This is a genomic window from Qipengyuania sp. (assembly GCF_964227205.1).
In the GTDB taxonomy this organism is placed as follows: domain Bacteria; phylum Pseudomonadota; class Alphaproteobacteria; order Sphingomonadales; family Sphingomonadaceae; genus Qipengyuania.
This window is the reverse complement of record NZ_CAXQVB010000002.1, coordinates 1-55,034: the sequence shown is the minus strand read 5'-3', so window position 1 is coordinate 55,034 and position 55,034 is coordinate 1. Positions and strand designations below refer to the sequence as shown.

Here is a 55,034-nt window from a genome sequence, read left to right as displayed (position 1 = left end):
AGCGCAGCACCTGGACCGGATCGGTGCTCGCCGCCTTCCACGCCGGGTAGAGCGTGGCGAGGAAGCTCAGCCCCAGCGCGAGCAGCGCAATCAGCGAGACCTCGCCCGGGTCGATCTTCGACGGGATGGTGGTGAGGAAGCGGTATTGCGGGTCCCACAGGTTCTGTCCGGTAAGCGCGCCGATCGCCTCGACGATCTGCTGGCGCCCGGCCAGGATCAGAAAGCCAAGCGCGAGCCCCACCGCGGTGCCGATCGCGCCGATGGTGAAGCCGGTGGTGACGAAGATCTTCATCAGGCTCTGCCGCGTCGCGCCCATGGTGCGCATGATCGCGATGTCGCGGGTCTTCGCGCGGACCAGCATCACCAGGCTGGACAGGATGTTGAAGGCGGCGACCAGCACCATGAAACTGAGCGCGAAGGCCATCGCCGCACGCTCGACCTGCAGCGCCTCGAACAAGGTCGCGTTGATTGTCTTCCAGTCGGACACGACCGCCCTGCCCTCGACCGCGCGCTGCACCGGGGCGAGGATCTCGCCGACCTCGTCGGGATCCTCGACGGTGACTTCGATCATGCCCACCGAATCGCCGATCAGCAGCAGCTTCTGCGCATCCTGCATCGGCATCACGACATAGGCCCCGTCGTAATCGTAGATTCCGACCTCGAAGATCGCTGCGACCTCGTAGCCGATCTGGCGCGGGACGGTGCCGAACGGGGTCGAGCGCCCCTGCGGGTTGATGACGGTGATGGTGTCGCCCACTCGCGCACCGATGTTTTCCGCCAGGCGGACGCCGATGGCGACCTTGTTCGAACCCGGCCTGAGCGTGGCGAATTCGCCCGCGACAACCTTCTTCGACAGCTCGCGCAGATCCTCGGCGGTATTGCCGCGCACGAGGATCGCCTCGACGCGTCCGTTGAAACTGGTCAGCAACGGCTGTTCGATCAGCGGGCTGGCGCGCACCACGCCCGGCGTCGCGCGCACTTCCTCGAGGATATTCTCCCAGTCGTCCATCCGCCCGCCATAGGCCTGGACGATGGCGTGGCCGTTGAGGCCCACGATCTTGTCGAGCAGTTCGGCCCGGAAGCCGTTCATGACGCTCATCACCACCACCAGCATGGCGACCGAGAGCATCACCACCCCGATCGAGATGCTCGCGACCAGCGCGATGAAGGCCTCGCCCTTGCCCGGAAGCAGGTAGCGCTTGGCGATCGTCCATTCGAAGGGGGAAAGGATCAAGGCGGCCCTTGTGCGGTGACTGTTGCTTGTCAGCGCGTTTAGGCAGCTAGGCCCCGCGGCGCAACGAAATCGTGTTTTGCGCCGCGTCGTTCGTCTCACTGGCCTTGTAATCCGGGCGTAACATCGCCATTGGGGCGCGCATCCCGATCAGCCGCGGCGGACAGGCCTTTCGATGAACCTCACCCACCCGTTTCTCGACGAGGATGGCGACAAGCTGCGCGAAGAATGCGGCGTGTTCGGCGCGATCAACGCGACCGATGCCGCCGCGGTCACCGCACTCGGCCTCCACGCGCTCCAGCACCGTGGCCAGGAAGCTGCGGGCATCACCAGCTACGACGGCGCCGAATTCTTCACCCGCCGCGGGCTCGGCCATGTGGCGGAGAACTTCTCGTCGCAGGAAGCGATCGCCGAATTGCCGGGCATGATGGCGGCCGGCCATGTGCGCTATTCGACCACCGGCGGCTCGGGCCTCAGGAACGTCCAGCCGCTCTATGCCGACCTTGCCAGTGGCGGCTTCGCCGTGGCGCATAACGGCAATATCTCGAACGCGGGCGTCCTGCGCGAGGACCTCGTGCGGCGCGGCTCGATCTTCCAGTCGACCAGCGATACCGAGGTCATCATCCACCTCGTCGCGACCAGCCGTTATCCCACGATCATGGATCGCCTGATCGACGCGCTGCGGCTGCTCGAGGGCGCCTATGCGCTGATCGTGATGACGCCCGAGGGCATGATCGCCTGCCGCGACCCGATGGGTATCCGCCCGCTGCAGATGGGCCGGATCGGCGATGCCACGGTGTTCGCTTCGGAAACGGTCGCCTTCGACGTGGTCGGGGCGCAATTCGTCCGCCAGGTCGAACCGGGCGAGGTGATCAAGGTCGATTTCGACGGCAATGTCGATTCGCTCCATCCCTTCGGCAATCATGCGCCGCGTCCCTGCATCTTCGAGCACGTCTATTTCAGCCGTCCCGATTCGGTCTTCGACGGGCGCAGCATCTACGAGGCACGCAAGGCGATCGGCGCCGAACTCGCGCGCGAGAAGCCGGTCGAGGCCGACCTCGTCATTCCCGTGCCCGACAGCGGCGTGCCCGCGGCGATCGGCTATGCGCAGGAATCGGGCATTCCCTTCGAACTCGGCATCATCCGCTCGCACTATGTCGGGCGCACCTTTATCCAGCCGTCGGACGGCGCGCGCCATGCAGGCGTGAAGCGTAAGCACAATGCCAACCGCGCGCTGGTCGAGGGCAAGCGCATCGTCCTGATCGACGACAGCATCGTGCGCGGTACCACCAGCCTTCAAATCGTCGAGATGATGCGTGATGCCGGTGCGACCGAAGTCCATTTCCGCGTCGCCAGCCCACCCACCGCGCACAGCTGCTTCTACGGCGTCGACACGCCCGAGCGCAGCAAGCTGCTCGCCGCGCGGATGGATGTCGAGCCGATGCGCGAATTTATCAAGGCCGACAGCCTCGCCTTCGTCTCGATCGACGGGCTTTATCGTGCGGTCGGCGAGAAGCCGCGCAACTCGGCCTGCCCGCAATTCTGCGACGCCTGCTTCACCGGGGATTACCCCACTCCGCTGACCGACATGGCGCGACGCGAGGACAAGCAGCACAAGCTCGCCTTCCCTTCCGAACAGGTCGCCTGATGACACAACCGCTCGACAATCGTCTCGCCCTCGTCACCGGGGCGAGCCACGGAATCGGCGCCGCCACCGCCAAGGCACTGGCTGCGGCCGGCGCGCATGTCGTGCTGACGGGTCGCGACGTACGCGCGCTCGAGGCCGTCGAGGATGCGATCCACGCCACCGGCGGCGCCTCGACTATCGCCCCGGTCGACCTGGCGGAAAGCGATGGTATCGCACGCCTCGCCGCGGCTATTTCCGGCCGCTGGGACAAGTTGGATTATCTCGTCATTTCCGCGGCCTATCTGCCGATGCTGACACCGGTTACGCAGATCGACGGCAAGCAGCTGAGCGAGGCGCTGACGGTCAATTTCCTCGCCACGCAGGCGCTGCTGGCCAATTTCGACCCGCTGCTCAAGCGCGCCGATGCGGGCCGCGTGATCGGCCTCACCAGCAGCGTCGGCGCCACGCCGCGCGCCTATTGGTCGGCCTATGGCGCAACCAAGGCGGCGTTCGACAATCTGCTCGAAAGCTATGCGCAGGAAATCGAGAAGATCTCCAAGGTCCGCGTTGCCCTCGTCGATCCGGGCGCGACCCGCACCGCCATGCGGGCCAAGGCCTATCCCGGCGAAGACCCGCAAACGGTCAAGCCGCCCGAAACGGTTGCCGACCGGCTCGTCGAACTGCTGGTTAACGATTTCGAGGGCTTCCACCGCGAGCGCGTCGACGGGTGAATTAACCACAGGCGGCTACCCGCGCGAAACCAAACCGCGCGATAATCGCGCCGTGCCCGTAGCCGCGGTGCACGAGAGTCGCACTCGATCGAGCGAGGAGGAATCCCGTCATGGTCCACAAGCCGCAGGACCGCTACGCGCTTGCCGCTCAGGAAGACCGCTGCGCGCCACGGACGAAACTGACCATTCCCGCGCAATTGCGTGCCAGTGGCGGACGCGCCTTCCAGACGGTGGTGCACGACCTCTCGATCTCGGGCTTTTCCGCCGCCGCGATCAACCGGATGCACGAGGGGCAGCTGTGCTGGCTCACGCTGCCCGGTCTCGAATCGCTCCAAGCCCAGGTGGTCTGGTGGGAAGGCTCGCTCGTCGGTTGCGCCTTCAGCGAATTGCTGAGCCCCATCGTCCACGATTCAATTCTCGCGCGCTACGGCAGCGTCGACGCCCCGCGCCCCTATTGAGGGGCATTGGCGGGAAGGGGCGCCACCCCCTTAGCCTCAATCAGTCGTCGAGTGCCGCGCCGATCCTGCCGACGAGCGCGCGAAAGCCCTCGCGGTTGGCGCGGCTGGTGGCGGTTTCCCAATTGCTGACGACGGCGACCACCAGCCGCTCTTCGGGGACGATGGTGATCGCCTGCCCGAAGATGCCCTGCGCGCCGTAGGTTGCTCCGGGATAGGTCCACCACTGGTAACCGTAGCCGAAGCCGGGCGCCTCGGGCGCGAAATCGACCAGCGGTGAACCGGCAGTGGCGAACCAGCCATCGGGCACCACGCCCTTGCCGCCTTCGAGCGCGAACTGGCCCATCCGCGCATAGTCCGACAGCCGCAGCGAGAGGCAGCAGCCGCCGATATTGCCGCCGGTCAGGTCCTGCATCCAGAACAGCCCGCCCGCGAAACCGGCGGGCTCGACGATCTTTTCCGCCGCGTAGGCGGCGAGCGACTTGCCCGTGGCCTGTTCGACGATCAGCCCGAGGAGGTTAGTCTCGAGCGTCTTGTAGACCCATTTGCTGCCTGCAGGGGCCTCGCGCTTCAGGGTGCGAGCATAGGTCACCGCCTGCGATTCGCCCGCGACCGGCGTGATCGCGAGCATCTTGGCGACATCGCTGTCGGGATCGGTATAGTCCTCGTTCCATGCCACGCCCGAGGTCATGGTGGCGACCTGGCCGACGGTGACGCCGTCATAGGCGGTACCCGCCAGCGCGGGGACGATTGCGGTCACCGGCGTGTCGACGCTCTCGATCGCCCCGTCGGCGATCGCCGCGCCGAGCAGCGTCGAAGTGAAGCTCTTGGCGACCGAAAAGCTGGTCCAGCGCCCCTCGGGCCCGAACCCCAGCCCGTAATCCTCGAACACCACCTGCCCGTCCTTGAGCACCATCAGCCCTGCGGCATGCGTGTCGGCCATATAGGCGCGGATATCGCCCTGGAGGGCGGCGGGGAGCACGGCCGCGCTGCGGGGCAGTTCGCGCACCGGGTTGGCGGGCGCGACCTCGAGCCCCGGGAACAGGCCTTCCATGTCGCGGAATGCGGCCGAGCGGCGTTCGTCGCTCCAGAACAGGATCGAATCGTTCGGATCCATGCTCGCCATTTGGGCGGGCATCGACTGGGTGACCGCGGGAATGGCGGGCGCGACCGAAGCGGTCCCGACCGTGTCGTAAGTGCTCGCACAGCCGGCGAGCGCCAGCGCCGCCGTCGAAATCCAGAGCCCGCGCATCCTCATTCTCCCTGTTTCACCAGCGTGACCTGGTGGACGTCGATCCCGCCGCCGCGGAACCCGCCTTCGCAATACATCAGATAATAGCGCCACAGATTGCAGAAGCGCTCGTCGAAACCCGCCGGCAGGCGGCCAGCGGCCTCTGCCTCATCGAAGCGCGTCCGCCAAGCCTCGAGCGTTGCGGCATAGTCGAGCCCGAAATCGCGCTGGTCCTGCCAGGCGAGCCCGCGCTCTTCCGCCAGCCGCCGGAACTCGCTGGTGCGGATCAGCAGCCCCCCGGGGAAAATATAGGCCTGGATGAAATCGGCGCTCTGCGCATAGGCCTCGAACAGCTCGTCGCGCATCGCAATATACTGGATCGCGGCGCGCCCTCCCGGTTTCAGATTGCGCGCGATGCAGTCCATGAAGGTCGGCCAGTATTCGCGTCCCAGCGCTTCGACCATCTCGACGCTGACGATGGCATCGAACTGCCCGGAACAGTCGCGATAGTCCTGCTTGCGGAACTCCACCCCCGTCCCGTGCCGCTCGCGCGCCCAGGCCAGCTGCGCATCGGACAGGCTGATCGCCGTCACGCTTCTGCCCCGCGCGGCAAGATCGCCCGCCAGCCCGCCCCAGCCGCAGCCGATCTCGAGCACGGTTTCGGCGTCTCCGATACGCGAGGCCAGCGCCGCCCACTTGCGCCTTTGCGCCGCCTCGAGCCCGTCCTCGGCCATTTCGAGCGCGGAGGAATAGCTCATCGTCGGGTCGAGCCAGGCGGCGTAGAAATCATTGCCGAGGTCGTAATGCGCGGCGATGTTCTTCCGCGCGCCCGCGGGCGTATTGCGGTTGAGCCAATGGGCGAAGCGCGCCGCGAGGCGAAACGGCCCGCGCGCCCGCCCGGTGTCGCCCAGCTCCTCGCCATTGGCCATGAACAGCGCGAACAGCGGCACCGGGTCGGGGCTGGTCCATTCGCCCGCTTCCCATGCCTGGTACCAGCCGATCGAGCCATTCGTCGCCAGCCGCAGCAGCGCGGTCCAGCTGCGCAGCTCGACCGAGCATTCGAAGCCCGGCGATCGTCCGCCGAGCGTGCGGGCGGTGCCATCGGGAAGCCGCGCATGGATCGCCCCGCGCACCAGCGCAGCATCGATGCGGTCGAGGAGTTTGCCGAAGCCGGGCGCGACGAGGCGCGCGACAAGGCCCGGCTTGCGGGCGAAGCGCTGGGCCCCGGCGAGCAACTCGCCGCCGCGTGAGGTGGTCGGCATGTCCATCGCCCCCGGTATGACTCGGCGAGGCGTCGCGCTCAAGCTCCTAGCCGGCACTCACTTCGCCGAGCGATAGGCCTCCAGCGCACGCTCGCGCGCTTCCCTGTGGCCGATCATCCTGGCCGGATAGTTGCCGCGCCTGTCGTCGGGCGGGTCGTGGATATCGGTATCGGACAGCCCGGCCAGCTCGGGCACGTAGGTGCGGATATAGCCCGCCGCGTCGAACTTTGCGCTCTGGCTCAAGGGCGCCATGATCCGCACGAACATGTTGCTGTCGACCCCGGTGCCGCTGATCCACTGCCAGTTGACGCCGTTATTGCCGTAATCGGCATCGACCAGAGTGTCCCAGAACCACTGCTCGCCATGGCGCCAGTCGATCAGCAGGTGCTTCACGAGGAAGCTCGCGGCGATCATCCGCACGCGGTTGTGCATCCAGCCGGTCTGCCACAGCTGGCGCATGCCGGCATCGACGATCGGATAGCCGGTCATGCCCTTCTGCCAGCATTCGAGATCGGCGCGGATCAGGTGCCCGGCATCGGGATTGCGCCACAGCTTGCGCTCGTCATAGTCGCGATAGCTTGCGCGCGGATAGTCGGGAAACTGGTCGATCACGTTCTGCGCATAGTCGCGCCAGATGAGCTCCTTGGCAAAGGTGCGCCAGCCTTCGCTGCGCTTGTCTTTCAGCTCGTGCCATAGCTGAGCGGGGCTGATCTCGCCCCAGTGGAGATGCGGCGACAGGCGCGAGGTGATGTCCTGCGAAGGCAGGTTGCGTCCCTCGTCATAGGCCGCGACCTCGTCCGTCCACCAGGCGAGCCGCTCGTGCGCGGCGTCCTCGCCGAAGTCCCAGAAGGTGCGGATGCCGCCTGCCCAATCGGGCTTGGTCGGGAGCAGGCCCCAATCTTCCAGCTCGTCGCTCTCGGGCCAGCTTTCGGGCGACTGGATCGTCTCAGGTTGGGGCAGCGGGTCGCGCGGCGGCATGACCTCGAGCATCGCCTTCGAGAAAGGCGTGTAGAGCTTGTAGGGATCGCCCGACCCGGTGGTCACGCTGCCCGGCGGAAGCAGGTAGTTGCCATCGTATAGGCACAGTCGGCAATCGTCTGCCAGCGCATCGCGCAGCTCGTCCTCGGCCTCCTTCCACCACGGCTCGTAATGGCGCAGCGCATGGACGCACCCTGCCCCCAGCTCGTGAGCCAGCGCGGCAAGCACCTGCGGTGCATCGCCCTTGCGCAAGACGATCCGCGAATGGCGGCTGCCGAGCGTCTTGCCGAGGCTCTCGAGCGAATGGTGCAGCCACACGCGCGAGGCGCCGCCATAGGCGTGATCGCCCGCGCGCTCGTCGTCGAGGACATAGACCGGGACGACCGGCCCCGCCTGCGCCGCGGCGTGGAAGGCGGGCTGGTCGGCGAGGCGCAAATCGCGCCTAAGCCAGACGATCTGGGATGAAGTCATGCCCGCAATTCCTGAAACCTACCCCTCATCAGTCATTGCGAGGCGAGACAGTCGCCGCGGCAATCCATGGCGCAAGGCGCATCGCTCTGGATTGCTTCGCTTCGCTCGCAATGACGGTTCAGGAAGCCGCAAGTTCCTCGCAGCGTACATCGGGCAGCGCGACGCTGAAGCGGTCGCGCGCGCGCGGATCGTAGAACCGCGCATCGCGGAGGATCACCGAGCCATCGGGTGCGCGCTCAGCAAAAGGCGCGCGCGACCAGAAGAGGAAGGCGTCGAGCTGAGGATCCGACCTTCGGCTGAGCTCAAGTTCGGGCCAGCTACACAGTTTCACGGATAAAGGTTCGAGCGAGTAAGGCAGAACAATCGGGTCGCCGGGTCCGCCGATCGATGGCGAATACACGACCTCAAGGGAGGTTGGTTTATCTGTCTGCACAAACCACTCGCCGTGCCCCCCCACGATGACCTCACGCTCCCAAAAGGCGAGTGGAAGGGGGCTGCTGATTGTCGTCGTCTCGTAGATCGCGCGAGGTGCGGCCATCGAAATCACCCCGTTCACCCCGATATACGCCAGCGCCACCGTGATCGCGATCCGCGCTGGCCGCCGCCACTCGCCGCCCTGCTTCTCGCGGCGGAGCGAGAACCATGTGGCGAAACCCATCAGCGCCCACAGCCAGACATCGATGATGAACAGCGTGTCGCCGTAGAACCAGCGGCTCGAGAACGGCTCGAGCAGGCGGATGCCATAGACGTTGAGCCAGTCGAGCGCCGGATGCGTCAGGCAGCCGATGAAAGCCAGCGCATAGAGCCATTTGAAGCTGACCGGCAGCCGCGCCGCAGGCCGCGTGCCGCGCTGTGCCTGCCAGCGATCCCAGCCCCACAGCGCGCCCGCCAGCACCAGCGGCAGCAGCAGCATCGCGGGCGGGCCATGCGTGATCCCGCGGCGAAAGCCGAGATGTTCGACCCCGTCGAGCCAGAACAGGCAGGCCGCATCGACATCGGGCAGGTTCGCGCCGATCACCAGCGCGGGCATCGCCAGCCCGGTCTTTCGCTTGAGCCCCGCCTGCCCGATCAGCGCGCCGACCAGCGAATGCGTCAGATTGTCCAGCGAACCCCTCCCGCGGAAATATTCACGCTTCCACGCGTTGCGAATGCGTCTCTCTGGGGAAATTACCGTGCCGATCGCCCGCATCAAGACCTATATCCACCGCGAACAGCGGCTGCTGATCGGCCTGCTCGTCGGTGCGATCCTCGCGACCGGCTTCATCCGGCTCGCGGGCGAAATGGCCGAGGGAGAGACCAAGGCCTTCGACGTCGCCTTCCTCAAGTCGCTGCGCACCCCGGGCGATCTCGCCATCCCCATCGGGCCGCACTGGCTGCTGTCGGCGATGCGCGACCTGACCGCGCTCGGCGGGGTCACCGTGCTGGCGCTGGTCGCGGTGCTGGCGGTAGCCTTCCTGCTGACCCGCGGCCGTATCCGGCAGGCGCTCTATACCGCGCTCGCCGCGGGCGGCGGTGCGCTGTTCGGCACGCTGCTCAAGAGCCTCTTTGCGCGGCCCCGGCCCGAGGTCGTGCCGCATCTGGTCGAGGTCACATCGCTGAGCTTTCCCAGCGGCCATTCGATGAACAGCGCGATCATCTACCTGACGCTGGCAGTGATGATCGCGCGCAGTTTCGAGGAGCGCGGCGCGCGCATCTTCGTCATCGGCGTCGCCGCGCTGCTGGTGCTGACGATCGGCTTCACCCGGCTCTATCTCGGCGTCCACTACCCAACCGACGTCCTCGCCGGCTGGACCGTCGGCGCGGCCTGGGCACTCGCCATGGGCCTCATCGCCACACGGCTGCAGGAAGACCGCAAGATGGAACAGCCGGGAGAGGATCCGGCGTGATCGGTCGGCGATCGGCTGCGCTGCGAGGGCGGTGGACGATGCCTCCTGCTTTTCGCGCTAAGACGCGAAGACGCTAAGATTGGCTTCCGGCCGTCCGACGGTAGTTGTTTACCAGACGCTGAAGGCCATCCTTGAAGGTACCCCTGCCGAAATTCATCAGCAGGCCGATGCGCAGGTCCATCAAACGCAGATAGGTCAGCACTTGTTTTGCGTGAACGGCTGCGTGCCTTTCGGTCGACTTGATTTCGATCAGCAGCTTGTCTTCGACAAGCAGATCGAAGCGGAAGCCGTTCTCGATCACAATACCATCGTGTTCGACCGCGACCGCTCCCTGGCGATGGACGATCAGCCCATCGCGCCGCAGGCCTTCGAACAACAGCGCTTCATAGACGCTCTCCAACAGGCCCGGGCCAAGATCGCGATGCAAGCGGTAGCCCTTGTCGATGCAATGGCTGACCAGCTCCTCGATCTCCACCCGCGCCCCCCTCTTCGCGTCTTAGCGTCTTAGCGCGAAACCAGATTCCTTCTTCATGCCTTCGTGTGCGAACCTTACGCGACCCCTCTAAACAGGATCCTGCGCGGTGCCGTCGACGGTCCAGGTCTGGCCCTTGCCGAGCAGCTTGGCGAGGTTGGCCTCCTTGCCCGCGCTGACAGCGGATTTCTCGGCCATGGCGGCATCCTCGAAGGTCGGGCGCGGATCGTCGTAGAGCACGCCTAGCGCCATCGGAAACGGACCGAAGGGCATTTCGACCAGCATATGCGCGATCGAGCGGTTGGTGACGTCGTGGACGATCACGCCCGCGCCTTCCCAGTCGCCGTCGGTCACGTCGACCACTGCGAGGCTCAGCGCGTCGCGGTCGAGCGTGATGCCCTTGGCGCCGCCGGCGAACAGCATCGGCTGGCCGTTTTCGAGCCAGAGCTGGCGATCCTCCGCCCCCTTGGGCGCGGCGAAATCGTTGAACACGTCCTTGTTGTAGACGATGCAGTTCTGGAAGATCTCGATGAAGGCGGCGCCCTTATGCGCATGCGCGGCCTTGAGCACGTCGGGCAGGTTCTTCGACACGTCGAAGCCGCGCGCGACGAAGCGCGCCCCCGCGCCGAGCGCGAAGGCGGCAGGGCGTGCGGGATGGTCGTAGCTGCCGATCGGGGTCGATGGGCTCTTGGTCCCCTCGCGGCTGGTCGGCGAGGCCTGGCCCTTGGTGAGGCCGTAGATCTCGTTGTTGAACAGCATGATCTGCATGTTCACATTGCGTCGAAGAACATGCATCAAGTGGTTGCCGCCAATCGACAATCCGTCGCCGTCGCCGGTCACCAGCCAGATGTCGAGATCGGGATTGGCGAGCTTCGCGCCGGTGGCGAAGGCGGGCGCGCGGCCGTGGATCGTGTGGAAGCCGTAGCTCTCGACGTAATAGGGAAAGCGGCTCGAACAGCCGATGCCACTGATGAACACGGTGTTCGCGGGGTCGGCGCCCAACTGCGGCAGCGTGCGCTGCACCGCCTTGAGGATCGCGTAGTCGCCGCACCCCGGGCACCAGCGGACCTCCTGGTCGGTTTCCCAGTCCTTGAGCGTGGTCTCGATCTTGACGGGTGCGTTCATCAGTCGTTCTCCGCCTGGGGGCTCGGCAATTGTTCGTCGTTCACGGCGACCTGCCCGCCCTCATTGCCTTCGATGCCGTCGAAATACTTGCCGATCGCCTCTTCGAGCTCGGCGATCTGGAACGGCTGGCCGCTGGTCTTGGTGAGTGGCTGCGCATCGACGAGGAACTGGTCGCGCAGCACGGTCTTGAACTGGCCGGTGTTCATTTCGGGGACGAGCACCTTGTCGAAGCCCCTCAGCAACGCGCCCAAATTCTTCGGCAGCGGCCAGATATGGCGCACATGGATATGGCTGACGTCCATCCCCTTGCGGCGGGCATTGTCGACCGCGCGGTGGATCGGGCCGAAGGTCGAGCCCCAGCCGACCACCGCGAGCCTGCCCGAGGTCTCGCCGAGGCAGACCTCTTGGTCGGGCACCGCGATGCCTTCGACCTTGTTCTTGCGGGCATCGGTCATGCGCTGGTGGTTGTCGGGCGAATAGTCGATATTGCCGGTCAGCTCGTGCTTCTCGATCCCGCCGATGCGATGCATCAGGCCGGGCGTGCCGGGCTTGACCCAGGGCCGCGCGCCCTTGGCGTCGCGCTTGTAGGGCAGGAAGTTCTCGCCATCGTTGGGCTGGTCGAGGAACGTGGCGGGGAACGGAGCGAAATCGGCCGGGTCCGGCACCTTCCACGGTTCGGCGGCATTGGCGATATAGCCGTCGGTCAGCAGCATCACCGGGGTCATGTACTCGACCGCGATGCGGCAGGCCTCGATCGCCACCTCGAAGGCATCGCCCGGGCTGCTCGCCGCGATCACCGGCATGGGCGCATCGCCGTTGCGACCGTAGACCGCTTGGTAGAGGTCGCTCTGCTCGGTCTTGGTCGGCAGGCCGGTCGACGGCCCGCCGCGCTGCGAGTTGACGATCACCAGCGGCAGTTCGGTCATGATGCCGAGGCCGATCGCCTCGGTCTTCAGCGCGATGCCCGGACCCGAGGAACTGGTCACGCCGAGGCTGCCGGCATAGCTCGCCCCGATCGCGGCGCAGATCGCGGCGATCTCGTCCTCGGCCTGGAAGGTCGTGACGTCGAATTCCTTCAATCGGGCGAGGTGGTGAAGGATCGCCGATGCCGGCGTGATCGGATAGCCGCCGAAGAACATCGGCAGTTGAGCCAATTGTGCGCCCGCCACGAGGCCCAGGGAGACCGCTTCGGCGCCGGTAATCGTGCGATAGAGGCCCGGTGCGCTCGGCACGGGATCGACATGGAGCTGCTTCAGCGGCCCCGCCAGCTCGGCGGTTTCCCCATAGGCGTGCCCCGCATCGAGCGCCGCGATATTGGCGTCGGCGATATCGGGCTTGCTCTTGAACTTGGCCTTGAGCCACTCGTGGATCGGTTCGCGCGGACGGTCGAACATCCACAGCGCGAGGCCCAGCGTCCACATGTTCTTCGACCGCAGCGCGTCCTTGTTGCCAAGGCCGTAGGGCTTGACCGCCTCGATCGTCTTCTCGCTGATATCGAAGGCAAGCACGTCGTATTTGGCGAGGCTGCCATCCTCGAGCGGGTTGGCATCGTAATGCGCCTTGTCGAGGTTGCGCTTGGTAAAGGCGCCGGTATCGGCGATGATCAGCCCGCCCGGCTTCAACGCGGCAAGGTTCACCTTGAGCGCCGCCGGGTTCATCGCGACGAGCACGTCGGGAGCATCGCCCGCGGTGTTGATCTCGCGGCTGCCGAAATTGATCTGGAAGGCCGAGACGCCGAACAGCGTGCCTTGCGGCGCGCGGATCTCGGCGGGGAAATCGGGAAAGGTCGCGAGGTCGTTGCCGGCCAGCGCGGTCGACAGCGTGAATTGCCCGCCGGTCAGCTGCATCCCGTCGCCGGAGTCGCCGGCGAAGCGCACCACGACGCTCTCGGGAGTTGCGGGGAGGCCGTCCTGCGGCAGGTCGGCGCCATTCGGGGCGGCTGTCGCCATCCGTGTCTTCCTTGTCTGCGCCGGCTGTCGCGGCGCCGTTTCTCTCGGGGTGCGCCACCTAGGCCGCGTCCCGTCCACTCGCAATGAAGTTTCTCTGCTAGGCCAAAAAAGCCGCATGGAAAAGCGCTGCGAACAGGCTAAGTCCCTAAAAGCAACGCAAGTGGGAGAGCGAGCGAAATGGCCGATACCGAACACTATGTCCGCGACGACGTGCGCGGCTTCCTCGACATGCTCGAACAGATGGGCGGCAAGGGAGTCGAGGAAGTCGGCGCCGAGGAAGGCCGCCAGCAGATGCGCGCGATGGGCGCGCTGGCCGAAGCAGCGCCGCGCACCATGGCGGTGCAGAAGGATTTGACCTGTCCCGGTCCCGCCGGCCCGATCCCCGTGCGCTTCTACGATGTGAAGGCAGAGCGCGAGCCGGGGCCGTGTGTGCTGTTCATCCACGGCGGCGGCTTCGTGATCGGCGACCTCGAGGTCTACAACGCGCTGTGCACCGAGATATCGCACCATCTCGACCTGCCGGTGGTGTCGGTCGACTACCGCCTTGCGCCCGAACACCCCTTCCCCGCCGCACCCGACGATTGCGAGGCGGCGGCGCGCTGGGTCGCCTCCTCGCCCGCCGAGCTCGGCCGCGAAATCACCGGCCTCGTCATCACCGGCGACAGCGCGGGCGGCAACCTGACCATCGTCACCACGAACCAGCTGATGAACGATCCCGCAGCGGTTCCGGTGATCGTCCAGGCACCGATCTATCCGGTCGCCTCGGACGTCAGCCAGCATTCGAGCCTCGCCATGTTTGCCGAAGGCTTCCTGCTGACCGGCGCGGCGATGGCGTGGTTCACCGACCAGTATGGCGGCGATGCCAGCGATCCGCGCCACACGCCGATGGTGGGCGACTGTTCGAACACCCCGCCGACCGTGGTCTGCACCGCCGGGCTCGATCCCTTGCGCGACTCGGGGCGGGAATACGCCGCACATCTGGTGCAGCTCGGCACGGAAGTGGTCTATCTCGAGTTTCCCGGCATCATTCATGGCTTTACGACGCTGCGAAAAGCGATACCGAGCGGCCAGAAGGATCTCGAGGCCTTCCTCGACGCGACCAAACTGATGGTGGAACGATACAGGTGAACGACAATTTGGGTTACCGCCCCTGCGTGGGCGTGATGCTGGTGAATGGCGATGGAAAGGTGTTCGTCGGCCGGCGCATCGACAACAAGGAAGGCGACTGGTGGCAGATGCCGCAAGGCGGGGTCGACGAGGGCGAGGACCTCAAGGACGCCGCGCTGCGCGAGCTGGCCGAGGAAACCGGCGCGCGGCCCGAACATGTGACCATCCTCAAGGCGATGGACGAACCCGTGCGCTACGACCTGCCCGAGGAGCTGATCGGCAAGCTGTGGGGCGGCCGGTACCGCGGCCAGGAGCAGGTCTGGTATCTCGCGCGCTTCACCGGCCGCGACGCAGATATCGACCTCGAAGCGCACGACCCGCCCGAATTCTGCGACTGGAAATGGGCCGAACCCGAGCAGCTGCCCGAGCTGATCGTCCCCTTCAAGAAACGCGTCTACCGCGCCGTGGTCGAAGCTTTCCGCGACCTCGTCTAGCAGCGGGCCCCCGCCTCGGCGGGATTACGGGAAAGGTCAGTTCTGCTGCGGCGTGGCAGCGTCGGGCAGCACCGCTTCGGCAGTCTGGACCCGCGGCGGCGGACCGGCGGCGATCCGTGCCGACAGCGCCTGCGTCTCGGCGCAGCTCGATCCGCACAGCGATTCGAGCTTGGCGAGATTGCCCTTGGCCTTTTCGACCGCGCCCTTTTCTACCAGCGCCTCGCCCTCGCCCGCGATGGCGGCGAGATTGCGCGGCTCGCGCACCAGCGTCTCGCGATAATAGCGGATCGCCTTGCCCTGCAGCCGTTCGGCGCGCGCAGCCTCGGCAAGGCGCAGGAAGATCGGCGTGTATCCCGGATCGAGCGCCAGCGCCGCCTCATAGGCGTCGATCGCACCCTGCGTGTCGCCCTGCTTGAGGGCCGCCTGGCCCTCGGCAATCAGGACGGCGGCACGCGGCGCAGGTTCGCGTTGTCCGGCCCAGCTCACGCTCGAAGTGATGGCAAGCGCCAGCGAAAGGGCGGCGGCGGCGGGTGCGAAACGCATGATCGTCTCCAGAATGGAAGTCCGTCCAGGGGTTGGCGTGTCAGCCATAATCGGCATGGCTACCATGTTCACCCTGCACAGGCGATGAAAAATCCGTCGGTGCCGTCATGGAACGGCGTCAGCCGCATTCCTTTCCCGCGCGGCCTGCCGAGCGGCAGGGAAAGTGGCCTCGCCGTGAAATTCGTTTGCCGCGCGAGGAAAGCGTCGAACTGGCCAGACCCTTCCTCGTCGAGCAGCGAGCAGGTGACGTAGACGATCCGCCCGCCGGGTTTCACCAGCTGGGCCGCGACGTCGAGCAAATGCGCCTGGATTGCGGTAAGCCGTGTCAGTTCCTTTTCGTCGAGACGCCAGCGCGCTTCGGGATTGCGCCGCCAGGTGCCGGTGCCCGAGCACGGCGCGTCGACGAGGACCGCATCGGCCTGGCCAGCGACATCGGCAAGCCCGTCCAGCTCGTGCTGCGGATTGAGCAGCACGGTCTCGATATTGGTTGCGCCCGCCCGTTCGGCGCGCGGAGCGAGGCGCGCGAGGCGGGCCCGGTCGGTGTCGGAGGCGATCAGCCTGCCGAGATTGTCCATCGCCGCTGCCAGCGCCAGCGTCTTGCCGCCTCCGCCCGCGCACAGGTCGATCACCGTTTCGCCCGGCTCCGCACCGACCGCGAGGCAGGCGAGCTGCGAGCCGGTGTCCTGCACCTCGACCTTGCCCTCGCGGAATTCCGCCCATTGCTCGACCGGCGTACCGGGTGCGAGCCGCAGCCCATGCGGCGCATCGGTCGGCACAGCCCCTGCCGGCAGCGCCAGCGTCGCGCGTTCGGCCTTCAGCGTGTTGACGCGCAGGTCGAGCGGCGCGCGCCCAAGCAACGCCTCGGCCTCGGCCCCCGCGATATCCGCAGCGGCAAGGCGCCCGGCGAGCCAGGCAGGCGCGACACCGCCCTCGGCCGCGAGCTCGCCCTCGCCCAGCGGCGCAGGGCCGTAATTCGAGCCGTCGAACAGCGCGACGAGGCTGTCATCCGTTTCGGCGAGCCGCAACATCGCCGCCCGGCCGGTCTCGGGCACCGGCCCGCAGGCGCGGATCGCCGCGAAGACCAGCTCGCGAATCGCGCGGCGATCTTTCGATCCGGCGAAACGGTTGTTCCTGAACCAGTCGGCCAGGATGCGGTCGGCTGGCGCCGCCTTGGCGCGCGCCGCCGCGATGATCGCGTCGAGCAGCTCGATCGCGGTCTGGACGCGTGCGGCGGGGGTCATGATCCGCTCCCGCAGGGAGAGGGCGACCCCGAGGCCGAAGGCCTCGGGGTGGAGTGGCACGAAGGGGTGTTCGGAACCTGCATGTCGTGATCAGGCATTGGGTGCCCCTTCACCATGCTGCGCATGGTTCCCCTCCCCGGCTCGGGGAGGCTCATCGCGTCGGATAGTTCGGCGCCTCGCGGGTGATGGCCACATCATGGACATGGCTTTCTGCAAGTCCCGCATTGGTGATGCGGACGAAATTGCCGCGCGTCTTGAGATCGGCGATCGTCGCGCTGCCGGTATAGCCCATTGCCGCCTTGATCCCGCCGACCAGCTGGTGGACGACAGCCGCTGCCGGCCCCTTGTAGGGAACCTGTCCCTCGATTCCCTCGGGAACCAGCTTCTGCTGGCTGACGTCGGCCTGGAAATAGCGATCGGCGCTGCCGCGTGCCATCGCGCCAACGCTGCCCATGCCGCGATAGGCCTTGTAGCTGCGGCCCTGGTAGATGAAGGTTTCGCCCGGCGCCTCCTCGGTCCCGGCGAGCATCGAACCGATCATGATGGTCGAGGCGCCCGCCGCGAGCGCCTTGGCCGCATCGCCGCTGGTGCGCAGGCCTCCGTCGCCGATCACCGGAACGCCGGCCTGCTCCGCCGCCTCGGCGCAATCCATGATCGCGGTAAGCTGCGGGACGCCGACCCCGGCGACCACGCGCGTGGTGCAGATCGATCCCGGACCGATGCCGACCTTGACCGCATCCGCGCCCGCATCGACCAGCGCCCTGGTGGCTTCCGCGGTGGCGACATTGCCGGCCACGACCTGGACCGCGTTCGACAGCTTCTTGACGCGTTCGACCGCGCGCGCGACGTCGCGGTTGTGGCCATGCGCGGTGTCGATCACCACTACGTCGACCCCGGCGTCGATCAACGCCTCGGTGCGCTCGAAGCCCTTGTCGCCCACAGTGGAGGCGGCGGCGACGCGCAGGCGGCCCTGGTCGTCCTTGGTCGCCTCGGGATAGGCGACCGCCTTTTCGATGTCCTTCACGGTAATCAGGCCGACGCAATGCTGCGCATCGTCGACCACCAGCAGTTTCTCGATGCGGCGCTGGTGGAGCAGCTTGCGCGCTTCCTCCTGGCTCGTGCCGAGCGGCACGGTGGCGAGGTTCTCCGTCGTCATCAGTTCGCTGACCGGCTGGCGCGGATTCTCGGCGAAGCGGACGTCGCGATTGGTGAGGATGCCGACCAGCTTGCCCGCCGCGTCGGTCACCGGGATGCCGCTGATGCGATTCGAGGCCATCAGCTCCTGCGCCTCGCCCAGCGTGGCATCGGGAGTGATCGTGATCGGATTGACCACCATCCCGCTTTCGTAGCGTTTCACCGCGCGCACCGCGGCGGCCTGGTCGGCGACCTCGAAATTGCGGTGCAGCACGCCGATCCCGCCCAGCTGCGCCATGGCGATCGCCATGTCGGCCTCGGTCACCGTGTCCATCGCGCTGGAGATCACGGGGATGTTGAGCGCGATGTCGCGCGTCAGACGCGTGGCGGTATTGGCCATCGACGGCAGGATATCGCTCTCTGCCGGAACCAGAAGAACGTCGTCGAAGGTGAGGCCGAGGGGGATGTCGAGATGTGCCACGTTTGAGAATCGCCTGCCGGGGGAAATGTGGCGGCCCATGTAACGACGGAACACCGGATTAGCTAGTGCCCTGCCCCGACTTCCTTACCGCGGGCCCGGTGGCAATGCAGGCGGACAAAAACCAGCAGCGCGCCGACGGGAAACAGGAACTGCAGCGTCTGCGGCTGCCAGCGCGCGTCGAGACCGCTGACCGATGCGGTTGGTACTGCAATCCCGAAGAACCAGTAAACATGGTCGGGGCGCGCAAGCACCAGGGCGCCACCCCCGACCCCGACCAGCGCGATCAGGGCCCAGAGCGGCTTGTGAGGAAGCCCCCGCGTCCGCAGCGCGAGGATCATCGCGGCAAGACTGGCGAGCAGACTGCCGCCCATGGCGGCAAGGAAAGCGATCTGGGTGGCCTGCATGGTCTGCTATTCCGCGGTCCAGCCGCCATCGACGCTCCAGTTGGCGCCGTTCACGTTCTGCGCCTCGTCGCGGCAGAGGAAGGCGGCGAGCGCGCCGACTTCCTCGGGTTGGACGAATTTCTTGGTCGCCTGCTTCACCAGCAGCACGTCGTTGACAACCTCTTCGCGGGTCATGCCGCGGGCCTTCATGGTATCGGGGATCTGCCCCTCGATCAGCGGGGTCCAGACATAGCCGGGGCTGATGCAGTTGGCGGTCACGCCATGTTCGGCGAGCTCCAATGCGATCGTCTTGGTAAAGCCCGCAATGCCGTGCTTCGAGGCATTATAGGCGCTCTTGAAGGGGCTCGCGACCTTCGAATGCGCGCTGGCGGTGTTGATGATCCGGCCCCAGCCCTTTGCCTTCATGCCCGGCACCGCGAGGCGCGTGGTGTGGAAGGCGGCGGTGAGGTTCAGCGCGATGATGAGGTTCCACTTGTCGACCGGGAAATCCTCGACCGGGCTGACATGCTGGACACCCGCATTGTTGACGAGAATGTCGACTTGGCCCGCCTCGGCCATCATCGCCTCGACCGCAGCAACATCGGTAAGATCGGTGCCGAAATGCGCCGCGCCGCCCAGTTCCTCGCGCAGCGTCGTTATCTCGCCCTCGTCGCCGAAGCCGTTGAGGATGACCTCGGCCCCTTCGCCATGCAGCGCCCGCGCGATGGCGAGGCCGATGCCGCTGGTCGATCCGGTGACGAGTGCGCGTTTTCCTTCGAGAAACATTCGGGGCTCCAGGCGTTATGTCGAATATCGACGGCCGACATCGCGCACATGGGGTGCGCTGTAAAGCGGCCAGGGGACAGGGGAAGCGCATGCGGCTCAATCCGTTCAATACCGGCAATATCGACGTACGCTCCAGCGGCGGCGGCATGCCCGGGGGCAAGGCCGGGGGCGTCGGCTGCGGCACGATCGTGATCGCGGCGCTGGGCTATTTCGTCTTCGGGCTCGACCCTATGCAGACTGCGGGTATGGTCGAGAGCGTCCAGCAGGATCAGCAGCAAGCGGGGCCGGCGAATACCGACGAGCAGGCGATTTGCACCAGCAGCGCCTATGCGCGCGAGGCGTGCAACGGGCTCCAGTCGCTCAACCAGACCTGGGCGCAAACCTTTGAGGCTCAAGGCTATGGCGACCGCTTCGCCCAGCCCACGCTAGACCTTTACGGCGGCGGCGGGGTGCGCACCGCCTGCGGCAGCGCCAGTTCGTCGATGGGCCCCTTCTACTGCCCAGGCGACCAGACGATCTATATCGACACTGGCTTCTACGACACGCTCGAACGCCAGCTCGGCGCGGGCGGCGATTTCGCGCGCTACTATGTGCTCGCGCATGAATACGGCCACCACATCCAGACGATCACCGGCATTTCCGGCCAGATCCGCAGCGCACAGCAGCAGAACCCGCGCCGCGCCAACCAGCTGCAGGTGCTGATGGAACTGCAGGCCGATTGCTATGCCGGCGTCTGGGCGGGCAAGAACCGCAATTTGATCGAGCCCGGCGATATCGAGGAAGGCATGCAGGCCGCCGCCGCGATCGGCGACGACCGGCTGAGCGGCGGGCGCGTCTCGAGCGAGAACTTCACCCATGGCACCAGCCGGCAACGCAGCGACGCGCTGCGGCTCGGACTGCAGGGAGACGACCGCGCCTGCGACCGGATCACTGCCATCGGCTGAGGCTCGTCGCGCCAAAGGAAAGGGCGCAACCCGCCGGCTGCGCCCTTCCAGTTCCGCGCCCCGCAGGGGGCAGCGCGCTTTCGAACCAAATACCGCTCAGCTGCGCAGCGAATGCTGCAGGTTGCGGATTTCCTTGTCGAGATCTCGCAGGATGTCGCGGCGCATGTCGTCCGACAGGCGGTCGCTCCCCTCGATCCCGCGGCGCGCCTGTTCGAGCGCCTTGAGCGCGATCCGGTCGCCCGCGCTGTCGCAGATATACATCACCGGCTTGCCGTCCTTTTCGGTCGTCGTGACCGGGTTGTCCGGGTAGCGGCAGCTCTCGATCACCTCGGGGACGAAGCTGACCGCTGTGACCACCGATTCCGCGACTGTCTTGCCCAGCGCCTCGCCCCAGGCTTCGCTTTCGACATGGGCACGCGCCTCGGCACGGTGTGCCTTCGCCTCGGCATGCGCGACGCGGCCCTCGGCCCACTGGATCCGCCCGTCGGCCCATTGCTGCCGGCTGCGTGCATACTGTATCCGTCCGTCGACCCAGGCCCTGCGTCCTTCGGCATAGCTTTCATCGCGGACCTCACGAGCCTCGCGTGCGCGTTCGCGAGCCGCCTCGGCCCTCTCGCGCGCGGCTTCGGCCCGTTCGCGACCTTGCTCCACGCGCTCGCGCATGGCCTCGGCGAAGGCATCGGAATCGAGGAAGGCGAGCCGGGCGCGCTCGACCATCGGTGCGGGATCGGCAAGTGCCTCGGGTTCGGCCACCGGATCGACCATCTCGGCCACCTCGGGCAGCGCTTCACTTGCCAGGGCGGGCGAGGCGCCGACGTAGCAGATGCTGGCGGTCATCGGCAGCGCCAGCAGCGCGGCGCCGACAGCCCCGCGTGCCGCCAGGCGACGGCGCCGGGAATCGTCGGTCATCGGCAGGCTGCGCAGGCGGTGGATGATCGACTTGTCGCCCAGGACGGGGCAGGCCATCGGCGCGGCCAGCGCCGGACGCGGCGCGATCTGCGGACGGCGCGCGAAATCGGCGATTACCGCGGCGTAGGCGGCGCGTTCGTCGCGGCTGCGGCTGGCCACCACGCGTGCGTCGCAGGCGGCTTCCTGGTCGCGGCGCATCGCGGTCCAGCCCATCCATCCAAGCGGGTTGAACCAGTGTACCGCGAACAGCGGCTGGATCAGGACGTTGACCAGGATGTCGTGACCGTGATGATGCGCCAGTTCATGCGCGATCGCGAGGTCGCGGACCTGGCGCGGGCGGCTGGCCATGAAGCCATCGGGCAGCGCGACGACCTTGTCGAAAACGCCAAACGCCATCGGTCCCGAGATCGCGGTCGTCTCGACCAGACGGATCCTGCCCACTTCGCCGACCGGTCGGGCATCCTCGAGCAGTTCGCGACGAAGCTCGCCATAGAGCCAGAAGCGACGTGCCAGGAAGAAAACCGCACCGAGCAACCACAGGACCACCAGCGGCGTGACGAAGTCGATCGGGGATTCGAGCGGCACCGGAGCTGCCGGGGAAACGAAGGACGCTAGCGACAGGCCAGGGCCGGCGGGGGCAGCGGAAGCGACATCGGCGACGGCCGGATCGAACGCGGTGTCGGGCTGCAGGAAGGCCGGCCTCATCCAGACGGGCAACTGAACCGGCGGAAACAGTAGGCGCGCGAGCGGGAGAAACCACAGCGCATAGGCGGCGCCCGCGCCGAGGTATCGCCCGACGGGTCGGCGCAAGAGCAGTGCGAGGCCGATGAGGCCTCCGGTCCACAGCAGGGTATCGAACAGGAACCAGTCCCAATATTCGCGGAGCAGCTCGGTCATTTGCGCATCTCCCTCAAGAGCGCCTCGATTTCGGCGAGATCCTCGTCGCTCAGCGCCTCGCTCTCGGCAAGCTGCGCGAAGAGCGGTGCTGCGCGCCCGCCGAACAGTCGGTCGACGAGGCGACGGCTTTCACCCCCGACATAGTCGGAGCGTTCGATGAGCGGACGATAGAGGAATTTGCGACCTTCGGGTTCGGTGCCGACAACCTGCTTCTGGACGAGGCGGCTGAGCAGCGTTTTGACGGTGGGAATCGACCAGTCGCGCTGGGCGCAGATCGTGTCGCAGACGTCGGAAGCGGAGATGGGATTGCGGTCCCACAGCACTTCCATTACCGCGTGTTCGGCCTCGCTGATCCGTTCTCCGGGTGCATCGGTGCGCTTGGCCATTTCCCACTCCGTAAGCGTAATTCTTCGACTACGTTTGTAGCCGAAACGACTACGCCTGTAAACCTGTAGCCTGGATGAACGGGCGCGAAACGCGCTTGCTTCTCGACCAACGGCCTATCAGGGTGGATGAATGACACGCGCCCTCGCCCTGCTCGCCCCCCTCGCGCTTTTCGCCTCGCCGCTGCTCGCGCAGGAGGAGGCGCCCGGTGCGGCGAAGACCTACGCGACGCAATTGGTGGTGATCGAGACCACCAAGGGCGACATCACCGTCGCCATCGAGACCGAACGCGCGCCGGTCACCGCCGCCAATTTCCTGCGCTATGTCGACGAGGACCGCTTCGACGGCACGCATTTCTACCGCGCGATGCATCTCGACTGGGGCGAACCGCCCAACGGGCTGCTGCAGGGCGGGACGCAGATGGACCCCGAACGCGTGCTGCCGCCGATCGCGCATGAGCCGACCACCGAGACAGGGCTCAGCCATACCGACGGGGCGCTGTCGATGGCGCGCTACGATCCGGGCAGCGCGACGGGAGACTTCTCGATTATGATCAAGGACCAGACCGGGCTCGACGCGAATCCGGCCTCCTCCGATCCGAACCTTCAGGCCGGCTTTGCCGTCTTCGGCCATGTCGTGGAAGGGATGGACGTGGTCCACGCGATCCACGCCATGCCGCCCGATCCCGACAAGGGCGAAGGCTGGATGAAGGGGCAATTGCTGGCGCAGCCGGTCACCATCGTCGAGATGCGCCGCGTCGAGGCGGTCCCCGACGACGCGGGCTGACCGCGCGCTCAGCGCGTTTCGCTGGCCAGCCGGCTCATCAGGATCGCGGCGCGCTGCGCCTGGCGTACCATCGAGCGCAGGTCGATCGATTCGCCCGCGGCATGGCTGCCACTGCCAGAAGGGCCCATGCCCGCAAGCCCATCGGTATAGGGGGCGACGAAACTGATGTCGGCAGCCCCGCGGCGCGAGGGCGGATAGGGCTCCATGGGCTCGCGCCCGAGATCGGCATTGATGGCATTGAGCCTGTCGAGCAGCGCGCGATTGCCATCGGTCGGCGCCATCGGCGGATAGCGGAATTCGATTTCGATAGCGGCCTCGGTTCCGGGAAGATGCCCGGCGACGATCGCCTTCATCTTCTCCGCCGTCCGCTCGTTCTGCTCCTGCGTCAGTGCGCGCAGGTCACCCCGCGCGACGGCGGTCGACGGAATGATGTTGGTCTTGCCGCTGGTCGTAGCGGACAGGCCGTCTTCGGACAGCTCCGCTGGGGTGCCCCCGGCCATCAGCCCGACATTGTAGGTCAGGTTTTCCTCGGGAAGCTCGCGGCGGAAAGCATCGAGGATGCGCGCCATCTCGTAGATCGCACCATAACCGACCCCCTCGGCGAAGATGCCCGAGCTGTGCCCGCTCTTCGCGCGGGTGGTGAGCGTCCAGCTGCCCGAGGAGCGCCGTGCGACGACGCCCGTGTCCTTGCCGTCGAGGATCGACAACGCCTCGAACCCCAGCGCGACGTCGGCCCATTGGCCCGCTTCGATCAAATCCTTCCGCGCGAGTTCCAACGGATCGCCCGCATCCTCCTCGTCACCGGTCAACGCGACGACGATATTCGCGTCCTCGAGCGTCCCCGCTGCCTGCATAGCGCGCAGTGCGGAGAGGATCACGATGACCCCACCCTTGTCGTCGAGGATTCCCGGCCCGACCGCGGTATCGCCTTCGCGGACGAAGCCGGTGAAAGGGGAGTCGGGCTCGAATACCGTGTCGAGATGGCCGATCAGCAGCATCTTCGTGGTACCCGGCGCGCCCACATGCCGCGCGAAGAGATGCCCCGCGCGGCCGGCGGCAGACTGGTCGATCCATTCGGTCGTGAAGCCGAGCGCTTCGAATTCGGGCGCCAGCACATCGGCCACGGCCTTTACGCCCGCATGGTTGTGCGAGCCCGAATTGATCAGCGTGATCGTCTCGAGCAAGGCGACATCGGTTTCGTAATCCGCCTCGACCGAGGCCACGATCGCCTGTTCGGGCGCGGTCAGTTCGGCATGGGCGGGAGCGACGAGCGCGGCGGCGAGTGCAACAGCGGGAATGATATGGCGCATGCGCCGATCTGGCCCCGCCGCGCGGCCCAAGTCAATGCGATTGCCCGCAATACCAAATTTTGCGGCGCGGATCGATGTGGCCGAAATCTGGCTCCGCTCTGCCGAGCGCTGGGGTGTCGATCAGGCCGACGCCTATATCCGCGCCATCGAAGGCCGCCTGCAACACGCCTGCGAATTTCCCGAAAGCTATCCGCTCTACCAGGAAAGCCGCGGTGCCTTCCGCAAGGCAACCAGCGGGAGCCACATGGTGTTCTATCGGATCGATGGCGAGGTCATCGACGTCGTCCGCATCCTCCCCAACCGGATGGACCCGAGCGAGCAGATCTGACTTCGTTCCGGAGGCACCGCCGCACGCCGCGGCGATGCCCCGCGACAATCAGTAAACCCGCTTCTTCGGCTCGATGTACTTCACATCGTCGGTCAGCGTGTATTCGTGGACCGGGCGATAATCGAGCTTCACGCCGCCGCCGTTTCCGCCCCAGCCGTCGAACCAGGCGATGGTGTGCTTCATCCAGTTTGTGTCGTCGCGCTCGGGGAAATCCTCATGCGCATGCGCACCGCGGCTTTCCTTGCGGTTCTCGGCCGACGCCATGGTGACATTGGCCTGCGCCATGAGGTTGTCGAGTTCAAGCGTCTCGATGAGGTCGCTGTTCCAGATCAGCGAGCGGTCGGTGACATGGATGTCCGCCATCCGCTTGTTGATCTGCTTCAGGTTTTCCACGCCCTCGGCCATCAGCTTGCTGTCGCGGAACACTGCCGCGTGGCGCGTCATGGTTTTCTGCATGTCCGCCCGCAACGCCGCGGTGGGCGTGCCGCCGTTGGCATGGCGGAAGTGGTCGAGACGCGTCAGCGCCAGTTCGGCGCTGTCGGCGGGCAGCTCGTCATGGCTGGTGCCCGGCTTGATCAGTTCCTTGAGGCGATGGCCGGTCGCGCGGCCGAAGACCACGAGGTCGATCAGCGAGTTCGAACCGAGGCGGTTGGCGCCATGGACCGAGACGCAGGCCGCCTCGCCCACCGCAAACAGGCCGGGGACGATCTTTTCGGGATCGTTGGGATCGCCCGCCATCACTTCGCCATGATAGTTACAGGGGATGCCGCCCATGTTGTAGTGGACCGTCGGGGTGACCGGCAGCGGTTCGCGGGTCAGGTCGACGCCGGCGAAGATCTTGCCGCTTTCGGTGATGCCCGGCAGGCGCTGCGCGAGGACCGCCGGATCGATGTGGTCGAGGTGAAGGTAGATGTGGTCCTTTTCCGGGCCCACACCGCGGCCTTCGCGCATTTCGAGCGCCATCGAGCGCGACACGACGTCGCGGCTGGCGAGGTCCTTCGCGCTCGGCGCATAACGCTCCATGAAGCGCTCGCCCTCGGAATTGGTGAGATAGCCGCCCTCGCCGCGCGCACCTTCGGTGATCAGCACGCCCGCGCCGTAAATGCCGGTCGGGTGGAACTGGACGAACTCCATGTCCTGCAGCGGGAGGCCTGCGCGCAGCACCATGCCACCGCCGTCGCCGGTGCAGGTATGCGCGCTGGTCGCGGTGAAATAGCAACGGCCATAGCCGCCGGTCGCCAGCACCACCGATTTCGAACGGAAGCGGTGGATGCTGCCGTCATCGAGGCACATGGCGATGACGCCGACGCAGGCGCCGTCTTTCATGATCAAGTCGAGCGCGAAATACTCGATGAAGAAGTCGGCGTCGTACTTCAGGCTCTGCTGGTAGAGAGCGTGGAGCATGGCGTGGCCGGTACGGTCGGCCGCGGCGCAGGTGCGCTGGACCGGCGGGCCTTCGCCCATGTTCTGCATGTGGCCGCCGAAGGGACGCTGGTAGATCGTCCCGTCCTCGTTGCGGCTGAAGGGCACGCCGGCATGTTCGAGCTCGTAAACCGCCTGCGGCGCCTCGCGGACCATATATTCGATCGCGTCCTGGTCGCCGAGCCAGTCGGAACCCTTCACGGTATCATACATGTGCCACTGCCAGTGGTCGGGCGTGTTGTTGCCGAGGCTCGCGGCGATCCCGCCCTGCGCGGCAACGGTGTGACTGCGCGTCGGGAAGACCTTGGTGATATTGGCAGTCTTGAGGCCGCTTTCGGCTGCGCCCATGGTGGCGCGCAGGCCCGAACCGCCCGCGCCGACGACCACGACGTCATAAGTGTGGTCTATGATCGGATAGCTGCGACCGCCGATTTCGAAAGTGGGTTTGAAAGCCATCAGGCGGCTCCTCCAAGGGCGAGGCGGGCGATCGAGACGAGGCCGAAGGCGCCGCCGCCAATGGTTGCAAGGTTGAGAAGGGCGAGCGTGCCGAACTTGGTGCCGGCGTCGTGGACATAGTCCTCGATCAGCACCTGCAGCCCGAGCCGCGCGTGCCAGAAGACCGAGACGATCAGTAGCGCCAGCGCGGTCGCGGGCAGCGTCTGACCGGCCCAGCCGGCGACCGTGGCGTAGCTGTAATTGGGCAGCAGCGCGAGGCTGATCGCGAGGAACAGCATCAGCACGAGGTTGCCGATGGCGGTGAAGCGCTGCAGCAGCCAGTGGTGCGCGCCCTCATGCGCCGAGCCGAGCCCGCGCACGCGTCCGATGGGGGTTCCGTTAGCCATGGGTCTTTGCCTTTAGCGAAGCAGGATGAGGGCCCAGAAGCCCGCGGTGAGAAGAATGCCGAGCAGCGGCGCGAGGATCGACCAGGTCTTGTTGGTGTCAAGCTCGTAGCCCGCGCCGATGTCGAGGACGAAGTGGCGCAAGCCGCTCATCATGTGGGTGAAGAAGGCCCAGGACAGGCCGGCCAGCACCACCATGCCGAGCGGCGATCCCATCGCTTCGACGAACACGGCATAGGTATCGGGCCCCGCAGCCATCGCGCCGAGCCACCACAGCAGTACGCCGAGGCCGACCAGCGCCATGCCGTCGCCGGTGATGCGGTGGAGGATCGAGACCGCCATATGCGGCCCCCATTTCCAGATTTGCAGGTGCGGTGCCATCGGGCGATCGGCCATGGTCATCTTCCGGTTCAAACGAATTGGTGTGCTTCCCTTAGCGATGTGAACGTGCGTGACAAGGCGCGCGGCCTCGACAAGTTGCGCAAATTTTTCGAAGAGGCTTTGCATGACATGCATTCTTCTTACCGGTTCGAGCCGCGGCATCGGTGCTGCGGCGAAGACGGCACTCGAGGCGCGCGGCGCCAGGGTCGTCGGACAGGCGACGCGCAGTTCCTCGGTCGATACCGTTCCCGCCGATTTCAACGAGCCCACCGCGCCGCAGGAATTGTGGCTCGCCGCGCTCGCCCGCGCGGGCGGCGAAATCGACGTGTTGGTCAACAATGCCGGCCTGTTCGCGCCCAATCCGATCGAGCGATCGGACATTGAATGGCTCGATGCGTGGGAAGATACGATGCGTATCAACCTTACCGCTTCGGCGCAGCTCAGCCGCTTCGCGATACGGCACTGGCAGGAGCGCGGCGTACCGGGGCGGATCGTCCATGTCGCCAGCCGCGCCGGGCATCGCGGCGATTCCCCCGCACACTGGCACTATGCGGCGAGCAAGGGCGGGATGCTGGCGATGCACAAGAGCATTGCCCGGGCCTATGCCGGAGACGGCATCCTCAGCTTCGCGATCACGCCGGGATTTACCGATACCGCGATGGCAGGCGACTATCTCGAGAGCCGCGGCGGCCCCGGCCTGCTGGCCGACATCCCGCTGGGCCGCGTCGCCGAGCCCGAGGAGATCGCCAGGCTGATCGAATTCTGCGCGCTCGACGCCCCGGCCAGCATGACCGGCGCCACCCTCGACGCGAACGGGGCAAGCTATGTCCGCTAGATCTTTCGGCGCGGCGGCCTGCCTCGCGCTGCTGAGCGGCTGCGCGCCGCCGATCCAGCGTCCCGAAGCGCTCCCCCCGCCCGAACAGGTCACGCCCCGGCAGTGGGCCGCAACCTGTTCGGACTGGGACGAGTGGGACAAGCCCGCCCCGCCCTACAGAATTCACGGCTCGACCTATTACGTCGGCACCTGCGGCATTTCCGCCATCCTGGTCGCGGGCGAAGGCGGACATATCCTGATCGACAGCGGCACCCAGACAGGGGCAGCCGTGGTGCTCGGGAATATCGGAAAGCTCGGATACCGGCCGAACGAGATCGCCAGCCTGCTCAGCAGCCACGAGCACTTCGACCATGTCGGCGGCCATGCGCGGATCAAGCAGTCGAGCGGTGCCCATGTCGTCGCATCGCGCACGGCGGCGGCGGTCCTGCGCAGCGGAAAAACCGGCCCTGCCGACCCGCAGGCGGGCATGCACGAGGCGATGCAGCCCGTCGCCGTCGATGTGCTGGTCGCAGATGGCGAGATCGTGCGCAGCGAAACCGCCGTGCTGACCGCGATCGCGACGCCGGGCCATTCGCCTGGAGCGCTGAGCTGGCAATGGCAAAGCTGCGACGCCGAAGGTGCATGCCTGGCCATCGTCTATGCCGACAGCCTCAGCCCGGTCAGCCGCGACGACTATCGCTTTTCGGACCACCCCGACTATGTCGGCGCCTATCGCGCCGGCCTGCAACGCCTGCGCGAATTGCGATGCGACATCCTGCTGACGCCACACCCGTCGGCCAGCGGCATGGTCGCGCGCGCGGCCACAGGCTCGATGGTCGGGGGCATGTCCTGCACCGCCTATGCCGATGCGATCGAAGCACGGCTCGATAAACGTATCGCCTCGGAGCGCGCCGATGACTGACGCCTGGAAGATTTACGCCGAGGTTTCGAAGGATGTCGCCAAGGCCGCACTCGTCGCGCATGAAGATGCGGTAGACTGGCCCGCCGAATGGGTCGTCACCGGCATGGAAGTGGCTGACCACCTGCCCGATGAATGGACCTTCGAGGTCTATCTCGACCGTGAACCGACCTGTTTCGACCTCAAGCGCGTAGGCGGGTTGTTCAAGGGCAAACCGCCCCGGTTTACGGTAGAAAAACTACCCGAAACCGACTGGGTTACCGAAAGCCAGAAGGGGGTCGACCCAATCCGCGCGGGGCGGTTCCACGTCCGCACGCCCGAACATGATTCCGATCCGGCAATGGTCGATTTCGTCATCCCGGCGAGCCAGGCCTTCGGCACCGGGCAGCACGAGACGACGGCCGGCTGCCTCGCCATGCTCGACCAGATGAAGCGCGAGGGAATCCTCGTCCGCAATCTCGCCGACATCGGCACCGGCACCGGGCTTCTCGCCTTTGCCGCGATGCATCTGTGGCCCGGCGCGCGGGCAACCGCCTCGGACATCGATCCGGTCTGCGCGGGCGTGGTGCGCGACAACATGGCGCTCAACGGCATCGCCGACGGTGGCGGTGCGGGCGAACTGACCATGGTGATCGCCGACGGTGTGGACGATCCGCTGCTCGACGTGCGCGGCCCCTACGACCTGTTCATCGCCAATATCCTCGCCGGTCCGCTGGTCGAACTTGCCCCGTCCTTCTCCGCAGCAATTCCGCCGGGTGGTAACCTGCTGCTCGCCGGCCTGCTCGAAACCCAGGAAGCGCGCGTGCGCCGCGCCTATCGTGCGCTCGGTTTCCGCCTTGCGCGACGACTGGTCAATGGCGACTGGTCGATCCTCTGGCTGCGCAGGAGCCAGGTCCGCTGAGGCTCAGGCGAAGCCGGCATCCGCCGCCGATTCGCCGGGCAGCGGTCGTCCCACACCAAGCATGGTCCGCACGCGTTCGGAGAACATCAGCCGCCCCTGCGGATAGTGCCGTCGGTGGATGCGCATCAGTTCGGCAAGATGATCCTCGCCCAGCGCGGCGCAGAAATCGGGGCCCAGCGCGCTCTTGCCGAAATGCGGCCGCGTGGCGGGTTCGTAATGCATCACCAGCCGCTGCAGACGTTCGAGCCAGGCATAGTCGCGCGGATCGGCGAACAGGTCGATCGCGGCCACCGGCCGGTGCGCATTGGCGGCGAAGACCGGCCCCGCCGTGCCCGGCAATTCGCGTACCGAAATGATACCCTTGAGGTAGAAGCCGAGGTCGCGCAGCGCGTCGGCCTCGCGGATGATGAACTTGACCACCGCCTGCGCCTTCTCGAGCGGGACGAAGAAGGCGAGATTATAGCCCGTGTAGGTGGTCGAGAAGAGCCCCCGGGTGATGCTCGGCGCGCGGTTTTCCTTGAGCCCCGGCTTGGGGTCGTAGAGATAATCGAGGTCGCCGGGGTCGGTGATCACGCGCTCGCTCTGCTTCAGGTCGAGCCGGTCGATCAGCCGCTGCATCGGGCGGCGCAGCGCGGGCAGGAAGCGATCGAGCTTGTAATAGCGCTTGAGGAACCAGGCGGCGAACCTGCCTTTGCCGCCCTTGGCCTCGGGATGCGCGGTCATCGCCTCGGCATCGTCGCATTCGGCCAGCGCGTGGAGCATGACCACGGGATCTTCGGGATCGGTATAAGGCATCACCGCCCAGTTCGCCGCTATCGAGCCCTGCTTGAGCTCGTCGAGCCTCGACATGCGGCTCATCGAGCTGACCGAGACGTAGGGTTCGAGCGGCTTGGTCTCGAGCACCAGCTCGATGATCGGGGCGATCGTGCCGAAGGACAGAGCGACATAGCGGAAATCGGGATCGCCGCGCTTCAGCGTCACGCGCTTGCCCGCGCCATCGAGGAAGGTCAGCTCGACGATGCTGTCGGCCATCACCGCGCGCGGGCCGAAGCCATGCGTGCCGGTGGCCAGCGCGCCGATCACCGACTGCTCCATGTAATTGCCCGAATTGAACAGCCCGCGGCCGTGCTCGTCGCGCAGATAGGTCTTGAGGTCGCGCACCGAGACCGAGGCACCCACGCGCACCGTCTGGGTCGCCGGATCGTAGGAAAGCGTCTTGAGCCCGCCCTCGCGCATCATCATCGCGGTGACGCCGGGCACCACCTGCACGCCATTGTAGCTGTGCGACCTGCCGACGCAGCTGTAGAGGCCTTCGCCGATCAGCCCCCCCAGCGCCGCCTCGTCGGCGGGCACGCGCGCTTCGGTTTCGGTGCGATAAACGTTTATCCAGGACCGGATCCAGCGCTTGCCATCGGTCCCGATCGCGCGTGCGTCGGACCGCGCATTGGCGCGATTGCGCATGATGCGGCGAAAGAATGCGATCATGGCGTCCCCCCCTGCCAAGTCCCTGTGCGCGCGTCATAACCGTTTCCGGGCGCCGATGCGAGGACAGGAACGACATGGGCCGGAAGGGAACTTCTGCATCGCAGGGGCGCTCTTTCAGCGACGCGAAAACGCCACGGAGACCCCATGTCCAAGACCCTGCTGATTACCGGCGCATCGAGCGGCATTGGCGCTGCCACCGCGCGCGCCGCCGCTGCCGAAGGATGGAATGTCGCACTGCTCGCCCGCTCGCAGGACAAGCTCGAAACCCCCGCCCGCGACATCGGCGAAAGCGCGCTGCCGCTGCCCTGCGACATCACGACGCGCGAGCAACTGGAACGCGCGGTCGAGCAGGCGGTAACGCATTTCGGCGGGCTCGATGCGGTCTTCGCCAATGCCGGCACGGGTGTTTCGAGCCCGGGCATCGAGACGGGCGATCCGGACGAATGGCACCGCATGATCCACCTGAACGTGCTCGCCGTGCTGACCACGGCGCACGCCACCCTGCCGCATCTGCGCAAGACCAGGGGGCAGTTCGTCGTCACCGGCTCGAAAGCGGGGCGCGACCACCTCAAGGGCTCGGTCTATGGCGCGACCAAATGGTTCGTGCAGGGCCTGGCGGGCAATCTCGCCGAGGAAATGCGCGAATGGGGCGGACGCTGCACGGTGATCACCCCGGGCATGGTCGATACGCCCTTCTTCGACGAGCCCAAGCCGGACAAGATCCGGCCCGAAGACGTCGCGAACGCAGTGGTCTTCGCGCTGTCGCAGCCGAAGACGGCCGCGGTGCGCGAGATCCACATCATGCCCAACGACTGATCAGCCGCCCAGCGCATCCTCGAGCGCCTGCAACGCCGCCCGGGTAAAGGCTTCCATATTGGCGATCCGGTCGTCGCTGCCAGTCTCGGTCAGCCGCGTGAACGCGAACTCGCCCGGCCCGGCCACCGCAGCGCAGCTGCGCCCCGCGGGTGCGCCGCCGGGGTGGGTCGATCCGCCGACCGATCCGCTTTCGGCAAGTCCCCATTCGGAGCCGAAATTGTCGCGGATCGCGCGTGCCTGGAGCAACGCGTAATCCTCGCCCGCCCCGCGCATGCCCCGATAGGCCTCGGGCGGGAGCGCGAACAGCACGTCGCGTGCGCGGAGGGAATAGACCACCCCGCCCCCGACGAAGAAATCGAGCGCGCCGGGCACGGTCAGCAGGCTGGCGGCGATCAACCCGCCGGTCGCCCCGTCGGCCACCGCGAGCTTCTCGCCCCGCGCGCGCAACAGCCCGGCGATGCGCAGGGCCTGCAGGTGGGTCTCGGCGATCAATGTCGCAATCCGCGCAGGGTCAGCCCGATCCCGAAGAGGATCTCGATCGCCGAGACCTGCAGCGTTACCGAACCGGGCAGCGGGAGGAAGCGATAGATTCCCGCGAACCCGACCAGCGTGACCAGCGCAGCCAGCAGCCAGAAAGTCCGGTCGCCATAGGCGGTGCGGAAGGCGAAATAATGCGTGCCGACCATGATCGCGGCGAGCGGCATGACCAGTTCGGGCGCGTAGTCGAGAAACAGGAAGGCGGCGAACAACCCGGCGATCATGGCGATGGTCGATTCCATCACCAGCGGCCCGCCGGGATTGCCTTTCGCCTCGCCCGCCCGGCGCAGCAGCGCGCGGTTGGCGAACAGGGCTAGCGGGTATATCAGGAAGCCGCCGAAGAAGAGCACCGCGAAACCGGTTGCCACCCCTGCGCGACCTTCCGCGATCCCCGCGGCCAGCCAGACCAGCCCCGAAACCAGCACGCCCGGCCCGCCATCGGTATAGGCGCGGCGCAAATCAGCCTGCGCATCGACGATCAACATATTTGTATTCCCCCCCTCAATGCTGCGGCTAGCCCGCCTCCGCGACGATTTCGGCCCAGCCGGCCTCGTCGATCACCTCGATCCCGAGCTCGGCGGCCTTCTTGAGCTTGCTCCCCGCGCCCGGCCCGGCGACGAGCAGGTCGGTCTTGGCGCTGACCGAGCCGCTGGCCTTGGCGCCGAGCCGTTCGGCCTGCGCCTTGGCTTCGTCGCGGCTCATCGTCTCGAGCTTGCCGGTGAAGACGACGGTCTTGCCGCTGACCCGGCTCTCGCGGGTCTCGACTTCGTAGCGCGGTGGATCGACCACGCCCGCCCCCGCTTCGGCACCGATGAGGTCGTTCCACACCGCCCTGTTGTGGTCTTCGTGGAAGAAGTCGGCGAGCGCATGGCCGACCGCGGTCCCGATGCCGTCCGTGCGGACCTCGAAGATGCGCTTCACCGCCTCGACCATGCGGGTGTTGAAGGGACTTTCCTTCTCGTCCGCGCCGCGCGGGTTTTCCGTGCGATAGGCGGCGAACTCCGCAGCCTTCCCGGGCAGCAGGCGGATATCGCCGAGCCCCTTCATCAGGTCGCGCGCAGTCACCGCGCCGACATGGCGGATGCCGAGCCCGAACAGCAGCCGCGCGGCGTCTGGCTGTCGCCGCGCTTCCACAGAAGCCAACAGGTTATCCACAGAGCGCTCCTGCCACCCTTCGAGCGCGAGAATGTCCGCCCGGCGGTCTTTCAGGCGGAAGATGTCGGCGGGGCTTTCGAGCCAGCCCAGGGCGAAGAACTGGTCGATCGTCTTCTCCCCCAGCCCATCGATGTCGAGCGCGCCGCGACTGACGAAATGCTTCAGTCTTTCCGTACGTTGCGCCGGACATATGAGACCGCCTGTGCAGCGCACATCGACCTCGCCCTCCTCGGCCACCGCCTCGCTGCCGCATTCGGGGCAGTGATCGGGGAAGCGGTAGGGCTCGCGATCGGCATTGCGGGTCAAGTTTTCCACAAGCTGTGGAATAACGTCGCCCGCGCGCTGCACCACGACGCGATCGCCCGGGCGCACGCCCAGCCGCGCGATCTCGTCGCGATTGTGGAGTGTGACATTGGTCACCGTCACGCCGCCCACGAGCACCGGGGCGAGTCGGCCGACGGGGGTCAGCTTGCCCGTGCGGCCGACCTGGATGTCGATCGCCTCGAGCGTGGTTTCGGCCTGTTCGGCGGGGAACTTGTGCGCCAACGCCCAGCGCGGCGCCTTGGCGACGAAGCCGAGCCGCTGCTGGTAGGCGAGGCTGTCGACCTTGTAGACCACGCCGTCGATTTCATAGGGCAGCTCGGGCCGCGCCTTGCCGATCGCCTCGTAACGAGCGAGCAAATGCCCCGCATCCTCGACCCGCGTGAAAAGCGGCGAGACGGGGACACCCCAGGCCTCGATCCGCCGCATCACCTCGGCTTGGGTCTCTCCGGGCACCTCCGACGCCGCACCCCAGCCATGCGCCCAGAAGCGCAAGGGCCGCTGCGCGGTGACGCTCGCATCCTTCTGCCGCAGCGATCCGGCGGCGGCGTTGCGCGGATTGGCGAACTGGCGGACCTTGGCCTCGTCGAGTTCCTTGCCCTTTTCCGCCGCCGCCGCGCGCGCCTCTTCCATCAGCCGCGCATTGAGCGCCTCGAAATCGGCGCGCGCCATATAGACCTCGCCGCGGATCTCGAAGACCTCGGGAGCATCGCCGCCAAGCTGCTGCGGGATATCGGCAATATGCGCGACATTGGCGGTGACATCCTCGCCCACCTGCCCGTCGCCGCGCGTCGCCGCGCGTACAAGCGCGCCCTTCTCGTAGCGTAGCGAGCACGACAGCCCGTCGATCTTGTCCTCGGCGGTGAAAGCCAGCGGCGCGTCGTCGGGGAGCGCAAGGAAACGCCTCACGCGCGCCACCCATTCCTCGACCTCTTCGCCCGAGAAGGCATTGTCGAGGCTCATCATGCGAACCTCGTGCGTCACTTTGCTCAGCGGAGAGGACGAGGCGGCATGCCCGACCTTGCGGCTCGGCGAATCCGCGCGCACCAGATGCGGAAACGCCGCCTCGAGCTCCGCATTGCGCCGCACCAGCGCGTCATAGGCCTGATCGGAAATCTCGGGCGCATCCTCGGCGTGATAGAGCCGGTCGTGCTTCGCGATCTGCTTCGCCAGCCGCATCAATTCGTTGGCGGCCTCGGCTTCAGAATTATTATCCATTTCTTGTGGCGTAATGAGCGAGGAGGCCTAGCTGCTCGACATTAACCGAGGGCATCTCACGGAAATCGTAGATTCCTCTTTTTTCTTCTGGGTCAAATCCTGCACGCTCGATGGCATCGAAAATGCGTGCCTCGACCCAATCAGCAGCTTGACGAAGTAATTCGATAGAATCTTGGCCGGCATACTGGCCACTATTCATCAAAAGTTTAGGCCGGGCCTCACTGTCAGCCATCATTCGACCCAAAATAGTGGGGGGAGATTGCACAGTACCATCTGGCTCCAACCAGGCCTCGTAAGCGGTCCAAGCATATTCGTGAACGATACTATCTCGCTCTTTCTTGAGGAATTCCCAGTAAATTGGATGTGCGTGAGCATCGTCCTTGATCAATTTCCACTCAGCTTTGATCTCTTTTTTGATGCCTTCAGAGAGACAAAATCGAGCATCGCGCTGAAAAAGATCAATTGATGTCCTCAGCGTCGTACACGTTCCGTTCCAAACAATCTTCCACTCCGAGAGAAGATAGCTGGCCTCCGCCAGCAGATGCTCCAAGTGCCTTATTCCACTTCGACCATCCGCCAACGCTCGATAGGAGGAAAGCATATATTTTACAGGAATGTAATTGTTAGCGTAATGCTTTGGCGTCGCCATCACACCCCCTCCAGCAGCCGGTCGGCCTGCGCCCTTGCCTCGGGCGTGACTTCGGCGCCCGAGAGCATGCGCGCGATCTCTTCCTGGCGGCCGGCCTCGTCGAGCAGCACCACGCCGGTCTTCGTAACCGTACCCTCGCTCGACTTGGCGATCATGTAATGCGTGCGCCCGCGCGCGGCGACCTGCGGGCTGTGCGTGACCGCGAGCAATTGCCCGTCGGCCGAAAGCCTTGCGAGCCGCTCGCCGATGGCGCTGGCCACCGCGCCGCCGACGCCGCGATCGATCTCGTCGAAGATCACCGTCGCTGCCCCGCCCTGCTCCGCCAGCGCAACCTTGAGCGCGAGGATGAAGCGCGACAACTCGCCGCCCGACGCGATCTTGGCGAGCGGGGCGAAATCGGCGCCGGGATTGGTGGCGATGAGGAACTCGACGCTGTCCATCCCGCTCGCGCCCCATTTCTCCTCGGGCAGTTCGCTCACCGCGGTGTGGAAGCGCGCAGCATCGAGCTTCAGCGGCGCGAGTTCGCGCGCCACCGCCTCGTCGAGCCGCATCGCCGCCGCCACGCGGGTCCCATGGAGCGCCTCGGCCTCGGCGCGATAGCGCTGGCCGGCGTCCTTCGCCGCCGCCTCGAGCGCGTCGAGCTGCGCCTCGCCGCCCTCGATCGAGTCGAGCGCCGCGCGCATCTCGCGCATGACCCGTGGGAGCTCGTCGACCTCGCAGCGGTGCTTGCGGGCGAGCGCGCGCAATTCGAACAGGCGCGTTTCGGCGGCATCGAGCGCGGCGGGATCGTGCTCGAGCGCCTCGGCCGCGGCCTGGAGCTTGTCCTCCGCCTCGCCCGCCTCGATCACCGCGCGGTCGAGCGCGGCGAGCGCGTCGGCCAGCAGCGGATGTTCGGGTGCGATCCGGTCGAGCCGCCGGGCGGCCACGCGCAGCGCCGCGAGCGGCGAATCGGAGCCTTCCCAGACGTGCCGCAATTCCTCGAGATCGCCCGACAGCTTCTCGCCCTTCTGCATGCTCGCGCGGGTCTCGGCGAGTCGCGCCTCCTCGCCCGCCTGCGGTTCCAGTGCGGTCAGTTCGGCGAGATGCGCGAGCAACAGATCCTGGTCGGCCTTGGCGTTCTCGACCGTTTCGCGCGCCTCGGCCAGCGCGGCCTCGGCGCTGCGCCATTTCGCCCAGCAGGCCGCGACGCGGTCGGTTTCGCCGCCGGCAAAACGGTCGAGCAGGGCGCGGTGGCCGCGCGGATTGACCAAGCCGCGATCGTCGTGCTGGCCATGCAGCTCGACGAGGAAGCCCGCCATTTCGCGCAGCAGGCCGACGCTGACCGGCTGGTCGTTGACGAAGGCCTTGCTCTTGCCGTCGGCCTTCAGCTGGCGGCGCAGGATCAGCGGTTCGCCTTCCTCGATTTCGAGATCGGCATCGTCGAGCACCGCGGCAAGGCCCGCGGGCAGCGCGGCGAATTCGAAGGTCGCCGTCACGCTTGCCTTGTCCTCGCCCGCGCGCACCAGCGCGCTGTCGGCGCGGTTGCCCAGTACGAGGCCGAGCGCATCGAGCAGGATCGACTTGCCCGCCCCGGTCTCGCCGGTGAGCACACCCAGCCCGCGCCCGAAGGCGAGGTCGAGCGACTCGATCAGCACGATGTTGCGGATGGAAAGCCGGGTCAGCATGCCCTCGCTTCCTAGCCAATGCCGGACGCCGAGTCAGCAGCCCAGAAAATGCTATCGACAAGCTCGCCGCGCAACTTTCGACCGCCTTCGTAAACACCCCCTTAGCAATTCCACCATAGGGCCGCCGCGTGACCTGGCAACGCATCCTTGCGGTCCTTTCGGGGCCCGACGTTCCCGCGCATCTGCGCGAGGACTTCACCCTGCTGACCGCCGACCACATGCGCGGCCAGGCGCGGCTCTTGTTCCTCGGTTTCATCCTCAGCCTGCCGATGGTGGTCTATGGCGCAAGCCAAGGCGCCGGCGCGGTCGTCGCCTACGGGCTGCCGCTGGCCGTTTTCGTGCTGTCGGCCACCGGCCTGATCGTACTGTCGCGTCCGCGCGCGCAGGCACCGGATGGCGAGGAAGCACGGCGGATCATCGACACGGTGTGGAAGCTGTGCCTGCTCAATGCCGCAGTGGGCAGCCTCTGGTGCATTGCCAGCTGGGCCAGTGCGCCGCTCGAAACCCGGATCTACTACCCCGCGATCATGTCGATCGGGGGGCTCGTGCTCGGCTATTGCCTGATGGCCGAACGCAGCGTCGGAATGACCGTGGTGGTCGTGACCATGGGGCCGCCGGTCACCGTCCTGGCGAGCACGGGCGCGCCGATGGATCAGGTGCTGGCCGTGGCCATGGCGATCGGCGCAGGGTTCCAGCTGACCATGATGGTGCGCCACCAGCGCCTGCTGCTGAGCCTGGTCGAGGAACGCCATCGATCGGCCGAACTGGCGCGGCGCGATCCGCTGACCGGGCTGGCCAACCGGCGGGCGCTGATCGAGCGCTTCGAGGATTTCGCCGCGCGGCGCATGCCGGTGCGGCTGATGGTGGTCGACATCGACCGCTTCAAGGCAATCAACGACCGCTTCGGTCACGACATGGGCGACCGGGTGCTGCGCACGCTCGCCGCCCTGCTCGGCAGCCATGCGCGCGGCGAGATCTGCGCGGCGCGGATCGGGGGCGAGGAATTCGGCCTGCTCGGCAGCGCCGAGGCGCTCGATCCCGCCATCGCGCTGCAGCTGCTGCAAGAAATCGGCGGCGCGACCATGCCGCATGGCGAACGGATCACTGCCAGTATCGGCGTGGCCGACGCCGCGGTGACCGATCCCGACGATTGGACCCCGCTCTACGCCAAGGCCGACCGTGCGCTCTACAGCGCGAAAAACGACGGTCGCAACCGCGTCGTCGCTTGCGATCTGCCGCAGTCGCCCCCCATTTCCGACGAGCGGGAAGCCCTGGTCTCGCACGGCTGAAGCTAACCCGGGGCACGCCGTTCCGCGGCGTTTTGCTGCTGACCCGGGTCGCCGGTCGACAAAACGGCATCGGACTGCTAGATGGTTAACGCTTCATGATTGCGAAGCCTCCGATCCGAGAGGCCGCAGTTCGGGCGTTCATGAACATCGTAGAGACCGGGCTCAGCCGGTCTTCGGTCGCGTCGACCCAATAGGTTTCGCCCCGCGCGAAGCCGGATGTTCAGATGGAGAGAGACATCATGAAAAAGCTGATCTTTGCCGCAACCGCGGCTGCGCTGGTCATGCCGAGCGCCGCCCTGGCCACCCACCCGCTGGGCGCAGGACCGGGCGGCCAGGTGAACCAGGCAAACCCCGACGGTTTCAAGAACCGCGGCCAGTGCCAGTCGGCCCTCAGCGCCGAAATCAATCGCCAGCGCAAGAATCCCGAGGAACGCGTTGCGTCTCGCCAGGACCAGAAGGCTTCGGACTTCCAGCGCGACATGCTGGACCGGTTCGAATGCCGGTCGGAGGATGACGGCCCCTATCGCGTCTATCTGCGCTAAGCGGCGCTGGTGAAACAGGGCCCGCGCGGAGCTATCCGTGCGGGCCCTTTTCTATCGGCTAGAAGAGCTTGCGGATGCGCAATCGGATCGACCGGCCCTCGGGGTCGAGGTAGGCAGGCAGCAAAGCGCGCGGGGTCGCGCCGCTCGCATCGCGCACGCTGCGCCTGGCATTGAAAAGATTGTCGACCTCGAAACTGATCCGCAGCCCCTCGGCCCAGCGATAGCGCGGTTCGGGCGGCAAGCGCTCGCCAAGGTCGACGAAGGCCTTGAGGCCGATTTTTGCCAGCGACGGATAACGCAACGGGCCGCGCGTGCCATTTGCCTGGGGCGCGTCACGCACCGTGCTGCCACTTTCCCATTGCAGCTCGGCCCCGAAACCCAGCCCGCTGCGGCGAAAGTTCGCGTCGGCGCTCACCCGGTGGCGGGGATTGGCCCCCGCGCTTCCGTCGAGATAGTCGATCGTCGGCGAGCCGGCGAAGGTCCGCAAACGGTCGCGCAGCGCAAGCGTATGCGAGACACCCACCAACACGGCCCCGCCTCCGCGCAGCCGATCGAACCGGCGCGAAACGGCATCCACCGGATCGTCGTCGGTGGAAGGCGGCAGGTAGGTGCGCGAGAAGTTGAGCGACCAGACCAGGCTGTCGCGGCCGCGGCGGTAAAAATTGACCGGACGGGTATCGATGCGCAGCAACGACCCCGCATCGTCGCGCAGGAAGCGCCCGGGATAGGCTGCCGCGAACTCCTCGCTCGGAATTCCGACCTGCCCCACCGCATCGCTCGCGCGCGACCGCCTGTAGCTGGCCTCGAAACGCAAATCGGGGAGCAGGAGCGGGGTGATCGAGAGCGTTGCCGCAAACCGTCGCTCTACCGAGGGCGCGAGCAACGGATTGCCGCCTTCGAGCCGTTCGACATCCACGGTCTGCCCGGTGACGAAGTCGTAGACGCGGACATTGGGAATGATCTCCAGCGGCGCGGCGAGGTCGTTCACGCCGGGTGCGCTCTCCGCGCGCGACCACAACGCCCGCAGCCGCACGGGGCGGGCCGGTCGCCAGGTGAATCCTGCCGAGAAGCTTTCGATCGCTGCGAAATCCGACGGGTCGAAGAACCCGTAGCGCACTTCGCCAACAAGGCTGCCCACACCGGGATCGAGCTCTCCGCCAAGCAGCGGCAGGTTGAGGCCGAGTTCGGCGCCGATCGTTTTTCGCTCGGCGCTAAGGGCTGCGGCGCCGGCCAGGCTGCTCGTACCCTCGGTCCGCTCATAGCCGGCGGTCAGGGCGACATCGGCATAGATCGCGCCCGCCGGTAGCGATGCGAGATCGCCGCTCAAAACCACTTCGGCTTCGGCCAATGTCGTTCTGTCACGGGCGGCTTCCCGCGCGATCGAGCCACCCTCGACACGATCGAAGCGGCTACGGTCGGCGAAATGGTCGAATGCGGCCCGGCCGAACCAGCTCCATTTTCCCAGCGTCCCGCTCGCGCTCGCGGCCAGGCTGAGCGATCGGCTGCGCAGCGATTGCTCAAGCGCAACCGGATCGTTCGGCGGCCCCGCCCTGCCTGCCCGGCTGCTGGACCTTCGCGCATCGAGCGTTGCGGCGAGGTCGAACGACACCCCGCCCCCGGTTTCCATGGCCCAACTGGCACCGAGCCGGGCGCGCTCGCTTTGCGAGAGCAAGGTCCGGAATTGCCCCTCGCCGCGCGGGATCGACCGCTGCGACTCGTCAAGACCGTCGCGCCGCTCGAAATATCCCGACAGGCTCCAGCGCCGCGTCGATGCCACCCGCGCATAGCCGAGATCGCCGCGATTGAGCCCCCTTCCGCCGTCTGTCGCCGCACCGAGGCGGCCCTCCGCGGTTACCGCGCCGAACCGGTCGCGCAGGATCAGGTTGAGCACCTTGCGATCGCCCGGAAAGCCATAGTGCCGGGCAAGTTCCTCGGGGAGGATCTCGATCCGCCGCACTGCCTCGGGCGGGAAGGCATCGATGCTTGCCAGACTCGCGACGCGCTGGCCGTTGACCAGCACCAGCGGCGAATTCCCCGCCGCGCCGGAAAGCAATTCCAGCAGTTCGCCGATCGTCGACGCCGCGAGTGCCGCGATCTGGCTTTCGTCGATTTCGACAAGCGGCGGTACGTCGGTTGCCACCGCTCCACGCAGGTCCCGCCCGGTGACGACGATCGCTCGGCCATCGCCCGCGTCCGCCGGCTGGTCGCCTTCCGCCCTCGCGGCGGAGGTCGTTTCGGCAGCGGCAGCCAATCCCGGCATGAGAAGGCCAAGGCAAAGGCAAAGGAGGAGACTCGGCCAGCGCACGGCCACAGAGTGCCCTCGCGCGGCGCCGGAATCACCCCTGCGCGCGATGATTCATGCGACCGTCCCGTCGGGGGATGGATCGAGGCACGGCAATTACCCGGGCGCCAACCTCGACACGGTCTTACAAAAGCCGGTCAAGAATTTGTAGTTTCAAGGAAACTCAGCTCGGGCGGACCCCGGCGGCGTGGTCCTGCACCAGCTCGTAGGCCTTGTCGTACCATTCGCTGCCCGGATAATTGGCCCCCAGTACCGAAGCATATTTGACCGCTTCGTCGGGAATGCCGAGCGCGAGACTGGTCTCGGTCAGGCGATAGAGCGCCTCGGGCGCGTGGCTGGTGGTCTGGTAGTTGTCGATCACGTTCTGGAAGCGGATTTGCGCCGCGATCCACTTGCCCGCGCGTTCGTAGTGGCGACCGATCTCCATTTCCTTGCCCGCGAGATGGTCGCGGACGAGGTCGATCTTCAGCCGCGCATCGGCGGCATAGTCGGTATTGGGATAGCGGCGATTGATCTCCTGCAGCGCGGTAAGCGCCTGGTCGGTGATCTTCTGGTCGCGCTGCACGTCGCTGATCTGCTCGTAATAGCTCAGCGCGATCAGGTAGAAGGCGTAAGGCGCGTCCTTGTTGCCCGGATGGATCTGCAGGAACCGCTGCGCCGCCTGGATCGCCTTGTTGTAATCCTTGGCGACGTAATAGCTGAACGAGCTCATCAGCTGAGCGCGGCGCGCCCAGGGCGAATAGGGATGCTGACGCTCGACCTCGTCGAACAGCGCTGCCGCCAGCTGGGCCTGGCCATTGTCGAGCCGGCGCTTGGCCTCCCAATAGAGCGTTTCCACGTCGCGCGCGACATAGGCGGTGTCCTTGGGCCCGCTGGTGCGACCGGCACAGCCGGCGGTGAGGAGGCTCGCACCGGCAAGCGCGGCGCCGAAGATCAGCTTGGTGCTGGAGCGGGTCTGGGTCGTCATGGGAAGCAGCCTATAGCCAGCGACCCGATGAACGCCAAGTGAAGTTCGCGCGCCTGTCCCCCGCGCTGCGGGCAATACGGGCGTTAAGTCGGATTTAACCCTGTCCTTGCGCTCGGTCTTAACCCTGGCGGTGCGATGATCCAGCTCAAGTGAGGCAAATCAAACCCCTGGGGATCGACATGAAACAGCTGAAAAAATTCTGGAACGACGAAAGCGGTGCGACCGCGATCGAATATGGCCTGATCGCCGCGCTCATCGCGGTGGCGGCGATCACCGCGCTGCAATCGCTCGGCAACGAGCTTTCGACGACCTTCAACAAGGTCTCGACGACGATGAGCGCGGGCAACGTCTGATCCCCGCGTGGAAATGCCGGGCCGTCAGTTCGGCCCGGCGATTTCCTCGGGCGCGTCCCACAACAGGTGGCGCGTCTCGAGCATGACCAGATTGGCGCTGCGGATCACTTCGCCCTTGGTGCGATAGCCGAGCAGCTGTTCGGCTTCGGTATCGGGGTTGCTGGTCAGCACGCGCAATTCCTCCGAGGTGAAGTCGCTGAGCCCGCGGGCGCGTTCGACCCCCTCGCTGTCGTAGACGTGGAGCACGTCTCCGCGCGTAAAATCCCCGGTCATCGACAGCACGTCCTCGCGCCGGATCGGCCGATCGCCGCTCAGCTCGGCCGCCGTCGGATCGGAAATCACGATACTGCCCGCCATCTGCAGGCGATTGGCGATCCAGCTGTCCCACCCCGATAGCGGGTTGGGATGCGGCAGGATCTTGGTCGCGCGGCGCGTCCCCGACAGCACGCTCGACACCGGTCGGTCGGCATCGCCCTGCGCGATCCAGGTGGTGACCCCGGCTTCCTGCGCCATGTTCGCGGCGAGCAGCTTGGTCTCCATGCCCCCGGTTCCCAGCGTGCTCTTGCCGCGCGTGGCTTCCATATAGGGCGCGACATCCTCGACCTCGGGAATGAATTGCGCACCCGGCTCGTCGGGATTGCGGTCGTAGAGCCCGTCGACCCCGGTCAGGATGACGAAATCATCCGCCCCCACCATCTGCGCCACCTTGGCCGCGAGCCGGTCGTTGTCGCCGACGCGGATTTCCTCGGTGGTGATGGTGTCGTTCTCGTTGACGATCGGCATCACCCCCGCCTCGAGCAGCCGGTGCACCGTGTTGCGCGTGTTGAGGAAGCGGCGATGATCCTCGAAATCGCCGAGCGTCAGCAGCACCTGCGCGATCTCGAAGCCGAATTCGTGGCCGACCTGCTTGTAGGCATTGAGCAGCAGCGGCATGCCGCAGGCGGCCGCCGCCTGCTTGTCGGAAACCCCGGCGCTTTCGGGCGTTTCACCGATGATCCGCAGCCCGAGGGCGACCGAGCCGGACGAGCACAGGATGACATCGGTGCCTTCCGAGCGCAGCTGGGCAATATCCTCGAGCAGGCGCTGGAGGAAACCATAGCGCGGCGTGAGGAGTTCAAGGTTGGCAAGGAGGGCCGAACCGATTTTGACGACGATGTTTCGCTTCTTTGTCATGCTATCCCAAAATTGCGTGGGCTTGAAATTTCCGTACCGCAATATAGATAGTGATTGTGCAGCGCACAACCACATTTTGGTGAATATCGGACCCGCGCCAAAAACACGAACACTTTTGAAGTTAAAGTGAATATTGCAGCGAATCGATATTCTATAGGCAAGTAAGTTGAAGAATTAAAAAGAGCCTCAAGGCTCGGAAACGGATTTTAGTCATTACCAAAACTGTCTGTATTGTCGGGTGCGGAAAAATGGGCTCCGCCTTGCTTTCGCAATGGGTCGAGGGGCCCGAGGCAATCACCGTGGTCGATCCAGCCGGCAGCGATGTGCCCGAAGGCGTGACGCTGGTGACCGATTGCGCCGAAATCGCCGACAGGACCTTCGATCTCATCGTCGCCGCGGTGAAGCCGCAGCTGATCGACGAGGTCATGCCCGACTATGCCGCCCATCTCGCGCCGGGGGGTTATGTCCTGTCGATCGCTGCGGGATATTCCGCCGCGCGCCTGTCGAAGGTGATGGGCGATGCCCCGGTCATCCGCACCATGCCCAACCTGCCCGCCGCCATCGGTCGCGGCGTCAGCGGCATCTGTCCCGGCCCGCACGCGACTGCCGCCCACACCACCCACGCCGAAAGCTTCATGCGCCGCGCGGGGTCGACGATCACCGTCGATAGCGAAGAGAAGCTCGACCGGGTCACCGCGGTCGCCGGCTCGGGTCCGGGCTACGTCTTCGAGATCGCGCGCGCCTATGCCGAGGCCGCAATGGCACAGGGTTTCGACGAGGACGAAGCGCGCGACATGGTGCTCGGCACCATCGGCGGCGCGATCGCCATGGCCAGCGAAGCCGGCGCGCCGAGCCTCGAGGAGCTGCGCAATTCGGTCACCAGCAAGGGCGGCACCACCGCCGCCGGCCTTGCCGCGCTCAACGGCGACGGTGGCCTTAGCACCCGTCTGCATGATACATTGCAGGCAGCCTATGAACGGGCGGTCGAGCTGCGCTGAACCACGGCGCCTCCCGTCCCCGACAAACGAATACGAGAGAGAGCATGAACGACCAGACACTCGACCCGCAAATCCATATCCACGACCTCGGCCAGCGCGCCCGCACGGCGGCGCGCGGGCTGCTGTCGGCCACCACCGAGGCGAAGAACACCGCGCTGCGTGAAGCCGCCAAGGCGCTGCGCAGCCGCATGGGCGAGCTGCTCGAGGCCAATGCCGAGGACGTCGAAAGCGTGGCGGGCAAGAAGCCCGAGAGCTTCATCGACCGCCTGCGCCTGACCGAGGATCGCGTCGAAGCCATGGCCGGCGCACTCGAGGAAATCGCCGAACTGCCCGATCCCGTGGGCCGCCAGCTCGCCAGTTTCGAGCGCCCCAACGGCCTCACCATCGAACGCGTCGCCGTGCCCATCGGCGTGATCGGGATGATCTATGAATCGCGGCCCAATGTCGGCGCCGACGCCAGCGCGCTGTGCCTCAAGTCGGGCAATGCGGTGATCCTGCGCGGCGGCAGCGAGAGCCGCCATTCGACCCGCGTGATCGTGGAATGCATGCGCGCGGGGCTCAAGGCCGCAGGCCTGCCCGAGGATGCCGTGCAGACCGTCGGCACGACCGACCGCAACGCCGTCGCCGCGCTGCTCAAGGCCGATGAATTCGTCGACCTCGTGATCCCGCGCGGCGGGCGCGGGCTGGTCGAACTGGTACGCGACCAGGCAAGCGTCCCCACCCTCCTCCACCTCGATGGCAATTGCCACAGCTACGTCCACAGTGCGGCGGACGTCGACAAGGCGGTGCGGGTCATCCGCAATGCCAAGCTACGCCGGACGGGTGTGTGCGGGGCAACCGAGAGCGTCGTGGTCGATCGCGCGGTGGCCGAGGCCTTCATCCCCAAGTTTGCCGACGTCATGGAAGGCGATTGCGAATTGCGCGGCGATGAAGAGGCGGTCGCCATCGATGGCCGCCTCAAGCAGGCCAGCGAGGAAGACTGGAGCACCGAATATCTCGATCCCATCGCCAGCGTGAAGGTGGTCGACGGACTCGACGAAGGCATTGCCTGGGTCGAGGAGCATTCGAGCCACCACACCGACGCGATCATCACCGAAGACGACGACGCCGCGCGCAAGTTCATGACCTCGATCGACAGCGCCATCGTCATGCACAATGCCAGCACCCAGTTTGCCGATGGCGGCGAATTCGGGATGGGTGCGGAAATCGGTATTGCGACGGGCAAGATGCACGCGCGTGGACCGGTCGGGCTCGAACAGCTGTGCAGCTTCAAATACCTCGTCCACGGCAACGGTCAGACGCGGCCGTAAGCTTCCGATTCGAAGGATGGCTGCACCCGGGGCCGGGTCAGCCAACCGCCATTCCGTCCCCGGGCGCTTCAGGCGCTTGCGGGGCGGATTGTTTCTGGCGGCAGGAAATTGCGGCGCGGACGGGGCGTCCTACTGGATCTCGCTGGCGGCCGCGGCCTGCGGATCGACCACCGCCTGCGGAACTTCGATATGCACCTCCTCGTACCGGTAGACGGGGATCGCGGGCTGCGATGACGCCGGCGCGGGGGCGAACCAGTCGGACGCAGCGGGGGCGCTCGCCTCCTGCGCTGCAACCGGCGTCGCCTCGGGCTGCGTTGCGGCCCCGGCCACCTGCCCTGTCTCGCCGCCCGAAGGGCGATCGGCAAGCTGCGACACCATGCCGCCTTCGCCCATCGTGAGAGCCACGATCAGCAGGACGGTGGCGGCGATGATCAGGGCGGTTGTCTTGCTCATTGTCCGATACCTCCGGCGCCCGGCGGCGCGCTCCCTCGACTAGCAGGAATTGACGGTGAGGTTCTGCGTGTTGGAAATCGTCTGGTTGGTCCGCTCGCGCACGTTGAAGGCGCTTTCGTAGCGCAGGTCCAAACCATTGGTGACGATGCTCGGCAGGATCTGCGGGGTATAGCGATAGGAAACCTCGACGAACATGATCGCGGTCCCGTCGGCGGCCTTGATCTTGCTACCTGTCGGGCCGAGACCGGCGGCCAGCGTCGCGTCGTTGCTGCCGGTTCCCTGGGTGCCGTACCGGGGCGAGACCGCCAGCGAGCCATGGCAGCGCTGCCAGTTGATCGTCTGCCCCTCGCTACTGCCGGTCTGGCCGTTGGGCATGAGCGAAGAGAGGACGATCTTGCCGTTCTGTGCGAAGTCCGACGAGGAGCCCGCGACCAGATCGGCCCCCGCGAAGATCTCGTAGATATCGGATTCGTCGATGCTTTGCCGCACGCGGCCGGCATTGTCGGCAACCGAAATGGCGATCTGGCTGATGCGCATGTGCGCCATCACAAGGTTGATGATCTCTAGGCCCCCGAACAGCAGGGTGACGAAGATCGGCAGGGCGAAGGCGAATTCGGTCAGCGCGATTCCGCGCCGCGACCGCGCGATCCTGCGCAGCAGCCCGCGAACACCGAAGGTCGTGGACGGCATCATACGCATATCGTCGGTGGAACCTGCTGCGTGGAATAGGGCTGGTTGCGGACCGCGGCCGTGGCGTTGATCTCGTAATTGGATGTCGTGTTGATGAATTTGTGGATCGGAAACAGCCGCGGCATGCTCAGCTTGACCGTGTAGAACACGACATCGTCGGCCCCGCCCACGCCCGAGCGCCCGGCGCTGGTGTCGAAAGCGCCGTTTCCGTTGAGGTCGACGAAGCAGTCGCCCGTGTCGTATTGGCCGTTGCCATTGTAATCGGTAACCAGCTTCTCGCTGCGCCCGACCGTGGAGAAATCGTAGAAGTTCTTGGTCGTGATCGTGTAGGTCGCATTGCGTGCGACGACGTTCGAGCGCGCCTTGATGGCGCACTGGATCTGCTCCTCGACCGTGGCGCCGGTGCAGTTGAGCTGCGGCCCTTCGAGCGAACCGGTGCGCGACACGTCGTTGAGCGCGCCCTGCACCACCGAGCGCAGATAGGCCTGGTAGCCGAGGTCGAGCCCACCGAAGAGGAACAGCAGCAGCGGCACCAGCACGAGCGCGAATTCGACAATCGCCGCGCCGCGCTCGTCGCGCCTCAGGAGCCGGGCCAGCCGGGTCATTGGGTCAACCTCAGCGCACCGATCTGGTTGCCGATCTGGCGGAATTTCGTGATCAGCGCATCGCGGTCGGCGACGGTGGACGCCTGGTTGGCGCTGCTCGCACAGCCGGTGAGATTGCTGTTGAGCGCGGTGTCGAAGCCGATCACCCAGACCGACGCACCGAGATTCTTGGTGGCGTTGCAGGCCATGCGGAAGCGCTGCTCGTGCCGCGCAAGCTGGTTCGAACAGCTGCCCGAGCCGGTCACGCGCATGTCGTTCTGCTCGACGCCATAGGCGGTATAGACATTGCAGTAGGAGGTCTGCTGGCCGTCGGTCATGAAGATGACGTGGCGGTTGCAGGGCATCGAATTGTAATATTCGCAGCCGTCGCCGAACGCGCCGCCGGTCGAAACCAGCCGCGCACCCCAGATCATGCCGATGTCGTGATAAGTGCCGCCGACGGTCTGCAGCCCGGCGAGATAGGTTTGCAGCGCGGTCTTGTCCCACACTGAGAGGCGGCGCGCCTCGGTCGGACAGGCCCAGTAGCCGGAGCTGTAACTGTAGTTCTTGATCCAGCCGCTGGTGCTGGTCGAACCGGAAATCGTCTGCGAAGTCGACCCGGCGCTACGCGTATAGATCAGGTCGGGCACCATCGGCCGCCAGCGCGTCGCATCGCTGCTCGGGATCAGGTCGATGTCGAGATCCTTGGCGTCCGAGGGGATCGTCATGCTCGTGCCGCCATCGATCGAGGTGGTGGTGTCGCGCTCCTCGATACAGCCGTTCCAGGTCGCGGTCGAAGTGCTCGCCCCGGTGGCACTCGCAGCGAGCTGGCGGAGATTGAAGGTCCCGCCGGGCGAAGGCACCGTTCCCGCGCCGCTGGTGGCATAGGTCAGCGAGCCGCTCGGCGTGATGTAGTTGGAAACATCATAGCCAACCTGCCGGTAGGTCCAGCTGCTGAAGGAATAGTCCGTGCGATAGGTAGTGGTTTCGACGATCTTCCAGCGGCGGCAGCTGCGCTGCGAGCCCGAGCTATCAGGCGCGCCGCTCCAGCCCCAGTCTTGCGACTGGTTGTAATTCTTGCTCGAGGAGGTTCCCTGGTATTTGGTGACGGTGGTCGCCGTGGGCGCCGGGCCGCCTCCATTGACGTCGGACGAACCGACCCAGGTCTCGCACTCGCTATTGGACAACTTGGAACTGGTCGGCGAGGAAGAGCCGGCCCCCGAGCTGCCGTTGTAATATTCCCAAGCGCCCGATTGCGTCGAGCTGTTGGCCACGTAGACCGGTGTATTGAAATTCGCCACGCGCGAGGGAACGGTGACGTTCGTGCGGATGTAGCTCGCATTCTTGGCGTAGAGCAGCCGTCCGACATTGACCGTGCTCGAATAGGGCACGATGCCGTAGCGCAGCCGCAGCCCCTGCGATTCCAGCTGCGTCTGCACCGGCTTGAGCTCGTCGTAGAGCGCCACCACCGCATCCCTCAGCGCATCGATCTTGGGCGCCCCGTCGATGTTGCTCGCCATCGATCCGGTCACGTCGAGCACCAGCACGATGTCGGTGTTGACGAAGTTTAGCGAGGCGTCGCAGGTCACCGCCACCGGCAGCGAGCCGAAACCGAACAGCTTCATCACCACCGTCGGGATGGAGGTGTCGGCGGCCACGCGGATGACCCCGGACGAGGGCCTGGTCACCGTCGGGGTGAAGCTCGCCGTGCCGTAGATGCCCTGCGGGAAGTTGAAGCCGAAGAACTCCTTACCGGTGTTCTCGACGTCGCTGGTCAACGTATCGTTCTTGAGCACGCGGCGCGCGGCGAGCGCGGCGGAATCGCAGGCGCTCTGCATCTTGCTCTTGGCCATATAGGCGCGGCTGAGGTCGATCCCGCTGCCGATCATGATGGTGAGCGGCACCAGCGCCGCGCCGACGATCACCAGCACGTTGCCCCTGTTGTCGCGCAAAAGTCTTGCAAGCAGACGCCGGAAAAATGCCATCGGTCCCCAATCTCGATACCCGCGGGGCCTTGCCCCGGTCCACGACGCAAAACCCCATTCCCCCGCTATGCCCACGGGGTTAAGATTTGGTTAGGAGCGGTGCTTTCCTACTCGGCGGTTTTCTGGTTCAAGCTGGCAAATGACCCGCAAGGCCGACCCGCGCGAGACCCGCCTGCCCGTGCCCCGGGGCGAGCTGCCCGCCTTCGACCCCGTCCCGCGCAAATGCGCGCGCCACGACGGCTGGACCGCGCGCCGCCAGCGCCGCTTCATCGAGGCGCTGGCCGACAGCGGCAGCGTCGAATCCGCCTGCCGCACGGTCAACATGAGCACGGTCGGCGCCTATCAGCTGCGCCGCCAGCCGGGCGCCGAGAGCTTCCGCGCCGCCTGGGAGGCCGCGCTCGACCTCGGCGTCCAGCGGATCGAGGATGCGGCGATGGATCGCGCGCTCAACGGCACCGAGGAGACGATCCACTACCACGGCGAGCATGTCGCCACCCGCCGCCGCTACAACGAGCGGCTGGTGATGTTCATCCTCCGCAACCGCGCCGCCGACCGCTTCGGCGAACACGGCGCCAAGGGCCCCGACGCGATCGGCAAAATGGAGCTCGAGCGGCTGCGCAAGAAATGGCGCAAACAGTGGGAGCGCGAATGGGGCGCCGAGCAGCTGAAACGCGAATGCGAGACCATGGCCTCGATCAATGCCAAGATCGACATGGTCCGCGCCAAGGAGGCGGGCCTCGAAAGCCCCCGCGTGCGCGCCGCGCGCGAGGCGCTGGAAGAAGCGATCGCCGCCGACCGCGCCGAGCGCTACGACCCCTATCGCGATCCCGGCCACGAACTCTATCGCGGCAACCGCGCGGAGGCGGAGCGCGAGTACGATTTCGGGATCGTGCGGGAGCGCGAGGAGGACGAGGCGGCGGAGGGCGATGGCGACGTGCCGCCCGAAGACCAGGCGGCTGCGCCCGGCGTCCCGCGGCTACGATCGCTCAGGGATGGGGGATGGGATTGAATTCCGGCTTTGCCCCGATTTCGGCCTGTTCGTGATCCCCCGAATAGTCGATTTGAGACCGAACCGTGAGAGCCGTTTCAGGCTATCTCTCGATCGCCGTCGCCGAAGCGCGCGTTCGCGATCTCATCGACGCCAAGAGCCGGGCTGAACAGGAAGCCCTGGCCGAAGAAACATCCGAGTTCTATCAGCATTTTTCGCTGCTCTTCTGTTTCTATGCCCTCGGCAATCACTTCAATTCCCAGATTCCGCGCCATTACGACCATTGCCTGGACGATCAGGCGGGTCTGATCGTCCGAACAGATTTTTGCGACAAAGCTTGAGTCGATTTTCACGCGATCGATCGGAAAATCGCGCAAGTGCGAGAGCGATGAATACCCTGTTCCGAAGTCGTCGAGCGCGATGCGGAGGCCCGTTCGCCGCAGATCCGTCAGCAAGTCGCGGATGAAGACACTGTCACCGACCAGAAGCATCGTTTCGGTGATTTCCAGCGTAATGCATCGCGGATTCATTTCCGCCTTTTCAAGCACCGATATGAGCCGGTCGGAAAAGTCTCTGCTAAGAAGGTCCGCTTCCGTTACGTTGATACTTACATATCGGAGATCTTTCTGGGACGAAGTAATTTCGGAGAAATCATCGCAAATCAATTCTGCCATTCTCTCGTTGATCTCGCGCGAAACGACAGGATCGAGCAACGCGGGCAAAACCTGCGAGGCCGTGATCAACCGCCGCTCTTCCGTCCTCAACCGCATCAGCGCCTCGAGGGCGACGAGCGAATTATCCGCGAGATTGACGATGGGCTGATATGCAGCCTCGATGCGACCGTCTGCGAGCGCAGCGCGAACGATTGCCATCGCATTGCGCCTGTTATCATTGGGTATTTCGAGCGCGGTCTTGTAGAAATGCACGCGCCCCGGCTCTCTCGCCTTCCCGTAGTAGAGGGCAAGGTCGGCGCGACGCATCAGTTCAGAGACGTCATTTGCCGATCCCAGCTCATCCATCCGTGCGATCCCGCAGGTGGCGCTGACCCCGACCACATTGCCCGAAAAGTCCACTTGGCGTTGAACCGTATCGGTCAACGATTCCGCCAGCGCATGCACGCCATCCCGAGACATTCCCTCAGGGGCAATGACCGCAAACTCATCGCCGCCCCACCGGGCTGCAACACTGTCGGACGGGATGGCCTGAAGGATGCGATCGCTGATTTCCTTGAGCACGACGTCACCGGCAACGTGACCGAAGGTGTCATTGATGTGCTTGAAGCCGTCGAGGTCAAACATAAGAACACAGGAATCACGCCCGGTTTCGCGGAACCGCTCGAGCCGCCTGCGAAGGATTCGATCGAAAGCGTTTCGATTGTAAAGGTCGGTCAGACAATCGAAATCCGCCGCGCGCTCCAGTGCAAGACGCGCTTGATAAGCTTCGGTTATGTCGCGGAAGATGCCGACCAGCTTGGGCGATCCCTCGTTGTCCCCTGAAAGGTACTCTCCAACGACATGAACCCGTTTGCGCTGGCCATCGGCTGCGATGAAGTCGGCCTCGATGTTGGCTGCGATCCTGTCTTCCAACAAGGACCCCAGCGCAGTCTGGATTGTCGGCTGATCGGCTGGATCGTACATCGCAATGGCGGCCTCGAGCGTGACCGGCTCGCCTGGCTCCAGCCCGGCAATAGCGTATGTTTCGTCCGACCAGGACAGCAGGTTCGCCTCGATATCGAACTCCCACGACCCCACTCCCGCCAGCTTCTCCGCCTGCCGGAACAAGCGGTTCGCCTTGCGCAGGGCAAGATGGGACTCCTGGAGCGCCTCGCGCGCCGCGACCTCCTCGTCGATGTTCCGCAGCTCGATGATCGTTCCGATCTTCGCACCTTCGAGATCGGTCATCGACGAGGCGGTGAAGCTGACGTTGTAGAAAGATCCATCGGGGCGGATGAAGACCTCTTCGCCCTGCGCCTGGTCGCCCTGTTCGAGCGCGTGATTGATCGCACACTCTTCGGCCGGATAGGGCGTGCCGTCGGGGCGGGTATGGTGAAGAAGGTCGTGAAAGGACTGGTCGCCGATCTCCTCTCTTGTGTAGCCGATAAGCTCCTCCGCCGCCTTGTTCATGAAGAGGCAGCGTTGCTGGAGGTCGATCATGAAGATCGCCATCACCGTATTGTTCAGGATGGCGTCGAGCTGGGCTGAGGTCCGAGCCAGTTCGCGGCGCACCGCGCAGGCCTCGCTGATGTCCCGTATCGACGCATAGAAGACGGGCTCATCCTGGCTTTCGAGCAGTTGCAGACGCACGCTGACAGGGTATTCGGTGCCATCCTTGCGCCGGTGCACCGTCTCGAATTCGAGATTTGACACTTCCCGATCGATCAGTGGCCTGACGTGCTGCCTGAACCGGGGTTCGGGAAACTCGGGCTTGAGATCCCACGGGCGAAGCTTGGCCAGTTCTTCGGTGGTGTAGCCAAGATTGGTCCGCGCGCCCTTGTTGACCAACAGAAATCGGAAATCGTCCGGCGCGAACACATAGACTTCCGAAGCACCCTTCTCGACAATCTGGCCGAGGCGAGCGGCAGTCATCTTGGATGATGATGGCATATCTAATTGCGCCCCCGATCATTCGGCCTGTCTTCCACCCCGCGACAAGGTTGGCGGGGTATGAAGTCACTAACGGGAAATGGTTGAAGAACCCTATGGTTTCCAGAAAGAAGTGTCACGTATAGTTCGATACCCTCGCGAGAGGTGGCCTAAAGGAACCCCCTGCGACAGCTGGCATGAAGCCTGCGCTCCCCCCTATCGCGATCCCGGCCACGAACGCTGTCGCGGCGAGCGCGCGGGGCGGAGCGCGAGTATGATTTCGGGATCGTGCGGGTGCGCGAGGAGATGGACGAGGCGGCGGAGGGTGATGGCGATGCAGCGAGCGAGGACCAGACGCCCACGCCCGGCGTACCGCGCTTGCGGTCGCTCAGGGATGGGGGATGGGATTAGCCCCAACTCCTCTCCCCTTGCGGGAGAGGAGGGAGCGCCACAGGCGCGGAAGGAGAGGGGGCGAGCACCAGACCGCCGCAACGCGGCGGCGCCGTCTCCCCTCCCCGCTCCCGCGAGGGTAGTGGGGGTCTGTGCGTGTCG

The 55,034-nt window shown here is 66.0% G+C and carries 52 protein-coding genes (1 of these 52 running past the window's edge); 19 read left to right on the top strand and 33 right to left on the bottom strand.

Annotated features, from left to right (window positions below):
- Positions 1-1,234, bottom strand: partial view of a lipoprotein-releasing ABC transporter permease subunit gene (locus tag ACEQZ0_RS02180; RefSeq protein ID WP_370187960.1) — the 5' portion only. It extends 8 nt beyond the left edge of the window; the window shows 1,234 of its 1,242 coding nt (coding positions 1-1,234); its start codon is at positions 1,232-1,234; its stop codon lies beyond the left edge, outside the window.
- A 172-nt stretch (positions 1,235-1,406) separates the two neighbouring features.
- On the opposite strand from ACEQZ0_RS02180, the gene purF reads away from it, so the two are divergent.
- From purF to ACEQZ0_RS02165, 3 genes are all read left to right on the top strand, one after another.
- Positions 1,407-2,879 (top strand): amidophosphoribosyltransferase, encoded by a 1,473-nt coding sequence (gene purF / locus ACEQZ0_RS02175; protein WP_370187959.1) that lies wholly within the window; start codon positions 1,407-1,409, stop codon positions 2,877-2,879.
- Positions 2,879-3,589 carry an SDR family NAD(P)-dependent oxidoreductase gene (locus tag ACEQZ0_RS02170; protein WP_370187957.1) on the top strand — a complete coding sequence of 237 codons (711 nt, stop codon included), beginning with the start codon at positions 2,879-2,881 and terminating at the stop codon, positions 3,587-3,589. The genes purF and ACEQZ0_RS02170 overlap by 1 nt, the downstream gene beginning before the upstream one ends.
- A gap of 110 nt (positions 3,590-3,699) precedes the next feature.
- Entirely contained in the window at positions 3,700-4,047 is a 348-nt protein-coding gene (locus ACEQZ0_RS02165; RefSeq protein ID WP_370187955.1) for a PilZ domain-containing protein, read from the top strand.
- 40 nt (positions 4,048-4,087) lie between these two features.
- Here the strand turns inward: ACEQZ0_RS02165 and ACEQZ0_RS02160 are convergent, their stop codons facing one another.
- The 4 genes from ACEQZ0_RS02160 to ACEQZ0_RS02145 form a co-directional block, all read right to left on the bottom strand.
- Positions 4,088-5,296, bottom strand: coding sequence for a serine hydrolase domain-containing protein (locus tag ACEQZ0_RS02160; protein ID WP_370187953.1), 1,209 nt, complete (start codon positions 5,294-5,296; stop codon positions 4,088-4,090).
- A gap of 2 nt (positions 5,297-5,298) precedes the next feature.
- Positions 5,299-6,543 carry a class I SAM-dependent methyltransferase gene (locus tag ACEQZ0_RS02155; RefSeq protein ID WP_370187950.1) on the bottom strand — a complete coding sequence of 415 codons (1,245 nt, stop codon included), beginning with the start codon at positions 6,541-6,543 and terminating at the stop codon, positions 5,299-5,301.
- 51 nt (positions 6,544-6,594) lie between these two features.
- Entirely contained in the window at positions 6,595-7,986 is a 1,392-nt protein-coding gene (locus tag ACEQZ0_RS02150; protein WP_370187948.1) for a deoxyribodipyrimidine photo-lyase, read from the bottom strand.
- Positions 7,987-8,104: 118 nt separating this feature from the next.
- On the bottom strand, positions 8,105-9,091 hold the full coding sequence (locus ACEQZ0_RS02145) for a metal-dependent hydrolase (protein WP_370189899.1): 987 nt from the start codon (positions 9,089-9,091) through the stop codon (positions 8,105-8,107).
- A gap of 67 nt (positions 9,092-9,158) precedes the next feature.
- Between ACEQZ0_RS02145 and ACEQZ0_RS02140 the strand changes: the two genes are divergently transcribed.
- Positions 9,159-9,872, top strand: coding sequence for a phosphatase PAP2 family protein (locus tag ACEQZ0_RS02140; protein WP_370187946.1), 714 nt, complete (start codon positions 9,159-9,161; stop codon positions 9,870-9,872).
- A 73-nt stretch (positions 9,873-9,945) separates the two neighbouring features.
- Here the strand turns inward: ACEQZ0_RS02140 and ACEQZ0_RS02135 are convergent, their stop codons facing one another.
- The 3 genes from ACEQZ0_RS02135 to ACEQZ0_RS02125 form a co-directional block, all read right to left on the bottom strand.
- Positions 9,946-10,347, bottom strand: a complete 402-nt coding sequence (locus ACEQZ0_RS02135) for a GxxExxY protein (RefSeq protein WP_370187944.1) — start codon at positions 10,345-10,347, stop codon at positions 9,946-9,948.
- An 87-nt stretch (positions 10,348-10,434) separates the two neighbouring features.
- Positions 10,435-11,469, bottom strand: coding sequence for a 2-oxoacid:ferredoxin oxidoreductase subunit beta (locus ACEQZ0_RS02130; RefSeq protein WP_370187942.1), 1,035 nt, complete (start codon positions 11,467-11,469; stop codon positions 10,435-10,437).
- Positions 11,469-13,418: a 2-oxoacid:acceptor oxidoreductase subunit alpha gene (locus ACEQZ0_RS02125; RefSeq protein WP_370187940.1), complete on the bottom strand. Its 1,950-nt coding sequence runs from the start codon at positions 13,416-13,418 to the stop codon at positions 11,469-11,471. The genes ACEQZ0_RS02130 and ACEQZ0_RS02125 overlap by 1 nt, the downstream gene beginning before the upstream one ends.
- Positions 13,419-13,595: 177 nt before the next feature.
- Between ACEQZ0_RS02125 and ACEQZ0_RS02120 the strand changes: the two genes are divergently transcribed.
- Positions 13,596-14,546 (top strand): alpha/beta hydrolase, encoded by a 951-nt coding sequence (locus ACEQZ0_RS02120; RefSeq protein ID WP_370187938.1) that lies wholly within the window; start codon positions 13,596-13,598, stop codon positions 14,544-14,546.
- Complete coding sequence (locus ACEQZ0_RS02115; RefSeq protein ID WP_370187937.1) at positions 14,543-15,019, top strand: RNA pyrophosphohydrolase; 477 nt, start codon at positions 14,543-14,545, stop codon at positions 15,017-15,019. The genes ACEQZ0_RS02120 and ACEQZ0_RS02115 overlap by 4 nt, the downstream gene beginning before the upstream one ends.
- 36 nt (positions 15,020-15,055) lie before the next feature.
- Here the strand turns inward: ACEQZ0_RS02115 and ACEQZ0_RS02110 are convergent, their stop codons facing one another.
- The 5 genes from ACEQZ0_RS02110 to ACEQZ0_RS02090 all read right to left on the bottom strand — a co-directional run bounded on the left by ACEQZ0_RS02110 (position 15,056) and on the right by ACEQZ0_RS02090 (position 19,587).
- Positions 15,056-15,562 (bottom strand): tetratricopeptide repeat protein, encoded by a 507-nt coding sequence (locus tag ACEQZ0_RS02110; RefSeq protein WP_370187936.1) that lies wholly within the window; start codon positions 15,560-15,562, stop codon positions 15,056-15,058.
- A gap of 68 nt (positions 15,563-15,630) precedes the next feature.
- On the bottom strand, positions 15,631-16,803 hold the full coding sequence (locus ACEQZ0_RS02105) for an RsmB/NOP family class I SAM-dependent RNA methyltransferase (protein WP_370187934.1): 1,173 nt from the start codon (positions 16,801-16,803) through the stop codon (positions 15,631-15,633).
- Between the two features lie 151 nt (positions 16,804-16,954).
- Positions 16,955-18,457, bottom strand: coding sequence for an IMP dehydrogenase (guaB, locus tag ACEQZ0_RS02100; protein WP_370189896.1), 1,503 nt, complete (start codon positions 18,455-18,457; stop codon positions 16,955-16,957).
- Between the two features lie 23 nt (positions 18,458-18,480).
- Positions 18,481-18,822 carry a hypothetical protein gene (locus ACEQZ0_RS02095; RefSeq protein WP_370187932.1) on the bottom strand — a complete coding sequence of 114 codons (342 nt, stop codon included), beginning with the start codon at positions 18,820-18,822 and terminating at the stop codon, positions 18,481-18,483.
- 6 nt (positions 18,823-18,828) lie between these two features.
- On the bottom strand, positions 18,829-19,587 hold the full coding sequence (locus tag ACEQZ0_RS02090; RefSeq protein ID WP_370187931.1) for a 3-hydroxybutyrate dehydrogenase: 759 nt from the start codon (positions 19,585-19,587) through the stop codon (positions 18,829-18,831).
- A gap of 89 nt (positions 19,588-19,676) precedes the next feature.
- On the opposite strand from ACEQZ0_RS02090, the gene ACEQZ0_RS02085 reads away from it, so the two are divergent.
- Positions 19,677-20,531 carry a neutral zinc metallopeptidase gene (locus ACEQZ0_RS02085; RefSeq protein ID WP_370187929.1) on the top strand — a complete coding sequence of 285 codons (855 nt, stop codon included), beginning with the start codon at positions 19,677-19,679 and terminating at the stop codon, positions 20,529-20,531.
- 96 nt (positions 20,532-20,627) lie between these two features.
- Here ACEQZ0_RS02085 and ACEQZ0_RS02080 read toward each other — a convergent pair whose 3' ends face one another.
- Together ACEQZ0_RS02080 and ACEQZ0_RS02075 are read right to left on the bottom strand one after the other, a co-directional pair.
- Positions 20,628-22,337 (bottom strand): M56 family metallopeptidase, encoded by a 1,710-nt coding sequence (locus ACEQZ0_RS02080; protein ID WP_370187927.1) that lies wholly within the window; start codon positions 22,335-22,337, stop codon positions 20,628-20,630.
- The gene (locus ACEQZ0_RS02075; protein ID WP_370187925.1) at positions 22,334-22,723 is read right to left on the bottom strand and encodes a BlaI/MecI/CopY family transcriptional regulator; all 390 of its coding nucleotides are present in this window, start codon (positions 22,721-22,723) and stop codon (positions 22,334-22,336) included. The genes ACEQZ0_RS02080 and ACEQZ0_RS02075 overlap by 4 nt, the downstream gene beginning before the upstream one ends.
- Before the next feature lie 130 nt (positions 22,724-22,853).
- Here ACEQZ0_RS02075 and ACEQZ0_RS02070 point away from each other — a divergent pair, with 130 nt between their 5' ends.
- Complete coding sequence (locus ACEQZ0_RS02070) at positions 22,854-23,507, top strand: peptidylprolyl isomerase (protein WP_370187923.1); 654 nt, start codon at positions 22,854-22,856, stop codon at positions 23,505-23,507.
- Positions 23,508-23,515: 8 nt separating this feature from the next.
- On the opposite strand, the gene ACEQZ0_RS02065 is transcribed toward ACEQZ0_RS02070, so the two are convergent.
- Positions 23,516-24,817 carry a M20/M25/M40 family metallo-hydrolase gene (locus ACEQZ0_RS02065; RefSeq protein ID WP_370187921.1) on the bottom strand — a complete coding sequence of 434 codons (1,302 nt, stop codon included), beginning with the start codon at positions 24,815-24,817 and terminating at the stop codon, positions 23,516-23,518.
- A 76-nt stretch (positions 24,818-24,893) separates the two neighbouring features.
- On the opposite strand from ACEQZ0_RS02065, the gene ACEQZ0_RS02060 reads away from it, so the two are divergent.
- Positions 24,894-25,145, top strand: coding sequence for a type II toxin-antitoxin system RelE/ParE family toxin (locus ACEQZ0_RS02060; RefSeq protein ID WP_370187919.1), 252 nt, complete (start codon positions 24,894-24,896; stop codon positions 25,143-25,145).
- A gap of 48 nt (positions 25,146-25,193) precedes the next feature.
- Here the strand turns inward: ACEQZ0_RS02060 and sdhA are convergent, their stop codons facing one another.
- The 3 genes from sdhA to sdhC are packed head-to-tail and all read right to left on the bottom strand — an operon-like array spanning position 25,194 to position 27,802.
- On the bottom strand, positions 25,194-27,023 hold the full coding sequence (sdhA, locus tag ACEQZ0_RS02055; RefSeq protein ID WP_370187917.1) for a succinate dehydrogenase flavoprotein subunit: 1,830 nt from the start codon (positions 27,021-27,023) through the stop codon (positions 25,194-25,196).
- Positions 27,023-27,409 (bottom strand): succinate dehydrogenase, hydrophobic membrane anchor protein, encoded by a 387-nt coding sequence (gene sdhD, locus ACEQZ0_RS02050; RefSeq protein ID WP_370187915.1) that lies wholly within the window; start codon positions 27,407-27,409, stop codon positions 27,023-27,025. Before sdhD ends, sdhA begins: the two co-directional genes overlap by 1 nt.
- Positions 27,410-27,421: 12 nt before the next feature.
- Positions 27,422-27,802, bottom strand: coding sequence for a succinate dehydrogenase, cytochrome b556 subunit (gene sdhC / locus ACEQZ0_RS02045; protein ID WP_370187913.1), 381 nt, complete (start codon positions 27,800-27,802; stop codon positions 27,422-27,424).
- A 109-nt stretch (positions 27,803-27,911) separates the two neighbouring features.
- Here sdhC and ACEQZ0_RS02040 point away from each other — a divergent pair, with 109 nt between their 5' ends.
- From ACEQZ0_RS02040 to ACEQZ0_RS02030, 3 genes are read left to right on the top strand one after another with little or no spacing between them, the layout of a single operon-like run.
- Positions 27,912-28,622: an SDR family NAD(P)-dependent oxidoreductase gene (locus ACEQZ0_RS02040; RefSeq protein WP_370187911.1), complete on the top strand. Its 711-nt coding sequence runs from the start codon at positions 27,912-27,914 to the stop codon at positions 28,620-28,622.
- Positions 28,612-29,523 carry a subclass B3 metallo-beta-lactamase gene (gene bla / locus ACEQZ0_RS02035; protein WP_370187909.1) on the top strand — a complete coding sequence of 304 codons (912 nt, stop codon included), beginning with the start codon at positions 28,612-28,614 and terminating at the stop codon, positions 29,521-29,523. The genes ACEQZ0_RS02040 and bla overlap by 11 nt, the downstream gene beginning before the upstream one ends.
- Positions 29,516-30,421: a 50S ribosomal protein L11 methyltransferase gene (locus tag ACEQZ0_RS02030; RefSeq protein ID WP_370187907.1), complete on the top strand. Its 906-nt coding sequence runs from the start codon at positions 29,516-29,518 to the stop codon at positions 30,419-30,421. The genes bla and ACEQZ0_RS02030 overlap by 8 nt, the downstream gene beginning before the upstream one ends.
- A 3-nt stretch (positions 30,422-30,424) precedes the next feature.
- Here ACEQZ0_RS02030 and ACEQZ0_RS02025 read toward each other — a convergent pair whose 3' ends face one another.
- On the bottom strand, positions 30,425-31,906 hold the full coding sequence (locus ACEQZ0_RS02025; protein WP_370187905.1) for an FAD-binding protein: 1,482 nt from the start codon (positions 31,904-31,906) through the stop codon (positions 30,425-30,427).
- Between the two features lie 144 nt (positions 31,907-32,050).
- On the opposite strand from ACEQZ0_RS02025, the gene ACEQZ0_RS02020 reads away from it, so the two are divergent.
- Positions 32,051-32,722 carry an SDR family oxidoreductase gene (locus tag ACEQZ0_RS02020; protein WP_370187903.1) on the top strand — a complete coding sequence of 224 codons (672 nt, stop codon included), beginning with the start codon at positions 32,051-32,053 and terminating at the stop codon, positions 32,720-32,722.
- Here the strand turns inward: ACEQZ0_RS02020 and ACEQZ0_RS02015 are convergent, their stop codons facing one another.
- The 5 genes from ACEQZ0_RS02015 to recN are packed head-to-tail and all read right to left on the bottom strand — an operon-like array spanning position 32,723 to position 38,266.
- Entirely contained in the window at positions 32,723-33,214 is a 492-nt protein-coding gene (locus ACEQZ0_RS02015) for a CinA family protein (protein ID WP_370187901.1), read from the bottom strand.
- A complete protein-coding gene (locus ACEQZ0_RS02010) occupies positions 33,211-33,744 on the bottom strand; it encodes a hypothetical protein (RefSeq protein WP_370187899.1) in 534 nt (177 codons plus the stop codon). Before ACEQZ0_RS02010 ends, ACEQZ0_RS02015 begins: the two co-directional genes overlap by 4 nt.
- Positions 33,745-33,772: 28 nt before the next feature.
- Entirely contained in the window at positions 33,773-35,953 is a 2,181-nt protein-coding gene (ligA, locus tag ACEQZ0_RS02005; RefSeq protein WP_370187897.1) for an NAD-dependent DNA ligase LigA, read from the bottom strand.
- Positions 35,946-36,602 (bottom strand): hypothetical protein, encoded by a 657-nt coding sequence (locus ACEQZ0_RS02000; RefSeq protein WP_370187895.1) that lies wholly within the window; start codon positions 36,600-36,602, stop codon positions 35,946-35,948. The genes ligA and ACEQZ0_RS02000 overlap by 8 nt, the downstream gene beginning before the upstream one ends.
- Positions 36,602-38,266, bottom strand: a complete 1,665-nt coding sequence (recN, locus tag ACEQZ0_RS01995; RefSeq protein WP_370187893.1) for a DNA repair protein RecN — start codon at positions 38,264-38,266, stop codon at positions 36,602-36,604. The genes ACEQZ0_RS02000 and recN overlap by 1 nt, the downstream gene beginning before the upstream one ends.
- 128 nt (positions 38,267-38,394) lie before the next feature.
- Between recN and ACEQZ0_RS01990 the strand changes: the two genes are divergently transcribed.
- Both ACEQZ0_RS01990 and ACEQZ0_RS01985 read left to right on the top strand, forming a co-directional pair.
- A complete protein-coding gene (locus tag ACEQZ0_RS01990; RefSeq protein ID WP_370187890.1) occupies positions 38,395-39,555 on the top strand; it encodes a diguanylate cyclase in 1,161 nt (386 codons plus the stop codon).
- A 239-nt stretch (positions 39,556-39,794) separates the two neighbouring features.
- Entirely contained in the window at positions 39,795-40,097 is a 303-nt protein-coding gene (locus tag ACEQZ0_RS01985; RefSeq protein ID WP_370187888.1) for a hypothetical protein, read from the top strand.
- Positions 40,098-40,155: 58 nt separating this feature from the next.
- Here the strand turns inward: ACEQZ0_RS01985 and ACEQZ0_RS01980 are convergent, their stop codons facing one another.
- Together ACEQZ0_RS01980 and ACEQZ0_RS01975 are read right to left on the bottom strand one after the other, a co-directional pair.
- Positions 40,156-42,348, bottom strand: coding sequence for a TonB-dependent receptor domain-containing protein (locus ACEQZ0_RS01980; protein WP_370220993.1), 2,193 nt, complete (start codon positions 42,346-42,348; stop codon positions 40,156-40,158).
- 214 nt (positions 42,349-42,562) lie between these two features.
- Positions 42,563-43,366: an outer membrane protein assembly factor BamD gene (locus ACEQZ0_RS01975; protein ID WP_370187885.1), complete on the bottom strand. Its 804-nt coding sequence runs from the start codon at positions 43,364-43,366 to the stop codon at positions 42,563-42,565.
- Between the two features lie 179 nt (positions 43,367-43,545).
- Here ACEQZ0_RS01975 and ACEQZ0_RS01970 point away from each other — a divergent pair, with 179 nt between their 5' ends.
- Positions 43,546-43,719 carry a Flp family type IVb pilin gene (locus ACEQZ0_RS01970; protein WP_370187884.1) on the top strand — a complete coding sequence of 58 codons (174 nt, stop codon included), beginning with the start codon at positions 43,546-43,548 and terminating at the stop codon, positions 43,717-43,719.
- A 24-nt stretch (positions 43,720-43,743) separates the two neighbouring features.
- On the opposite strand, the gene proB is transcribed toward ACEQZ0_RS01970, so the two are convergent.
- Positions 43,744-44,892 (bottom strand): glutamate 5-kinase, encoded by a 1,149-nt coding sequence (gene proB, locus ACEQZ0_RS01965; protein WP_370187882.1) that lies wholly within the window; start codon positions 44,890-44,892, stop codon positions 43,744-43,746.
- A gap of 173 nt (positions 44,893-45,065) precedes the next feature.
- Here proB and ACEQZ0_RS01960 point away from each other — a divergent pair, with 173 nt between their 5' ends.
- Both ACEQZ0_RS01960 and ACEQZ0_RS01955 read left to right on the top strand, forming a co-directional pair.
- Positions 45,066-45,890, top strand: a complete 825-nt coding sequence (locus ACEQZ0_RS01960; protein ID WP_370189894.1) for a pyrroline-5-carboxylate reductase family protein — start codon at positions 45,066-45,068, stop codon at positions 45,888-45,890.
- A gap of 44 nt (positions 45,891-45,934) precedes the next feature.
- A complete protein-coding gene (locus ACEQZ0_RS01955; protein WP_370187880.1) occupies positions 45,935-47,200 on the top strand; it encodes a glutamate-5-semialdehyde dehydrogenase in 1,266 nt (421 codons plus the stop codon).
- A gap of 129 nt (positions 47,201-47,329) precedes the next feature.
- Here ACEQZ0_RS01955 and ACEQZ0_RS01950 read toward each other — a convergent pair whose 3' ends face one another.
- From ACEQZ0_RS01950 to ACEQZ0_RS01935, 4 genes are read right to left on the bottom strand one after another with little or no spacing between them, the layout of a single operon-like run.
- Positions 47,330-47,653: a hypothetical protein gene (locus tag ACEQZ0_RS01950; RefSeq protein WP_370187878.1), complete on the bottom strand. Its 324-nt coding sequence runs from the start codon at positions 47,651-47,653 to the stop codon at positions 47,330-47,332.
- 39 nt (positions 47,654-47,692) lie between these two features.
- Positions 47,693-48,346: a TadE/TadG family type IV pilus assembly protein gene (locus ACEQZ0_RS01945; protein WP_370187876.1), complete on the bottom strand. Its 654-nt coding sequence runs from the start codon at positions 48,344-48,346 to the stop codon at positions 47,693-47,695.
- A complete protein-coding gene (locus ACEQZ0_RS01940; protein WP_370187874.1) occupies positions 48,343-48,948 on the bottom strand; it encodes a TadE/TadG family type IV pilus assembly protein in 606 nt (201 codons plus the stop codon). Before ACEQZ0_RS01940 ends, ACEQZ0_RS01945 begins: the two co-directional genes overlap by 4 nt.
- Entirely contained in the window at positions 48,945-50,879 is a 1,935-nt protein-coding gene (locus ACEQZ0_RS01935; protein WP_370187872.1) for a pilus assembly protein TadG-related protein, read from the bottom strand. The genes ACEQZ0_RS01940 and ACEQZ0_RS01935 overlap by 4 nt, the downstream gene beginning before the upstream one ends.
- 172 nt (positions 50,880-51,051) lie before the next feature.
- On the opposite strand from ACEQZ0_RS01935, the gene ACEQZ0_RS01930 reads away from it, so the two are divergent.
- Positions 51,052-51,921: a hypothetical protein gene (locus ACEQZ0_RS01930; protein WP_370187871.1), complete on the top strand. Its 870-nt coding sequence runs from the start codon at positions 51,052-51,054 to the stop codon at positions 51,919-51,921.
- Positions 51,922-51,998: 77 nt separating this feature from the next.
- Here ACEQZ0_RS01930 and ACEQZ0_RS01925 read toward each other — a convergent pair whose 3' ends face one another.
- Positions 51,999-54,485 carry an EAL domain-containing protein gene (locus tag ACEQZ0_RS01925; protein ID WP_370187869.1) on the bottom strand — a complete coding sequence of 829 codons (2,487 nt, stop codon included), beginning with the start codon at positions 54,483-54,485 and terminating at the stop codon, positions 51,999-52,001.
- Positions 54,486-55,034 lie beyond the last annotated feature (549 nt).

What these genes read in the sequence shown, in the direction of transcription:
- ACEQZ0_RS02165 (WP_370187955.1), top strand. Translation starts at nt 3,700, where the DNA reads ATGGTCCACAAGCCGCAGGACCGCTACGCGCTTGCCGCTCAGGAAGAC.
- ACEQZ0_RS02020 (WP_370187903.1), top strand. Translation starts at nt 32,051, where the DNA reads ATGTCCAAGACCCTGCTGATTACCGGCGCATCGAGCGGCATTGGCGCT.
- bla (WP_370187909.1), top strand. Translation starts at nt 28,612, where the DNA reads ATGTCCGCTAGATCTTTCGGCGCGGCGGCCTGCCTCGCGCTGCTGAGC.
- ACEQZ0_RS01930 (WP_370187871.1), top strand. Translation starts at nt 51,052, where the DNA reads ATGACCCGCAAGGCCGACCCGCGCGAGACCCGCCTGCCCGTGCCCCGG.
- ACEQZ0_RS02085 (WP_370187929.1), top strand. Translation starts at nt 19,677, where the DNA reads ATGCGGCTCAATCCGTTCAATACCGGCAATATCGACGTACGCTCCAGC.
- ACEQZ0_RS02075 (WP_370187925.1), bottom strand. Translation starts at nt 22,723, where the DNA reads ATGGCCAAGCGCACCGATGCACCCGGAGAACGGATCAGCGAGGCCGAA.
- ACEQZ0_RS02010 (WP_370187899.1), bottom strand. Translation starts at nt 33,744, where the DNA reads ATGTTGATCGTCGATGCGCAGGCTGATTTGCGCCGCGCCTATACCGAT.
- ACEQZ0_RS02065 (WP_370187921.1), bottom strand. Translation starts at nt 24,817, where the DNA reads ATGCGCCATATCATTCCCGCTGTTGCACTCGCCGCCGCGCTCGTCGCT.
- ACEQZ0_RS02095 (WP_370187932.1), bottom strand. Translation starts at nt 18,822, where the DNA reads ATGCAGGCCACCCAGATCGCTTTCCTTGCCGCCATGGGCGGCAGTCTG.
- purF (WP_370187959.1), top strand. Translation starts at nt 1,407, where the DNA reads ATGAACCTCACCCACCCGTTTCTCGACGAGGATGGCGACAAGCTGCGC.
- ACEQZ0_RS02110 (WP_370187936.1), bottom strand. Translation starts at nt 15,562, where the DNA reads ATGCGTTTCGCACCCGCCGCCGCCGCCCTTTCGCTGGCGCTTGCCATC.
- proB (WP_370187882.1), bottom strand. Translation starts at nt 44,892, where the DNA reads ATGACAAAGAAGCGAAACATCGTCGTCAAAATCGGTTCGGCCCTCCTT.
- ACEQZ0_RS01940 (WP_370187874.1), bottom strand. Translation starts at nt 48,948, where the DNA reads ATGACCCGGCTGGCCCGGCTCCTGAGGCGCGACGAGCGCGGCGCGGCG.
- sdhC (WP_370187913.1), bottom strand. Translation starts at nt 27,802, where the DNA reads ATGGCCGATCGCCCGATGGCACCGCACCTGCAAATCTGGAAATGGGGG.
- sdhD (WP_370187915.1), bottom strand. Translation starts at nt 27,409, where the DNA reads ATGGCTAACGGAACCCCCATCGGACGCGTGCGCGGGCTCGGCTCGGCG.
- ACEQZ0_RS02090 (WP_370187931.1), bottom strand. Translation starts at nt 19,587, where the DNA reads ATGTTTCTCGAAGGAAAACGCGCACTCGTCACCGGATCGACCAGCGGC.
- sdhA (WP_370187917.1), bottom strand. Translation starts at nt 27,023, where the DNA reads ATGGCTTTCAAACCCACTTTCGAAATCGGCGGTCGCAGCTATCCGATC.
- ACEQZ0_RS02000 (WP_370187895.1), bottom strand. Translation starts at nt 36,602, where the DNA reads ATGGCGACGCCAAAGCATTACGCTAACAATTACATTCCTGTAAAATAT.
- ACEQZ0_RS02130 (WP_370187942.1), bottom strand. Translation starts at nt 11,469, where the DNA reads ATGAACGCACCCGTCAAGATCGAGACCACGCTCAAGGACTGGGAAACC.
- ACEQZ0_RS02120 (WP_370187938.1), top strand. Translation starts at nt 13,596, where the DNA reads ATGGCCGATACCGAACACTATGTCCGCGACGACGTGCGCGGCTTCCTC.
- ACEQZ0_RS01945 (WP_370187876.1), bottom strand. Translation starts at nt 48,346, where the DNA reads ATGATGCCGTCCACGACCTTCGGTGTTCGCGGGCTGCTGCGCAGGATC.
- ACEQZ0_RS01950 (WP_370187878.1), bottom strand. Translation starts at nt 47,653, where the DNA reads ATGAGCAAGACAACCGCCCTGATCATCGCCGCCACCGTCCTGCTGATC.
- ACEQZ0_RS01925 (WP_370187869.1), bottom strand. Translation starts at nt 54,485, where the DNA reads ATGACTGCCGCTCGCCTCGGCCAGATTGTCGAGAAGGGTGCTTCGGAA.
- ACEQZ0_RS02025 (WP_370187905.1), bottom strand. Translation starts at nt 31,906, where the DNA reads ATGATCGCATTCTTTCGCCGCATCATGCGCAATCGCGCCAATGCGCGG.
- ACEQZ0_RS02070 (WP_370187923.1), top strand. Translation starts at nt 22,854, where the DNA reads ATGACACGCGCCCTCGCCCTGCTCGCCCCCCTCGCGCTTTTCGCCTCG.
- ACEQZ0_RS02030 (WP_370187907.1), top strand. Translation starts at nt 29,516, where the DNA reads ATGACTGACGCCTGGAAGATTTACGCCGAGGTTTCGAAGGATGTCGCC.
- ligA (WP_370187897.1), bottom strand. Translation starts at nt 35,953, where the DNA reads ATGGATAATAATTCTGAAGCCGAGGCCGCCAACGAATTGATGCGGCTG.
- ACEQZ0_RS02125 (WP_370187940.1), bottom strand. Translation starts at nt 13,418, where the DNA reads ATGGCGACAGCCGCCCCGAATGGCGCCGACCTGCCGCAGGACGGCCTC.
- ACEQZ0_RS01955 (WP_370187880.1), top strand. Translation starts at nt 45,935, where the DNA reads ATGAACGACCAGACACTCGACCCGCAAATCCATATCCACGACCTCGGC.
- ACEQZ0_RS02105 (WP_370187934.1), bottom strand. Translation starts at nt 16,803, where the DNA reads ATGACCCCCGCCGCACGCGTCCAGACCGCGATCGAGCTGCTCGACGCG.
- ACEQZ0_RS02170 (WP_370187957.1), top strand. Translation starts at nt 2,879, where the DNA reads ATGACACAACCGCTCGACAATCGTCTCGCCCTCGTCACCGGGGCGAGC.
- ACEQZ0_RS01985 (WP_370187888.1), top strand. Translation starts at nt 39,795, where the DNA reads ATGAAAAAGCTGATCTTTGCCGCAACCGCGGCTGCGCTGGTCATGCCG.
- ACEQZ0_RS01970 (WP_370187884.1), top strand. Translation starts at nt 43,546, where the DNA reads ATGAAACAGCTGAAAAAATTCTGGAACGACGAAAGCGGTGCGACCGCG.
- ACEQZ0_RS02080 (WP_370187927.1), bottom strand. Translation starts at nt 22,337, where the DNA reads ATGACCGAGCTGCTCCGCGAATATTGGGACTGGTTCCTGTTCGATACC.
- recN (WP_370187893.1), bottom strand. Translation starts at nt 38,266, where the DNA reads ATGCTGACCCGGCTTTCCATCCGCAACATCGTGCTGATCGAGTCGCTC.
- ACEQZ0_RS02040 (WP_370187911.1), top strand. Translation starts at nt 27,912, where the DNA reads ATGACATGCATTCTTCTTACCGGTTCGAGCCGCGGCATCGGTGCTGCG.
- ACEQZ0_RS02160 (WP_370187953.1), bottom strand. Translation starts at nt 5,296, where the DNA reads ATGCGCGGGCTCTGGATTTCGACGGCGGCGCTGGCGCTCGCCGGCTGT.
- ACEQZ0_RS02155 (WP_370187950.1), bottom strand. Translation starts at nt 6,543, where the DNA reads ATGGACATGCCGACCACCTCACGCGGCGGCGAGTTGCTCGCCGGGGCC.
- guaB (WP_370189896.1), bottom strand. Translation starts at nt 18,457, where the DNA reads ATGGGCCGCCACATTTCCCCCGGCAGGCGATTCTCAAACGTGGCACAT.
- ACEQZ0_RS01975 (WP_370187885.1), bottom strand. Translation starts at nt 43,366, where the DNA reads ATGACGACCCAGACCCGCTCCAGCACCAAGCTGATCTTCGGCGCCGCG.
- ACEQZ0_RS02150 (WP_370187948.1), bottom strand. Translation starts at nt 7,986, where the DNA reads ATGACTTCATCCCAGATCGTCTGGCTTAGGCGCGATTTGCGCCTCGCC.